At 56.0% G+C, this 54,564-nt stretch carries 64 protein-coding genes (2 of these 64 running past the window's edge); 19 read left to right on the top strand and 45 right to left on the bottom strand.

The features are described from left to right. The 9 genes from Q1B13_RS14900 to pobA form a co-directional block, all read right to left on the bottom strand. Positions 1-246, bottom strand: the 5' portion of a protein-coding gene (locus Q1B13_RS14900) for a TRAP transporter small permease (RefSeq protein WP_299081545.1). Its footprint begins 252 nt before the window's first position; the window shows 246 of its 498 coding nt (coding positions 1-246); the start codon lies at positions 244-246; its stop codon lies beyond the left edge, outside the window. 54 nt (positions 247-300) lie between these two features. Beyond that, positions 301-1,335, bottom strand: coding sequence for a TRAP transporter substrate-binding protein (locus tag Q1B13_RS14895; protein WP_299081548.1), 1,035 nt, complete (start codon positions 1,333-1,335; stop codon positions 301-303). A gap of 74 nt (positions 1,336-1,409) precedes the next feature. Continuing rightward, the gene (locus Q1B13_RS14890; protein ID WP_298936277.1) at positions 1,410-2,471 is read right to left on the bottom strand and encodes a 3-carboxy-cis,cis-muconate cycloisomerase; all 1,062 of its coding nucleotides are present in this window, start codon (positions 2,469-2,471) and stop codon (positions 1,410-1,412) included. Further along, positions 2,468-3,253, bottom strand: coding sequence for a 3-oxoadipate enol-lactonase (gene pcaD / locus Q1B13_RS14885; protein WP_299081550.1), 786 nt, complete (start codon positions 3,251-3,253; stop codon positions 2,468-2,470). The genes Q1B13_RS14890 and pcaD overlap by 4 nt, the downstream gene beginning before the upstream one ends. Further along, positions 3,253-4,086: a 3-keto-5-aminohexanoate cleavage protein gene (locus Q1B13_RS14880; RefSeq protein ID WP_299081553.1), complete on the bottom strand. Its 834-nt coding sequence runs from the start codon at positions 4,084-4,086 to the stop codon at positions 3,253-3,255. The genes pcaD and Q1B13_RS14880 overlap by 1 nt, the downstream gene beginning before the upstream one ends. Positions 4,087-4,093: 7 nt before the next feature. Beyond that, positions 4,094-4,693: a protocatechuate 3,4-dioxygenase subunit alpha gene (pcaG, locus tag Q1B13_RS14875; protein ID WP_299081555.1), complete on the bottom strand. Its 600-nt coding sequence runs from the start codon at positions 4,691-4,693 to the stop codon at positions 4,094-4,096. A gap of 2 nt (positions 4,694-4,695) precedes the next feature. Further along, on the bottom strand, positions 4,696-5,421 hold the full coding sequence (gene pcaH, locus Q1B13_RS14870) for a protocatechuate 3,4-dioxygenase subunit beta (protein ID WP_299081558.1): 726 nt from the start codon (positions 5,419-5,421) through the stop codon (positions 4,696-4,698). Further along, positions 5,418-5,801 (bottom strand): 4-carboxymuconolactone decarboxylase, encoded by a 384-nt coding sequence (pcaC, locus tag Q1B13_RS14865; RefSeq protein ID WP_298936273.1) that lies wholly within the window; start codon positions 5,799-5,801, stop codon positions 5,418-5,420. The genes pcaH and pcaC overlap by 4 nt, the downstream gene beginning before the upstream one ends. A 23-nt stretch (positions 5,802-5,824) precedes the next feature. Continuing rightward, entirely contained in the window at positions 5,825-6,994 is a 1,170-nt protein-coding gene (gene pobA, locus Q1B13_RS14860) for a 4-hydroxybenzoate 3-monooxygenase (RefSeq protein WP_299081561.1), read from the bottom strand. Between the two features lie 99 nt (positions 6,995-7,093). Between pobA and pcaQ the strand changes: the two genes are divergently transcribed. From pcaQ to Q1B13_RS14845, 3 genes are all read left to right on the top strand, one after another. Further along, positions 7,094-8,008 carry a pca operon transcription factor PcaQ gene (gene pcaQ, locus Q1B13_RS14855; protein WP_299081564.1) on the top strand — a complete coding sequence of 305 codons (915 nt, stop codon included), beginning with the start codon at positions 7,094-7,096 and terminating at the stop codon, positions 8,006-8,008. A 130-nt stretch (positions 8,009-8,138) separates the two neighbouring features. Further along, entirely contained in the window at positions 8,139-9,332 is a 1,194-nt protein-coding gene (locus Q1B13_RS14850) for a helix-turn-helix transcriptional regulator (RefSeq protein WP_299081567.1), read from the top strand. 298 nt (positions 9,333-9,630) lie between these two features. Further along, positions 9,631-10,491 (top strand): MipA/OmpV family protein, encoded by an 861-nt coding sequence (locus tag Q1B13_RS14845; protein ID WP_299081570.1) that lies wholly within the window; start codon positions 9,631-9,633, stop codon positions 10,489-10,491. Between the two features lie 502 nt (positions 10,492-10,993). On the opposite strand, the gene soxZ is transcribed toward Q1B13_RS14845, so the two are convergent. Together soxZ and Q1B13_RS14835 are read right to left on the bottom strand one after the other, a co-directional pair. After that, positions 10,994-11,323, bottom strand: a complete 330-nt coding sequence (soxZ, locus tag Q1B13_RS14840) for a thiosulfate oxidation carrier complex protein SoxZ (protein WP_299081573.1) — start codon at positions 11,321-11,323, stop codon at positions 10,994-10,996. Positions 11,324-11,339: 16 nt separating this feature from the next. After that, positions 11,340-11,777 (bottom strand): thiosulfate oxidation carrier protein SoxY, encoded by a 438-nt coding sequence (locus Q1B13_RS14835; protein WP_299081576.1) that lies wholly within the window; start codon positions 11,775-11,777, stop codon positions 11,340-11,342. A 179-nt stretch (positions 11,778-11,956) separates the two neighbouring features. Between Q1B13_RS14835 and Q1B13_RS14830 the strand changes: the two genes are divergently transcribed. From Q1B13_RS14830 to pqqE, 9 genes are all read left to right on the top strand, one after another. Beyond that, positions 11,957-12,703 (top strand): ABC transporter ATP-binding protein, encoded by a 747-nt coding sequence (locus tag Q1B13_RS14830; protein WP_299081579.1) that lies wholly within the window; start codon positions 11,957-11,959, stop codon positions 12,701-12,703. Next, the gene (locus Q1B13_RS14825; protein WP_299081582.1) at positions 12,700-13,491 is read left to right on the top strand and encodes an ABC transporter permease; all 792 of its coding nucleotides are present in this window, start codon (positions 12,700-12,702) and stop codon (positions 13,489-13,491) included. Before Q1B13_RS14830 ends, Q1B13_RS14825 begins: the two co-directional genes overlap by 4 nt. Continuing rightward, positions 13,488-15,089, top strand: a complete 1,602-nt coding sequence (locus Q1B13_RS14820) for a HAMP domain-containing sensor histidine kinase (RefSeq protein WP_299081585.1) — start codon at positions 13,488-13,490, stop codon at positions 15,087-15,089. The genes Q1B13_RS14825 and Q1B13_RS14820 overlap by 4 nt, the downstream gene beginning before the upstream one ends. 9 nt (positions 15,090-15,098) lie before the next feature. Then, positions 15,099-15,782, top strand: a complete 684-nt coding sequence (locus tag Q1B13_RS14815; protein ID WP_298936263.1) for a response regulator transcription factor — start codon at positions 15,099-15,101, stop codon at positions 15,780-15,782. Positions 15,783-15,884: 102 nt separating this feature from the next. Beyond that, a complete protein-coding gene (gene pqqA, locus Q1B13_RS14810; RefSeq protein WP_120634970.1) occupies positions 15,885-15,986 on the top strand; it encodes a pyrroloquinoline quinone precursor peptide PqqA in 102 nt (33 codons plus the stop codon). Between the two features lie 25 nt (positions 15,987-16,011). After that, positions 16,012-16,908: a pyrroloquinoline quinone biosynthesis protein PqqB gene (gene pqqB, locus Q1B13_RS14805; protein WP_298936262.1), complete on the top strand. Its 897-nt coding sequence runs from the start codon at positions 16,012-16,014 to the stop codon at positions 16,906-16,908. Then, entirely contained in the window at positions 16,905-17,654 is a 750-nt protein-coding gene (gene pqqC, locus Q1B13_RS14800) for a pyrroloquinoline-quinone synthase PqqC (protein WP_299081588.1), read from the top strand. Before pqqB ends, pqqC begins: the two co-directional genes overlap by 4 nt. Further along, on the top strand, positions 17,654-17,926 hold the full coding sequence (gene pqqD / locus Q1B13_RS14795; protein WP_299081591.1) for a pyrroloquinoline quinone biosynthesis peptide chaperone PqqD: 273 nt from the start codon (positions 17,654-17,656) through the stop codon (positions 17,924-17,926). Before pqqC ends, pqqD begins: the two co-directional genes overlap by 1 nt. Beyond that, positions 17,926-19,038, top strand: a complete 1,113-nt coding sequence (gene pqqE / locus Q1B13_RS14790) for a pyrroloquinoline quinone biosynthesis protein PqqE (RefSeq protein ID WP_299081594.1) — start codon at positions 17,926-17,928, stop codon at positions 19,036-19,038. The genes pqqD and pqqE overlap by 1 nt, the downstream gene beginning before the upstream one ends. A 3-nt stretch (positions 19,039-19,041) precedes the next feature. Here pqqE and Q1B13_RS14785 read toward each other — a convergent pair whose 3' ends face one another. From Q1B13_RS14785 to Q1B13_RS14755, 7 genes are read right to left on the bottom strand one after another with little or no spacing between them, the layout of a single operon-like run. Next, complete coding sequence (locus tag Q1B13_RS14785; protein WP_299081597.1) at positions 19,042-19,644, bottom strand: ABC transporter ATP-binding protein; 603 nt, start codon at positions 19,642-19,644, stop codon at positions 19,042-19,044. Further along, positions 19,641-20,390, bottom strand: coding sequence for an ABC transporter permease (locus tag Q1B13_RS14780; protein WP_299081600.1), 750 nt, complete (start codon positions 20,388-20,390; stop codon positions 19,641-19,643). The genes Q1B13_RS14785 and Q1B13_RS14780 overlap by 4 nt, the downstream gene beginning before the upstream one ends. A gap of 6 nt (positions 20,391-20,396) precedes the next feature. Continuing rightward, positions 20,397-21,362 (bottom strand): ABC transporter substrate-binding protein, encoded by a 966-nt coding sequence (locus Q1B13_RS14775; RefSeq protein ID WP_299081603.1) that lies wholly within the window; start codon positions 21,360-21,362, stop codon positions 20,397-20,399. A gap of 25 nt (positions 21,363-21,387) precedes the next feature. Then, entirely contained in the window at positions 21,388-21,636 is a 249-nt protein-coding gene (locus Q1B13_RS14770; RefSeq protein ID WP_299081606.1) for a PepSY domain-containing protein, read from the bottom strand. Positions 21,637-21,650: 14 nt separating this feature from the next. Then, complete coding sequence (locus Q1B13_RS14765; protein ID WP_299081609.1) at positions 21,651-22,088, bottom strand: hypothetical protein; 438 nt, start codon at positions 22,086-22,088, stop codon at positions 21,651-21,653. A 19-nt stretch (positions 22,089-22,107) separates the two neighbouring features. Continuing rightward, positions 22,108-23,079: a YVTN family beta-propeller repeat protein gene (locus Q1B13_RS14760; RefSeq protein ID WP_299081612.1), complete on the bottom strand. Its 972-nt coding sequence runs from the start codon at positions 23,077-23,079 to the stop codon at positions 22,108-22,110. A gap of 11 nt (positions 23,080-23,090) precedes the next feature. Beyond that, positions 23,091-24,263 (bottom strand): ABC transporter substrate-binding protein, encoded by a 1,173-nt coding sequence (locus Q1B13_RS14755; RefSeq protein WP_299081803.1) that lies wholly within the window; start codon positions 24,261-24,263, stop codon positions 23,091-23,093. A 321-nt stretch (positions 24,264-24,584) separates the two neighbouring features. On the opposite strand from Q1B13_RS14755, the gene Q1B13_RS14750 reads away from it, so the two are divergent. Genes Q1B13_RS14750 through Q1B13_RS14740 form a run of 3 tightly spaced genes read left to right on the top strand, consistent with a single transcriptional unit; the run spans position 24,585 to position 26,870 of the window. After that, positions 24,585-25,124 (top strand): SRPBCC family protein, encoded by a 540-nt coding sequence (locus Q1B13_RS14750; protein ID WP_299081615.1) that lies wholly within the window; start codon positions 24,585-24,587, stop codon positions 25,122-25,124. Then, entirely contained in the window at positions 25,090-26,055 is a 966-nt protein-coding gene (locus tag Q1B13_RS14745; protein WP_299081620.1) for a YncE family protein, read from the top strand. Before Q1B13_RS14750 ends, Q1B13_RS14745 begins: the two co-directional genes overlap by 35 nt. Next, positions 26,052-26,870: a quinoprotein dehydrogenase-associated SoxYZ-like carrier gene (locus Q1B13_RS14740; protein WP_299081623.1), complete on the top strand. Its 819-nt coding sequence runs from the start codon at positions 26,052-26,054 to the stop codon at positions 26,868-26,870. Before Q1B13_RS14745 ends, Q1B13_RS14740 begins: the two co-directional genes overlap by 4 nt. Before the next feature lies 1 nt (position 26,871). Here the strand turns inward: Q1B13_RS14740 and Q1B13_RS14735 are convergent, their stop codons facing one another. The 7 genes from Q1B13_RS14735 to Q1B13_RS14705 form a co-directional block, all read right to left on the bottom strand. After that, positions 26,872-27,426 carry a PQQ-dependent catabolism-associated CXXCW motif protein gene (locus tag Q1B13_RS14735; RefSeq protein WP_299081626.1) on the bottom strand — a complete coding sequence of 185 codons (555 nt, stop codon included), beginning with the start codon at positions 27,424-27,426 and terminating at the stop codon, positions 26,872-26,874. Then, positions 27,423-28,235: a substrate-binding domain-containing protein gene (locus tag Q1B13_RS14730; protein WP_299081805.1), complete on the bottom strand. Its 813-nt coding sequence runs from the start codon at positions 28,233-28,235 to the stop codon at positions 27,423-27,425. Before Q1B13_RS14730 ends, Q1B13_RS14735 begins: the two co-directional genes overlap by 4 nt. Before the next feature lie 13 nt (positions 28,236-28,248). Next, positions 28,249-28,752, bottom strand: coding sequence for a c-type cytochrome, methanol metabolism-related (locus Q1B13_RS14725; RefSeq protein ID WP_299081629.1), 504 nt, complete (start codon positions 28,750-28,752; stop codon positions 28,249-28,251). A gap of 68 nt (positions 28,753-28,820) precedes the next feature. Beyond that, complete coding sequence (xoxF5, locus tag Q1B13_RS14720) at positions 28,821-30,623, bottom strand: lanthanide-dependent methanol dehydrogenase XoxF5 (protein ID WP_299081632.1); 1,803 nt, start codon at positions 30,621-30,623, stop codon at positions 28,821-28,823. Between the two features lie 131 nt (positions 30,624-30,754). Beyond that, positions 30,755-31,111: a cytochrome c family protein gene (locus Q1B13_RS14715; protein ID WP_298936245.1), complete on the bottom strand. Its 357-nt coding sequence runs from the start codon at positions 31,109-31,111 to the stop codon at positions 30,755-30,757. Between the two features lie 58 nt (positions 31,112-31,169). Beyond that, positions 31,170-32,000 (bottom strand): S-formylglutathione hydrolase, encoded by an 831-nt coding sequence (gene fghA / locus Q1B13_RS14710; RefSeq protein WP_298936244.1) that lies wholly within the window; start codon positions 31,998-32,000, stop codon positions 31,170-31,172. Position 32,001: 1 nt separating this feature from the next. Further along, positions 32,002-33,114 (bottom strand): S-(hydroxymethyl)glutathione dehydrogenase/class III alcohol dehydrogenase, encoded by a 1,113-nt coding sequence (locus Q1B13_RS14705; RefSeq protein WP_299081635.1) that lies wholly within the window; start codon positions 33,112-33,114, stop codon positions 32,002-32,004. Between the two features lie 163 nt (positions 33,115-33,277). Here Q1B13_RS14705 and Q1B13_RS14700 point away from each other — a divergent pair, with 163 nt between their 5' ends. After that, positions 33,278-33,892 (top strand): hypothetical protein, encoded by a 615-nt coding sequence (locus Q1B13_RS14700; RefSeq protein ID WP_299081638.1) that lies wholly within the window; start codon positions 33,278-33,280, stop codon positions 33,890-33,892. Between the two features lie 31 nt (positions 33,893-33,923). Further along, positions 33,924-34,712, top strand: coding sequence for a pentapeptide repeat-containing protein (locus Q1B13_RS14695; RefSeq protein WP_299081641.1), 789 nt, complete (start codon positions 33,924-33,926; stop codon positions 34,710-34,712). 10 nt (positions 34,713-34,722) lie between these two features. Here the strand turns inward: Q1B13_RS14695 and Q1B13_RS14690 are convergent, their stop codons facing one another. Then, the gene (locus Q1B13_RS14690) at positions 34,723-35,757 is read right to left on the bottom strand and encodes a quinoprotein relay system zinc metallohydrolase 2 (protein WP_299081644.1); all 1,035 of its coding nucleotides are present in this window, start codon (positions 35,755-35,757) and stop codon (positions 34,723-34,725) included. Between the two features lie 122 nt (positions 35,758-35,879). Between Q1B13_RS14690 and Q1B13_RS14685 the strand changes: the two genes are divergently transcribed. Then, complete coding sequence (locus tag Q1B13_RS14685) at positions 35,880-36,692, top strand: quinoprotein dehydrogenase-associated SoxYZ-like carrier (RefSeq protein WP_299081647.1); 813 nt, start codon at positions 35,880-35,882, stop codon at positions 36,690-36,692. A gap of 20 nt (positions 36,693-36,712) precedes the next feature. On the opposite strand, the gene Q1B13_RS14680 is transcribed toward Q1B13_RS14685, so the two are convergent. From Q1B13_RS14680 to Q1B13_RS14615, 14 genes are all read right to left on the bottom strand, one after another. After that, positions 36,713-37,039, bottom strand: a complete 327-nt coding sequence (locus tag Q1B13_RS14680; RefSeq protein WP_299081807.1) for a hypothetical protein — start codon at positions 37,037-37,039, stop codon at positions 36,713-36,715. Between the two features lie 116 nt (positions 37,040-37,155). Beyond that, entirely contained in the window at positions 37,156-37,830 is a 675-nt protein-coding gene (locus Q1B13_RS14675; RefSeq protein ID WP_299081650.1) for a hypothetical protein, read from the bottom strand. A gap of 33 nt (positions 37,831-37,863) precedes the next feature. Beyond that, entirely contained in the window at positions 37,864-40,131 is a 2,268-nt protein-coding gene (locus tag Q1B13_RS14670) for a PAS-domain containing protein (protein WP_299081653.1), read from the bottom strand. 2 nt (positions 40,132-40,133) lie between these two features. Next, on the bottom strand, positions 40,134-41,291 hold the full coding sequence (locus tag Q1B13_RS14665; protein ID WP_298936235.1) for an FIST N-terminal domain-containing protein: 1,158 nt from the start codon (positions 41,289-41,291) through the stop codon (positions 40,134-40,136). Between the two features lie 9 nt (positions 41,292-41,300). Next, positions 41,301-42,020, bottom strand: coding sequence for a response regulator transcription factor (locus tag Q1B13_RS14660; RefSeq protein WP_298936234.1), 720 nt, complete (start codon positions 42,018-42,020; stop codon positions 41,301-41,303). A gap of 100 nt (positions 42,021-42,120) precedes the next feature. Further along, the gene (locus Q1B13_RS14655; RefSeq protein ID WP_299081656.1) at positions 42,121-43,320 is read right to left on the bottom strand and encodes a hypothetical protein; all 1,200 of its coding nucleotides are present in this window, start codon (positions 43,318-43,320) and stop codon (positions 42,121-42,123) included. Beyond that, positions 43,317-43,991 (bottom strand): hypothetical protein, encoded by a 675-nt coding sequence (locus Q1B13_RS14650; protein ID WP_299081658.1) that lies wholly within the window; start codon positions 43,989-43,991, stop codon positions 43,317-43,319. The genes Q1B13_RS14655 and Q1B13_RS14650 overlap by 4 nt, the downstream gene beginning before the upstream one ends. Continuing rightward, the gene (locus Q1B13_RS14645; RefSeq protein WP_299081661.1) at positions 43,988-44,887 is read right to left on the bottom strand and encodes a VWA domain-containing protein; all 900 of its coding nucleotides are present in this window, start codon (positions 44,885-44,887) and stop codon (positions 43,988-43,990) included. Before Q1B13_RS14645 ends, Q1B13_RS14650 begins: the two co-directional genes overlap by 4 nt. Then, positions 44,884-45,846, bottom strand: a complete 963-nt coding sequence (locus Q1B13_RS14640; RefSeq protein WP_298936230.1) for a VWA domain-containing protein — start codon at positions 45,844-45,846, stop codon at positions 44,884-44,886. Before Q1B13_RS14640 ends, Q1B13_RS14645 begins: the two co-directional genes overlap by 4 nt. Then, positions 45,839-46,210, bottom strand: coding sequence for a hypothetical protein (locus tag Q1B13_RS14635; RefSeq protein ID WP_299081663.1), 372 nt, complete (start codon positions 46,208-46,210; stop codon positions 45,839-45,841). The genes Q1B13_RS14640 and Q1B13_RS14635 overlap by 8 nt, the downstream gene beginning before the upstream one ends. Further along, entirely contained in the window at positions 46,207-47,184 is a 978-nt protein-coding gene (locus Q1B13_RS14630) for a DUF58 domain-containing protein (protein WP_299081666.1), read from the bottom strand. The genes Q1B13_RS14635 and Q1B13_RS14630 overlap by 4 nt, the downstream gene beginning before the upstream one ends. Continuing rightward, the gene (locus Q1B13_RS14625) at positions 47,109-48,065 is read right to left on the bottom strand and encodes a MoxR family ATPase (protein ID WP_299081669.1); all 957 of its coding nucleotides are present in this window, start codon (positions 48,063-48,065) and stop codon (positions 47,109-47,111) included. Before Q1B13_RS14625 ends, Q1B13_RS14630 begins: the two co-directional genes overlap by 76 nt. An 85-nt stretch (positions 48,066-48,150) precedes the next feature. Next, entirely contained in the window at positions 48,151-49,077 is a 927-nt protein-coding gene (locus Q1B13_RS14620) for a hypothetical protein (protein WP_299081672.1), read from the bottom strand. A gap of 104 nt (positions 49,078-49,181) precedes the next feature. Next, on the bottom strand, positions 49,182-49,688 hold the full coding sequence (locus Q1B13_RS14615) for a hypothetical protein (protein WP_298936223.1): 507 nt from the start codon (positions 49,686-49,688) through the stop codon (positions 49,182-49,184). 335 nt (positions 49,689-50,023) lie between these two features. Here Q1B13_RS14615 and Q1B13_RS14610 point away from each other — a divergent pair, with 335 nt between their 5' ends. Continuing rightward, positions 50,024-50,713, top strand: a complete 690-nt coding sequence (locus tag Q1B13_RS14610; protein ID WP_299081675.1) for a GntR family transcriptional regulator — start codon at positions 50,024-50,026, stop codon at positions 50,711-50,713. Here the strand turns inward: Q1B13_RS14610 and Q1B13_RS14605 are convergent. The 5 genes in view from Q1B13_RS14605 to Q1B13_RS14585 are tightly spaced (at most 4 nt apart) and all read right to left on the bottom strand, a layout consistent with a single transcriptional unit that may run on beyond the window. After that, positions 50,708-51,664: an ABC transporter ATP-binding protein gene (locus Q1B13_RS14605; RefSeq protein ID WP_299081678.1), complete on the bottom strand. Its 957-nt coding sequence runs from the start codon at positions 51,662-51,664 to the stop codon at positions 50,708-50,710. The genes Q1B13_RS14610 and Q1B13_RS14605 overlap by 6 nt on opposite strands. Then, positions 51,661-52,638 (bottom strand): ABC transporter ATP-binding protein, encoded by a 978-nt coding sequence (locus tag Q1B13_RS14600; RefSeq protein ID WP_299081681.1) that lies wholly within the window; start codon positions 52,636-52,638, stop codon positions 51,661-51,663. The genes Q1B13_RS14605 and Q1B13_RS14600 overlap by 4 nt, the downstream gene beginning before the upstream one ends. A gap of 4 nt (positions 52,639-52,642) precedes the next feature. After that, positions 52,643-53,545 (bottom strand): ABC transporter permease subunit, encoded by a 903-nt coding sequence (locus tag Q1B13_RS14595; RefSeq protein WP_298936220.1) that lies wholly within the window; start codon positions 53,543-53,545, stop codon positions 52,643-52,645. Beyond that, entirely contained in the window at positions 53,545-54,552 is a 1,008-nt protein-coding gene (locus Q1B13_RS14590) for an ABC transporter permease subunit (RefSeq protein ID WP_298936219.1), read from the bottom strand. Before Q1B13_RS14590 ends, Q1B13_RS14595 begins: the two co-directional genes overlap by 1 nt. After that, positions 54,552-54,564, bottom strand: the final stretch of a protein-coding gene (locus Q1B13_RS14585) for a Xaa-Pro peptidase family protein (protein ID WP_299081683.1). It continues 1,043 nt past the right edge of the window; the window shows 13 of its 1,056 coding nt (coding positions 1,044-1,056); the start codon falls outside the window, past its right edge — the gene reads right to left on this strand; the stop codon is at positions 54,552-54,554. Before Q1B13_RS14585 ends, Q1B13_RS14590 begins: the two co-directional genes overlap by 1 nt.

Genomic DNA, 54,564 nt, shown 5'->3' with positions numbered 1-54,564 from the left:
CTCGACCGACACATGGCCACGATTGGCTTGACAATAAGGAAAAAACATCAACGCAGCACAGCTGATTGCAAGTTGAACGAAATCCTCGTAGCCGGGCAAACCGGCCACATCCGCCCCGAATATCCCGGCCACACGGTCGAGGATAAAGGCAAAGGTATTCGTCGTGGTAACCGCAACGATTGCCAGAAGAATGAGACCGCCAAGCAATGCAAAACCATCAGCGAGGCGCCTGAGAACCATGCTCATCGTTGTTTCCCTAAGAAGTTGAGAGGGGCAAAGGTACCCCTCTCCTAAAGCCGATCAGTTGCCAGCGTTGGCTGCCGCAATAGCCGCCCTGGCGCTTTCAACAAGGGCAACCCCATCAATACCTTTGTCATTGACCTCATCAATCCAACGTTGAACAATTTTCTCATTCGCGGCGTTGAACTTGGCCGTTTCTTCTTCAGACAGGACGATACGCTCGACGCCAGCCGCCTCAAGCGCCTTTTCACCGCCCGCTTCAAAGCCTTCCCACATCGCACCAACATTCGCGGCGACATTCGCACCCGAATTGGCATCAATCACGGCCTTCAGGTCGTCGGGCAATGCGTCATACGCATCCTGGTTCATAGCCACCATGAAGACGGCCGTTCCAAAGCGATCACCATTAGGCAATTCGGTGACGGATTTATCCAGTTCCTGCAGCTTCAGTGGCGGAACAATCTCGAGCGGGATCAAAGCGCCATCAACAACCCCTTTTGACATGGCCTCGGGCAAGGCCGGGACCGGCATACCAACAGGCTCGGCCCCCATTCCTTCGATGATCCAGGCACCGGTACGGCTGGGCGTCCTGAGCTTCATGCCTTTCGCATCTTCAAAGCTGCGAATTGGATCTGTCGCAGAGTGGATCACGTTGCCATCATGGCTATGCAGGAAGATGACATGGACATCATCGAAGTCCTCGGCCAGCAGATCCATAGAGGCGTTCATAGCGATGGTTGTGTCGGTGGCAGAACCCGCATGAACCAACGGCAGTTCGAACACTTCGCTGCGCGGGAATACCCCGGGTGTGTAGCCCAATACCGTCCAGACAATATCGGTCGAGCCATCGCGAACCTGGCTGTATAGCTCGGGCGGCTTCCCTCCCATTGACATGGCGGGGAAGATTTCGATCGCAATGCGACCATCACTATCTGCAGTGACCTTGTCCGCCCATGGCTGCAACATGCCTTTATGAGCGGCTGCAACGGGTGGCAGAAAATGATGCATTGTGAGCGTCACGTCCTGAGCCAGACCAGCCGTTGCCGAAAGGGCCATGGCGGCCAGCGAACCCAGCAGGGATTTCCTGATAGACATAGATTTTCCTCCTCCGATGTATCGCACCGAAACTGTTTGGGTTTCAGCGTTTTTGGACAGTGAGAGCGGCCTGATCATGTCCGCGCCTCACCTATTGATTCAATTTGGGTGCACAGGGTGATGGCCGCCGACAGTGATCTTGCCGTTGCCTTTGCCATGCTTGGCAAAATCATCCATTCTAGTGACCAGGCGCTGCCCGACCTTTCCTGTTCATGCACAAGCGCCTGATGCATCCCGGAAACGCGTGTCGCGTTAAAGCGGGCAAGCGTGATCAGCAGCTCGGCCAAAACAGGGTTTTTCTTGTGAGGCATTGCCGATGATCCGCCACCGCCAGACAGCTTGATCTCATCCACGCCCTGCTGCGCCATCAAGCAGATGTCCTGGCCCATTTTGCCCAATGAGCCCGAGATCAGAGACAGAAAGCTGGCATATTCGGTGATGCCCTCGCGGGTGGCGTGCCAGCTTCGGTTCGGCAGATGCAGCTCTAGTGCACTGGCCAGAAACTCGGCCAATTCGCGATACTTTATGCCGATGGCCTGACCATCGCCGACGGCACCGCCAAGCTGGACACATTCGGCACGCGGACGCATCTGCTCCAGCCGGCGCAGATGTTCTGCCAAGGGTGCGCTCCATGTCTCAAGCCGGTGCCCAACCGTGACCGGCAGGGCCGCCTGCATTCGTGTGCGCCCCATGATCATGTTTGACCCAAATCTTTTTGAGACCTGGCCCAACATATCGACCACTTCGGACAAGCGATCCGCCAACAAATCCGAGTTTTCGCGTAACGTGAGCGCCAGCGCAGTGTCCATCACATCCTGTGAGGTCGCTCCGGTGTGGATCGCATTTTTGAATTGCCCGGCTTCCAACTTCAGAAACCGAACCAGCGCGGGCACAGGTAGCCCGTCCTGCACTGTTCCGGATCGCAAAATCTCAAGATCGGGGTTTGCGGATTCTATGCGCTGTGCCGCCATTTGCGCATCTCGCAACGATACGATGCCAATTGCCCCCAACCCGCGGGAATAGGCGGCTTCGAATGTCAGCATATGAGCCAGTGATTGCGGTGCCGACCAGATCGCGTCAGCGTCACAGTCGCCAAACAAACCGGATAACCAGGGATGTTCGAATACGTCGCTCATGACAGCGCATCCTGCAAGGACCGGATTTGCGAAGCAACAAACTCCGGAGCTTCAATGCACGGCAGGTGCCCGACGCCAGGCAGAACGTGGCACTGCGATTGTTCAATGAGGGCTGACAGCGCATGTATACATGCAGGCGGCGTCGACAAATCGTCCGTACCTCCAATACAGATGGCGGGTACCCGAATGTGTTTCGTTGTGTCGGTTAAATCTGTATCGCGAATGGCCGCGCATGTGGCCGCGTAACCTTGGGCAGGTGTCCGCGTCAGCATATTGCGGTACCCGGCAACCGTGATCGGCATTTTGGTACGGAAGTTGTTCGAAAACCAGCGCTCAATCACGGTATCCGCTATAGCCTCAATCCCAGTGTCAGACACCATGTCGATCCGTTGGTTCCAAGCCTGCGCGTTCCCAATTTTAGACCCTGTATTGCAAAGAACCAGACCCGCCACGAGGTCGGGTCGTCGATGAGCCAGCGATTGCGCGATCATACCTCCGACCGATACCCCACCGATGACCGACCTTTGCCATCCCAAATGGTCCATCAGGCCCGAAACATCGTCGGCAAGCGAGGCGATAGATGTCGCACCACAATCCGATAGACCGTGCCCGCGTTTGTCAATCAACAAACAAGTCGTAGCCTCAAGCGCATCGGCGACCTCTTGCCAAATCCGCAGATCCGTCCCCAGTGAATTCAGGAACACGACAGGTGTTTTGCCAGTGCTGCCGGACTTAACCTCGTAGTGAATGAGGGTCTCATTGATGCTGGCAAAGCGTGGCATCAGACGGCTTTCCGCAGTCCGAGGATCGAGCGCGCATCGGCGACGGTGGCCACCGGACGGCTATGCCTGTTGCAAACCTCGACGGCGCGCTTGACCAGAGCTGCATTGGATGGGGCCAGCGTGTCGCGATCCAGACGCACATTGTCCTCAAGACCTGTCCGGACATGCCCCCCTGCTGTAACCGACCATTCGTTCAAAACGATCTGGTTTGCGCCAATCCCTGCCGCGCACCAAGGCACATCCCCCAGCAGTCTTTGAACCGTATGCACGTAGAAATCAAAAACCTCGCGATCAACCGGCATCGCATTCTTCACACCCATAACGAACTGAACGTATGGAGTATCCTTAATCTGCCCGTTGCGATACATGTCAGCTGCCCGGAAGATATGGGACAGATCGAAGGCCTCGATCTCGGGTTTCACATCGTATTTAACCATCTCGCTGGCCAGCCAATCGATCAACTCGGGGGGGGTTTCATAGACGCGGGTCGGAAAATTGTTCGACCCCACCGACAAAGACGCCATATCCGGTGTCAAGGGCAACATGCCGCCGCGCGCCAACCCAGCGCCGGAACGCCCTCCGGTCGACAATTGAACGATCATGCCAGGGCAATGAGTTTCAATGCCTTGTTTCAGATTGGCGAACCGTGTCGGATCCGAAGTTGGTTTCCCGTCGTCGTCGCGCACATGGCAGTGGGCAATCGTCGCTCCGGCCTCAAATGCCTCGTGCGTGCTTTCTACCTGTTCAGAGACACTGATCGGAACAGCTGGATTGTCGACTTTGGTCGGGACAGACCCGGTGATGGCCACGCAAATGATGCAGGGAGTAGTCATTGTTTCCTCAGACATCGAAGAACACCGTTTCTTTGTCGCCCTGTAACCGAATGTCAAAGCGGTACACGTCCACATCCCGACGGGCGACAAGAGTGTCTCGCCGGTCCGCCTGCTCGATCAGGTTCAAGATCGGGTCTGCTTTGTTGGCCTCGGCTTCATCAGAAAAATAAAGGCGCGTGTTCAAGCCGACATTGATCCCGCGCGCAACCATCCAAAAACTGATGTGAGGCGCCATTAAACCTGATCCGCGACCTTTCACACGTCCGGGTTTCACGGTCGAAAACGACCATTCACCCGTTTCGAAGTCAGGAATGACCCGACCCCAACCGCGAAATCCGGGTTCGACATCGCCACAGCCTGGATAAATGCCTGCTGCATTCGCTTGCCAAGCTTCGATCAAAACTTCTTTTACGGGTGCGCCTGCCCCATCCGATACCTGACCCTGAATTTCGATCCGCTCGCCTTGCGCCCTTGGACCTGCAATATCCCGGCCAAGCTCCTGTCGGTAAATGTCAAACCCAGCATCCCCCGGTGCGAGACCAATATGCACATAAGGTCCGGCGGTCTGGGATGGGGTTTCTTTCCGGTAGTCGAGTTTTTGAACCATGATCAGTTCCCCTCAGGCCGGTTTTCGAAGTAAGTCGAGCGATGTCCGCGAAGGACGATGTCGAACTTGTACGCAATACTGTCCAGCGGAACCGTCGCGTTCAGATCAAGCGCAGCAACCAGTTGGTCGATCGCGCGTTGATCAGGGATGGTGTTGACGATCGGGCATTTGGCAATCAGTGGATCCCCTTCGAAATATAGCTGTGTGATCAGCCGTTGTGCAAAGCTAGGCCCGAAAACCGATACGTGGATATGGGCAGGCCGCCAACTGTTGATCCAGTTGCGCCAGGGGTATGCTCCGGGTTTGATCGTTCTGAACCTGTAACAGCCGTGCTCATCCGTTAGCGTACGCCCACAGCCCCCGAAATTTGGATCGATGGCCGCCAGATAGGTGTCTTTCTTATGGCGGTATCGGCCCCCGGCATTGGCCTGCCAAATCTCTACCAGTGTATTGGGCACCGGCTTGCCGTTTTCATCCAGCACCCGGCCATGCAAAATAATACGTTCGCCAATCGGATCGCCTGTTTTTGCATAGTTTCGGATCAGGTCATTATCTGACGGGTCGACATCACTGTGGCCGAAGGTTGGGCCAGACAGCTCGCTGAGTGTGGATTCAAGAGACAGCAGAGCATTCTTTGGCGACCGTGAGACGCTGGTTTTATAGTTCTGCGTATAGGCTGGCGGATGCCAGTCGCGGTCCCGCTGATACAGATCCGGTGGCTGTGTCATTCGGCCTCGCCTTCCATTTCCGCATATGTCTGTTTGGCCAGTTTCACAGCATGATTTGCACAAGGGACACCAGCATAAACCGCCGCATGCATGAATGCCTGCATGACATCCTCCTTTGATGTTCCCGTGTTGGCGCAGGCTTTCAGGTGCATCGGGATTTCATCGAAGTTCCGGGTGGCCGCCAACAAAGCCAACGTGATCATCGACCGTTCCCGTGGCGTGATCGCGTCGCTTGCCCACAAGGTGCCCCATGCGGTTTCTGTGATCATCTCCTGAAATGGCGCATCGAATGCGGATTTCTGCGCTTCGGCACGATCCACATGGGCATCACCCAAAACGCGGCGCCGGACTGACATTCCCGTCGCATGACGATCAATCATCGGTATCTCCTTGGTTCCACCCATCAATACGGCAATCCTACATAGTTTTCAGCCATCGCTTTTTGTGCAGCCTTGTTCGTGCGCAAAAAGTCGATCTCGGCGCGTTGCATCTTTAGGTCAAAGTCGGACTGATCCGGAAACCGATGCAGCAAAGACGAAAACCACCAACTAAACCGTTCGGCTTTCCAGATTCGGGCGAGAGCGTTTTGTGAATAGCTATCGATCCCTTCACTTGATCCCGTTTCGTAAAATTCGCGCAATGCGTTGTGAAGGTAATGCACATCAGAGGCGGCCGTATTCAGCCCCTTGGCCCCGGTCGGTGGGACAATATGCGCAGCATCACCACACAAAAAGAGCCTCCCCCAACGCATCGGTTCGGTCACAAATGACCGAAGCGGCGCGATCGATTTTTCGATAGATGGCCCGGTTACGATGCGATCTGCAAACTCCTGTGGAATTCTGCGCTTCAATTCATTCCAAAATGCACTGTCGGTCCAGTCGTCAGGATTATCCGACAGCGAACACTGGATATAGTAACGGCTAAGGTTCTCGTTGCGCATCGAACACAGAGCAAACCCACGTCGCGACAACGAATAGATCAGTTCCTCATGAACCGGAGGCGTCTCGGACAGCAGCCCGAGCCAGCCAAACGGGTACACTTTTTCGTATTCTCGCCTCACGCTCAGAGGAATGGTTTGACGGCTGACCCCATGAAACCCATCGCATCCGGCCACAAAATCGGTATCGATGCGCTGTTGTTGTCCGTCCACGGTGAAGGTCACACAGGGTGTATCGGAATCCGCGTCATGGATTGCGACGTCATCCGTGTTGAAGATGATCTTACCACCTGTAGCCTCGCGCGCCTCGTACAGATCACGGGTGACTTCTGTCTGGCCATAAACCAAGACCGGCGTACCGGTGTGTTCGCGAAAATCGATGCGAAAACTCTCGTCTTCGAACGCGATCAGCGTTCCGTCATGGTTGAACCCTTCCGAGCGCAGACGGTTCGCGACCCCTGCCTGCTCCATCAGGTTCACAAAACCCTGTTCCAGAACACCGGCGCGAATGCGGCTAAGAACATAGTCTTTGGTTTTTCTCTCTAGAACGACGCTGTCAATTCCATGGACGTGAAGCAGCTGCGACAAAAGCAAACCTGACGGCCCACCGCCGATCACGACGACTTGTGTTCGCATCTGATCCTCCTTCCGTGTTGCGCCGCATGATTGCATTGTCAATTCCGTTATGTAAAATGATGTTTTTCGCTAGTTAGTTTCCGAAAATGGAAAGTAATGATGGATCGCAGACTAAAAGTTCGACATGTCGAAGCCTTTGTCGAAATCGCGCGACAGAAAAGCCTGAAGCGTGCGGCTGAGGCCTTGAATCTGACTCAGCCCGCGATTTCCAAAACCCTGAAAGAGTTGGAAGAGATTGCCGGAGCCACTCTGCTGGAACGCAACCGGGGCGGCGTGACCATGACCGTTGCCGGAGACGTCTTTCTGAGACACGCCACCAGCGGCATGAACGCCCTGGATATGGCCATGAACAGCGTGACTGCTGTTCGCAAAGGCGAGGTCGGATCGGTTTCCATAGGTGCATTGCCAAGTGTCGCCGCGCGCATTTTACCGCGCGCCGTTGCGATATTTTCGGACCTTGCACCCGACACCATTACCCGGGTCGAGGATGGCCCGCATGGGTATCTGATCGATCGGCTACAATCGGGTCAGTTGGACCTTGTGTTAGGTCGGCTGGGCAAACCCGACACGATGCAAGATGTTTCTTTCACACAGCTCTACATCGAAAACGTTGCTATCGTATGTGCCCCCGGCCATCCGCTGGCTGACGCGTCAAACCTGTCCGAGGTGGCAAGTTATCCGGTCATTTATCCACCACAGGAATCCGCCATACGCCCGCTGGTTGATCGCATGATGATTGCCAATGGCATGACCAGCTTCCCAAGACAGATCGAGTCGGTCTCGGCCACGTTCGGGCGTGGTCTGGCATTGGCAAGTGACGCACTTTGGGTGATCTCGACAGGTGTTGTCGCCGGAGATATCGCGAGCGGGCAGTTAAAAGCGTTGCCAATAGATACAGGTCTGACGGCAGGCCCGATTGGCATCATGGCCCGGTCGGAAAGCGAGCTTTCACCAATGGCCAACTTGTTTCGGCAAGCGTCTGTTCGGGCGGTAGAGCACTTGCAGCTCACCTGAACTCACAAGCCAAAAACGCCCGGACCTGTCTTTCCCAGACGGAAAGGACACTGAAACAAGCCTTCGCTCGTTCGCGCTGGAGTTTTCCTGTTAAGCCCTCTAGTTCAGAACCCAACTCGGAGACGCCGCATTGCCCGAAAACTCGTTTGAAATCTCGTTGACGCTGTTTCAGCTCGGGGTCACGATGTTTTGCGCAAATCTCTTGCTGCTCAACCGAAACCACCGAGCTCTGTTTTTGCCGCTCGCCTTGTTTTTTGTTGCTGAATCCATCGTCGGCGCGACCGATCTGCTGATTGAATTTACCGGCAGCGACCAGTTAACGAAGCGCGAATTGCTATGGATCGGCCTCGCTGCCTCAGCATCGGTTTGCGAGCCGTTTCTGTTTTGGAGCTACGTGAAGGTTTTGACATCTGAAAACGGCGTTGAAAAATTAAGACCGCGTGGGTGGCACTACTTGCCGTTCATTCTTGCTGTTCTAACGGTTTTATCAGTTTTTTCTCTTCCCAACGCGCTGTTTGAAACGCCCGACATTGATATCGAGTCGCTGAACCTGCTTCAGCTTCTTCCAATTCTGTTTCTGGAGTTCTTGGATTTTTTCTTTCAAATCATGGTGTTGATCTACCTTTGGCTGATTATCAATCAACTCAGAGCATATACCAACCGCCTCAAGGATCTTTTCGCCACAACTGAAGACCGGGAACTGCTGTGGGTCTGGTGGATTGCTTTCGTCGTCGGAATTTACCTTGTTCTGGGTGTGGTTGGGACACTCGCGTCATTTTTTGACCTCGAAAACTCGATCCATCCGATCTTTGAAAGCGACTACGCAAATAGTCTGGCAAGTTTTGCCATTGTCTGGGTCATCGCACTGTGGGGCCTGCGTCAGCAACCTGGGCTGATCCGAGAACAGCCGACTTTTGAAGCCATTGCTGAAAAAGAAGAAGCCTCGGGCCCAAAGTATGAACGCTCGGCGTTGACGGAAGATCGCGCAAAAAGGATCGCCTCCAAGATCGAGCGTGCGATGTCCAACGATCTTGTTTACCGGGACCCAAATCTGTCGCTTTGGGATCTGGCAAAACATATTGGCGTCACTTCCGCCTATGTATCGCAAACACTGAACACGACGATTGGGTCAAACTTCTTTGACTATATCAACAGTTGGCGCGTTCGCGATGCCGTCGAGCAACTGCAGAATTCCGACGAGACGATATTGGTGATCACTTATGATGTCGGCTTCAACTCTCGATCATCTTTCTACAAGGCCTTCAAACGGGAAATGGCGACAACTCCGTCGGAGCTGCGTACGAAGCTGCGTGCTCAAAGTTGAAAGACGCTTTGTCAAACTTGTTTTGCTGGTGGGTCAGAGAACCCTTGGAACCCGGCTGCCTCAGCACAAGGACTTTAGAACCGCCCAAGGCGTCTCTTCCAATCGGCGACAACAGCAAACACCTGTCCGCGACGGCCAGCTAGGAACATTCCAGCAAAATACGCCACTAGATTGCGCAGGGTTTGATCAGGCGTTTCAGGCAGAACATTTCTGCCGCCGAGGATCCAAACAGACAGATTTGGCAGCAAGAAACTGGCCCAAGGCGGCTACGAAAATAACGAAAGAACCGAGGACTTTTATGGAATCGAAATCTCTCAATAACTCGGCTTTGGCCGTTGTTGGAACATGTCTGGCGGTTTTTGCCGGTCAGGCAGCAGCCCAGAGCGCAGGCAATGGCGCCAGCGGCACAGGAGGCTGGAACGACTGGGATTTCTACCTAGGTGCTGGGGTCGCATATGCGCCAGAATACGAAGGGTCAGACAAACAAGAAACGTCCGCGTTCCCTGCGTTCGAAGCTGTATGGCGCGACACGTTGGTTGTTTCCGGGGAAGGAATAGGGGCATTTGTCTATGACAGAAACGGCCTTCGGGTTTCAGCAGCCCTTGGATACGGTGGCGGTCGCGATGAAAGTGACAGCGTCCATCTTCGAGGGCTGGGAGATATAGATGACGGCGCCGTTATCTCGCTGGGCGCACAGTTCGATCTGGCCCCACGCGTCACGGCCACAGCAGATGTGAACACCTTTCTCAAAGGTTCCAAGGGCACGGTCGTATCGCTTGGATTGCAAAGCCAGGTGCCGTTCGGGGTCGTACGCGGCGCATTGTCGCCAACGGGCAACCGATATGACGATGTGGCCAGTCAGCAAGGGTTGGCATTGATCGGCGGCGTGTCGATTGATTGGGCCAACGACAACTACAACCAGAGCTTCTTTGGTGTGTCGGCTGCCCAATCCGCCTCGTCAGGCTTGAGGCAATACAGCGCCGGTTCTGGCTTGAAATCCGTTAACGCCGAGATCGGGTTCAGCCAAACACTTGGCGACAACTGGGGTCTGACGGGAATCGTGCAGTATTCCAGATTGCTCGGCGATGCCAAAGATAGCCCGGTCGTGAAATCCGAAGGGAACTATGCGGCGGTGCTTGCGATAGGCTACCGGTTCTAGCTTACACTGGTCGATCTTTGCCATCGCAGCGCTGTTTCTAGTGAACGAACCCGGCCTATTCAATGGCCGGGTACCGTACAATGCACTCGGCTTTTTCGTATATAATACGAAATTGACCAGCAACAGAATTACAAGGAAAATACATCGTGGGCACACTTCGTGTGCAAAATTTGTGCTGGTAGCTACTGCCCATATCATTGCCAATTAGGAGGGCTACCCAATGAATGCCCAATCCAACAAAGCCAACAAACTTGTCGCTGGGCGGCGCCCTACTTTCTGAATCTAAAGCGCTGAAATCGATCTTTCCCGTGCGGCTGAAGATGAGGTTCGTTTAGCCTTAGCGTCAGCAAGAGTGGAACAGTGGGAGGCAGACATGCGGCCGCTCTCAGAAACTCCAACTCATATGTTGAGAGACATGGTTTTCCGCTGGAAGGCTATTTGAGTAGGTGATGAACTGGGGCAGTGTTGGGCTTCGGCCTCCCCTGTCACTTTCGGAACTCGACTAGGCGACCACGACCGCCTTGCTGTCAGTGTAAATCGCGCCGTCATCGTCGAACCATGCAAAGGTGAACACCCCAGAGCCTGGGATGGTTGCCTCAAACTCGAAAAACGGGTTCGTCGAAATTCCGGGTCCGATCTCAAGATCGACAACAGTTTCGCCGTCAAATGTACAAAGAAATCGGTGGATGATCGAGCGCGGTATCGGCACGCCAACGGGATCGATCCGCTGCCCGGATTCCATGCGATGTGTGATCAGGGTTTTGATCGTGATCGTATCACCTGCCCTGACCTCTCTGGGCAGTTTGATCCGGGTTTTGACACCTGTCGCCATCTTCCCCTCCTTTGGATCAGGCGCATCCGCCTACGATAACCGACACAGGTTTAAGACCTTTTCGAATGCTTCCATCCGGCATTCGCGCCAATACCAGAACGTCCTGAGTTCGGGCCAACCGCATACGAGTAGACACTCTTGCAGCACCCGCCATTGGGCCAAATTTGGCCCTGAGCACCGGCATCACCGGGTTGCCCGGCGCCACAAGTAGAATTTCCGTGGCCTCTGGCGCGGCGACCTGCACCGAAACGCGATATCCATCTTCAGCGATTTCAGGCAACGTCACAGTTACGCTTCCATCACGGATCGAGCTTCCATCAGAGAAAGCCGCAATCACATCCTCCAACGTCGCAGAGTTTGGTGGTGCCAAAATATCCTGCGCCCGCAGCGGTGTTGCCAGACACAACAACGCCCCCAGGCTGACTTGCATGGCGCCACGTCGGCCGATGCTCATGGCGGATCTCTCCATCCTAGACATGAGGACCATAGCCCCGCTTTATCGTGTTCTCCGCATAACAAATCTGCGAGGTTACGTAGACTTAAGTCGCAGTCGGGCGATTTTCTGCATGGTTGAGAAACGCGCGCCGAACGGGCAAGCTGACCGTCAGTACGGGAATCCGGGCGGAGGAATAGATGCCTGATGCGCAGTTGCGGGACGAGACCAAGCGGGGCCTGACCGTCCGCAATCTGAGCTTTCACTACGGTCCTAAAACGGCACTGGATTCCGTCTCATTCGACGTTGAACCCGGGACTTTCTGCGCATTGCTTGGGCCCAACGGGGCCGGGAAATCCACTTTGGTTTCGCTGCTGACGCGCCTCTTGGTTGCCCCTGATGGCGAGATCGCTGTTGCTGGCCACAATCTCAGGAAATCGCCACGCAAAGCGCTTGGGGATCTTGGCGTCGTGTTTCAGCAACCAACTTTGGACCTCAGCCTGACTGTCAAGCAGAACATGGCCTATTTTGCAGCGCTGCACGGGCTGCCCAGGAAGGAAACACCTCATCGCATTGATGCGGCGCTGGACCGGCTGGGGATGAGAGAACGCGCTGGCGAAAAGGTCCGGGCGTTAAATGGCGGGCACCGCCGCCGGATGGAGCTGGCCCGCGCCTTGCTGCACGACCCAAAGGTTTTGCTATTGGACGAACCGACCGTCGGCTTGGATGCTGCCGCACGGCACTCGATCACCGATCATGTTCACGATCTGGCCGACCAAGGGCTTTGCATATTATGGGCGACACATCTGACCGATGAAGTGCGCGACGACGACCAAATGCTGGTGCTGCATCATGGTAAGATTCTCGCCTCAGGGCAGACCGGAGAGTTGCGCGGCAACGAGACGCTCTCCAATTGGTTCCTGTCGCAGACCGAGGTGCCGGCATGACTGGTTTTTGGGGTGCCGCACGAGCCATCATCGGACGCGAGTTTCTGCGCTTTATTCATCAACGCGAACGCTTTCTGGCGGCACTCGTGCGCCCGATGGTCTGGTTGCTGATCTTTGCTGCGGGGTTCCGGGCAGCGCTTGGCTTGTCCATCATCCCGCCCTACCAAACCTACATCACCTATGAGACCTATATCGTGCCAGGTCTGTGCGCGATGGTCCTTCTTTTCAACGGGATGCAGAGCTCTCTCAGCCTCGTATACGACCGCGAAATGGGGTCTATGCGCCTGCTGCTAACCAGTTCGTTCCCGCGTTGGTGGCTTTTGTTTTGCAGGTTGCTCGGCTCAACCGCGATTTCCATCCTGCAGGTCTATACATTCCTGGCGCTGGCGGCATTGTTCGGGATTGTGTTACCGATGTCCGGCTATTTTGCGGTTCTTCCGGGGCTGGTTCTGAGTGGGCTGATGTTGGGTGCCTTGGGATTGGTCCTATCCAGTTTTATCAAACAGCTGGAAAATTTTGCGGGGGTGATGAACTTTGTCATCTTCCCGATGTTCTTTCTGTCTTCGGCCCTCTACCCGCTGTGGAAAATGGCCGAAAGCTCACCGCTCTTGCGTGACATATGCGCCGTGAACCCGTTTACCCATGTGGTCGAACTGATCCGGTTTCTGCTGTACCTGCAGATCAACTGGATCGCGCTGTTCTGGGTGCTGGTGTGGACGGCCGCGTTGTGTGGCGCCGCGGTCTGGGGATACGATCCGGCGCGCGGCCTGATGAAACGAAAAACATGAACATATCCGCCGACAAACCAAAGCGCCATTCGCTACTGAAAACCCGTCTGGGTCTGGGGGCTGTTGTCTTGGGGTCGGGCACGTTGTTGACGGCAGCGATCCTTTATCTGGGGATGCAAATGGTTGCCTCGCGGTTGGAGACTGCGCTGGCATCGGAAATGCGCATGGCGCGATATGCGACACTGTCCACTCAGATAGCCACGTTTCTGGTGATAGCGACTGAGTCCGTACAGACGGGACAGACTGCGGCCATTCGGATCGACCGCCTCGCCCCGATACAGGGGCAAATCGGCGACACTTTCGGCAAGCTGCACGCCGACGTCGCTGATGCGGTCACGGCGGCGCAGGGCTTCGGGATAGACGAGCAATCGCGCTATGGCACGCAGTCACTTGGCCTTGCCCGGATGGAGGCGTTGCTGGGAAACACGCTGGACGGGCTTGCAAATCCCGAAGCGGATCAGGCGCGGTTAAGGGCCCATATCGACAGTTTCGCCTCGGGGTTTGATCCCTTGCTTAGCCAAGCCGTGAATACCGAAATCTTGTTTCGCAACACCATTCTGTCAGGGATCGAGGAAACGCGTCTTACCCTGACGTGGATTGCGTTAGGATTCGCGGCCTTCGCGATCCTCAGTACCATCTGGTTCTATTTCTGGCTAATCCGCCCACAATTCGAACGGCTGGATCGTTTGCGAGGGGCCGCTTTGCAGATTGGACAGGCGGAATTCTCGCTCGAACTGCCGACCACCCAAAGGGATGAGATAGGTCAGCTCTATAGCGAAACAAATCGCATGGCAGCGGCCCTGAAACAGCGCCAGTCGGAGGTCGAGGCAGAATGGGCGAGACTCAATGAAACAATTGCCCGGCGAACAAAGGAACTAAGCGCGGCCAACAAAACCCTGTCTAAAATCGATGAAAACAGGCGTCGCTTTTTTGCGGATATCAGTCACGAGCTTCGCACGCCGCTCACCGTGATCATGATGGAATCTCAAATCGGACAGCAAGACAAACAAAGCGCACCTGAGGCGTTACAGGCCATCGAAACCAGCGCGATCAAACTGAACCAGCGCATCGACGACTTGCTTCGTGTGGCGCGGTCGGAAAACGGCGAACTGGCGTTGGAACCGCAACCGGTTAAGCTGGCTGATCTATTGAACACCGTGGCACGGGACATCCAACCGGACATCGACAGTGCGAATATGACGCTGACCATCGGGCCAATCCCCGATTGTGAACTGAATTGCGATCCGAACTGGATCCGGCAGGTGCTGCTAAGCCTGATCCGGAACGCAATCCGCCACGCCCGTGACGGTAAGACGGTCGCCATGACGACCAAACTGACCGCCGACACAATCGAAATCTCAATTGTTGATAATGGGCCTGGCGTCCCGGTTGACGCGCAGGGCGATATCTTTGGACGGTTTGTCCAGGGCGGATCGGCCAACAGCCAGGGCTTTGGTGTCGGTCTGGCATTGGCGCGCTGGGTGATCGAAGCGCATCGCGGCGCAATCTCATTGACCAGCCCCGTTCCAAAGGATCAGGCAATCGGGCTATCAAACGGTACAAATGTCTGCATTCGTTTACCCGTTGCACAGGCTTAGAGTGAACGTATGACCTCCCGATTGTTGATCATAGATGACGACCCAAAGATTGCTTCGGCCCTTGTGCGCGGGCTGTCGTTGCATGGCTATGTGGCCGAGGCCGAGAACCGCGCGGATCTGGGGTTGGAGCGGTTGCAAAGCGGTGCGTTTTCAGGCGCGATTGTAGACGTCATGCTGGGGGCTGACAGTGGTATCGAACTGGTCAGGTCCGCCCGGTCAGTCGGTGTTACCATCCCTATTCTGATGCTTTCGGCCCTGTCAGATGTAGATCATCGCGCCGCAGGGCTTGAGGCCGGGGCCGATGACTATGTCGTCAAACCCTTCAGCTTTGACGAGCTTGTCGCGCGGCTGCAGGTTCAGGAACAACGGGCCCAGGCACAACATCCCGAACCCGCTCGACTTTCACACGAAGACCGAACCATCAGCATCCGCGATACAGCCGTTGCCCTGACCGAGCGGGAATTTGATTTGCTGGTCTTGCTCAACAGCAGCGTCGGAACACCAATCTCGCGCGGCGATCTGTTTGACACGCTGTGGTCGCAGGAAGGCTCTAGTAACGAGAATGTGGTCGATGTCTATATAGGTTATCTGCGGAAGAAACTTAGCGAAGACGATTTTGGTTTTGAAATCAAAACATTGCGCAACCAAGGCTTCTGCTTGCAGGGCCGTGCGCCGCAATCCGATGACAACTGACTACCGACCAAAGTCTAAGACGCTCTTATAAATTAAGATTCGCTCTGGTGCCGGATACCTGCCAAATTGAAGCCAAGGACACTTTTGGAGGAGGACCCCGATATGGCATGGAACAAACCGGTGATCCGCGAGATTGAATGCGGCATGGAAATCAACATGTATGGCCCCGATCATGATGATGAGCGCGGCGGCGGCCTGATCTGATCACGGCCCGCGCGCCAACTTTCAAATGACGTTGCGCGCAATCATACTAGGGGCTGCTGCTGGAGGCGGCCTGCCGCAATGGAATTGCGGGTGTGAAAATTGCAATCTAGCACGTTGCGGAGACATTCCTGCTCAGACGCAGTCTTCGCTTGCTATCTCCCCGGACGGCCTGAACTGGGCCGTCCTAAACGCGTCTCCGGACATACGCGCGCAGCTGTCGAACACTCACGCCCTGTTCCCCACAGGGCTTCGACAGATGCCAATTCAGTCCGTTCTGGTGACCAACGGCGATATCGATCATGTGGCCGGATTGCTGACATTGCGGGAAATGCAGCCCTTTACCCTGTTTGCAACCGGCAGCATACATGACGTGCTTGCCCAGAACCCGATTTTCGATGCATTGAATGCGTCCGTGGTGACCCGATCTTCGATTTCATTGGACCAGCCGTTCGAGTTGGTTCCTGGCCTTCAGGCGACGTTGTTCCCCGTGCCGGGGAAAGTCCCATTGTACCTGGAAGGCGAAAACGTTCAAACCGATCTGATCGGTGAGCAAACAGTGGGCGTTGCGCTGAGCGCCGATGGGAAAACGGTCTACTACATTCCCGGTTGCGCGGCTTTGACGCCCGATTTGCGGACGCAGCTAGAGGGCGCAGATTTGGTGTTTTTTGACGGCACGCTTTGGCAAGATGATGAGATGGTGCGCGCCGGTCTAGGTCAGAAGACCGGAAAACGAATGGGACATATGTCAATGGACGGGCCCGACGGTTCTATCGCGAGTTTTGCTGATATGAGTATCGGGCAAAAAGTCTTTGTTCACATGAACAATACCAACCCTGTCTTACGTCCCGACAGCGCCGAAAAGTCCCAGGCGCAGGCCGCGGGATGGACAATCGGACAAGACGGAATGGAGATCACGTTATGACCCAAAGCCGCGACGCCTTCGAAGCCCGCCTGCGCCAGATCGGTGCCGAACGCTATCATGATCTCCACCCGTTTCACCACCGCCTGCACGGCGGCGAATGCACTGCAGACGAAGTTCGCGCCTGGGTCATCAACCGTTACTATTACCAGCACTCGATCCCCATGAAAGACGCAGCCTTCATGTCGCGCGTCGAAGACCCCGCGCTGCGTCGGCAATGGCGATCGCGCATCGAAGACCATGACGGAACAGACAACAACGAAGGCGGTATCCGCCGTTGGTTGCGGCTGGCCGAGGCCGTTGGGCTTGACCCCGATTATGTAGCCTCGTGCGAAGGTGTGCTGCCCGCTACAAAGTTTGCCGTTGATGCATATGTGCGGTTCGTGCGCGAAAAGACTCTGCTTGAGGCGGTGGCCGCATCTCTGACCGAACTCTTTGCACCCAAGATTCACGCAAATCGGATCGAAGGGCTGCTTCAACACTATGACTTCGCCGATGACAGTTCCTTGTCTTATTTCAAAAACCGGTTGAAAGAGGCGCCAAAGGATGTGGCTTTTGGCCTTGCCTGGGTTCTGGACAATGCTGACACCGCAGAAAAGCAGGATGCGGCCGCTAAAGCTCTGATTTTCAAAACCGATGTTCTGTGGTCGCAGCTGGACGCCTTGTGGGCCGCTTATGTCGACCCTGCACGGATTCCACCCGGTGCCTGGCAGCCCGGCATCGGCGTTCTGATGCGGCAGGCATCGTGATGTTGGCCCAAGAGATCCCCACACTGCCCCGGGGTGTGCGCCTGCACTATGACAAAGTGCGTGGCAAATGGGTGTTGCTTGCACCTGAACGCGCGGTGACTTTGGACCAGATCGGACACGCCATTTTAAACGAGGTGGACGGCCAGCGCAGTTTTGGACAGATCACCACCGCACTGTCCGAAAAATACAACGCCCCTCAGGATCAGATCGCCGAAGACAGTGGCGGTTTCCTGGACGCCCTGCGCGCCCGGCGATTTTTGGATGTGACTTAATGAATAGAGGTGTTCCTCCCCCTATCGCCATGTTGGCGGAGCTGACGCATCGCTGTCCTCTGTCCTGCCCATACTGTTCAAATCCGGTCGAAATGGCCAAACAGGACAGTGAAATGGACACCGACATCTGGACCCGCGTGTTCGAAGAAGCTGCTGCGCTGGGTATCTTACAACTTCATCTATCCGGCGGTGAACCGGCATCGCGGCGCGATCTGGTCACGCTTGTGAAAGCTGCCCGGCAAGCTGGGCTTTACACCAACCTGATCACATCTGCCATTGGGCTGTCCGAGCGTCGTTTGCACGAGCTGGATGAGGCCGGTCTTGATCATATCCAACTGTCTCTTCAGGGGACCGATGCTGTGATGGCCGACAAAGTCGGCGGCTATCGGGGTGGGTTTGATCGCAAGATGAAAGCGGTTGAGTGGATCAAGGCTATCGGCTTTCCTTTAACGCTTAACTTCGTCCTGCACCGTCACAATGCCCACCAACTGCCGCGCGCACTTGAGTTGGCGCAAGAAATGGGCGCCAGACGGATCGAGGTGGCGACAGTGCAGTTCCATGGTTGGGCCCTGCAAAACCGTGATGCCTTGATGCCGACGCGGGACCAGGCCCAGCAAGTCACCCAACATGTCATCGAGGCGCGGCAGGCTCTGAAGGGTGAGCTGGTCATCGACTATGTTCCTGCGGACTATCACGATGACTATCCAAAACGCTGTATGGGCGGTTGGGGGACAACGGGTTTGAATGTGACACCCGACGGGCAGGTTTTACCGTGCCACGCCGCCCAGTCCATTCCGCACCTTCAGTTTGACCGTGTGCAAGACAAACCTCTGGCCGAGATCTGGTACAACAATTCCGCCTTCAACGCCTATCGCGGAACGGAATGGATGTCTGAGCCATGCCAAAGCTGCGACCGCAAGACAATCGATTTTGGCGGATGTCGCTGTCAGGCGATGGCCATTGTTGGCGACGCAAACGCCACAGACCCGGTTTGCATCAAATCTCCGCATCACAAGGACTTGCAATCGCAGGCGAACCAGCATGCCGCAAGTATAGACGCGTCGTTTGTCTATCGCACGGCCCCCGGCAAAACACGCGAACCAGCCGAATAGAGACTAAACCTGGTCCAATACGGCCCCACGCGGCCCCGCTTGCAGGCTCAGGATGCGATCCGCGAGGCGTTCCGCCTCGGGCGCAGAATGTGTGACGAAAAGCGTAGAAGGCCGGTGCTGCGAGATCAAATCTTCGGTCAACGCCAGCATGGTTTCGGCTGTGTCGCGATCCAGCGAAACAAACGGCTCATCCATAATCAGAAATTCAGGCCGTCCGGCAAAGGCCCGCGCCAGAGACAATCGCCTTTGTTGTCCCAGCGACAGCTGGCCTGGAAACAACTCTCCTTTGCCTGACAACCCAACGGAATTGAGGGCTGCTTCAGCCTCGGCACTCTTTAGTCCCGGATGCACTAGCGTCAAATTTTCGAGCGCAGACCGCCAGGGTAGCAATGTCGGCTCTTGAAATACAATCGCCAGTCGCTCGGGGCGTGTAATCTGCCCGTCAAACGCATCATCGATCCCTGCTACCAAACGCAATAAGGTGGTTTTTCCAACTCCCGAAGGCCCGGTCAGGGCGACCGTTTCGCCCTGGGCAATATCAAACACAATTGGACCCAGAACAGACACGTCCCCGAATTGCTTTTGCCGGATGTGAATGTGGATCATGCAGCCCTCCACCGGCGGGCCTTGCGTTCTGAGGGTTGCAGGATCAGCCATTCGACCATCAGCATCACTGCGATGAACGAAAACGCATAAACCAGTACCATTGCAACATCAAACAGCTGGAAATAAAGGTGAATTTGAAATCCAACACCCGACGAACGCCCAAGGAATTCGACCACCAGAACGATCTTCCAAATCAACGACAAGCCAGACCTTGATGCTGCGGCGATGAATGGTGCCAACTGGGGAATGATGACGTGGCGCATACGGGTAAACCAAGGGATCCGATAGACATGCGCCATGGCATCCAAATCAGGGTTCAGCGCCCTGCCCCCCTCTCGCAGGATCGTAGCAACATTGGGGATTTTGTTCAGTGTGACGGCCGTAATCGCAGCGGCCTCTGTCAAGCCGATCCACAGATAGCACAGCACAATCAGGACCAACGCCGGCAGGTTCAGAAAGATCACAAGCCACGGGTCCAACCATCGATTGATGGCTGGCGAACACCCCATGGCGAGGCCGATAATCGTGCCCAACGTCATCGCCAAAGCAAACGCCCAGATCACGCGCAGCAGCGTCGCGCCAAGGTTGCGCAGCAATTCGCCCGAGGCCAGCTCTTGCTGAAACCGCGGCACCAGATCCCATGGCTGCGGCAGGATTTGCGGATCATCGGTTAGAAAGCCCGCAACGATCCACAAAGTCACGAGGCCGCCGATGGACAGAACAGGCGTTAGGCGCGTGTCTTGCATCCAGACCTATTCCACGTCCGCGAACAGACCCTGCGGAACCGTTGTGGCCTGACCAACAAGCTCGGCGCCACCTAATTCTGCCATCAACGCCAGCATCGTGTTGGCGGCATCTTCGTCAACCGGACCCCGATCAGGGATGCCCGCAATCCAGTCGGATTTAAGCTGTTCAAACTGCGCATCAGTCTTTGCGTTCATCCTTGGCCTGATCGCCTCCCACGCGTCTGGTGAGGTTGCCAAAAGCTGCTTGGCGTCTCGGCTTGCCGCGAACAAGCCCTGCGCCAGATCGGGATTGTCGTTCAGAAAGCTCTCTTTCAGATAATACCCCAGCAAGGGTGTGTCTGTGTCCAATCCCAACGCCTCCCCTGCCTGCTCGACCGAGATCAGCTCTTTCATGCCAGACGCTTTCATTTTGGCCAGAAAATGCCAGAAATTGATTGCCCCGGCATAATCGCCGCCCAATGCTGATTTGAAGATCAGCGGCGGTGCCCCGAACACCTGTTCGGTGTCTGCCTTTAGGTCCATATCGTATTCCTGCGCCGCATAGGCCCTCAGGATCAGCCAGGATTTGTCCAGCGGCCCGCCCGCTATGCCGATCTTCCCACCAGCCAGATCTTTCAGGCTGCTGGCCGCGCTGTCAGCTGGCACCACAACACCGCCGACCGCCTTGGAATATGGAATGAACACATAGTCTTTGCCAGCCGCCCTTTGGCGCGCCACCCAGATCCAATCCGCCACTGCCAGATCAGCCTCGCCGCCTTCGACCGCGATACGTGTCGCGCCATTGTCGGCAAAGGGCTGAACCTCAAGCGTAAACCCGTGTTTCTTGTCCAACCCGTTCAGCCGGATGGTCTCCAATTCCCAATTCACAGTGCCAATCTTCAGCACAGCGGCGCGAATTGTTGGCAGTGTGTCGGCTGACACAACGCCCGCCGCAAAGACGAGCGCTGTGCAAAAGGCGTATAGTGCTTTCATTGCCTTATCCTGATTTCAAACCACGCTATTCGGCCTTGCGGCTGACCTCATTGAGGTCTTTGTCCAACTTGATATCGAACTGATTGCCGCCTTTGCAGATCACGTCATCAAGGTCATAACCGTCGTCTTCCACCTCAATATCATCGGGGTCCATCTGGCACTCGACAGACGCCAGATATGCCTCGATCTTGCCGACAGTTTCCGCGTCTACCTCATCCGCCAGCGCCGGCGAGGCAACACAAGCCACAAGGGCCAATACACCAATCTTTTTCATACTTTGTCCTTTCATCATTGAATACTGATGGTCACTTTCTGAGTTTCGCCAGTGGACCCGGGGATACGAATTTCGTGACTGCCGGGTTTGATCGCTATGAACGACAACTCGGCAACGCCGGCCTTATCAAACTCGATACTGTCCACGGCCATCGGGCGAATTTCGATCTTGTTGATGACAATCTCATTCATCCAGATTGCCCGAAAGAACGAAGGGCCTTCGATGGCCAGCTCAGCCGATCCGTCTGCGGTGATCTCCAGCTTGTAATAGGCACCGGATTGCAGCACGACATCCTCACCCAACGGTTGCCCCGAGGCGAGCGTCAGCTGGATGGTTTCCCCGCGATTGCACTTTGCCAGGAGCCCTGCAAACCCCAGATCATCGCAAAGCGGCGCCGCCGATACCGGCCCGCCCAGTGTTGAAACCAGTGCTGCGGTCAATAGCTTCTTCATTCCCGTTCCTCCCAGAACATCAGTCAATCGTCACAACACCCCAAGGCTGTTGGCCAACCTGTACGGATTTAATCGCTTTTTCTGTCGCGACATCGATTATGGTTATGTCGTTGGAATTGCCGTTCGTTGTCAGCAGGTACTTCTCGTCGGGCGTGAAATCCAACTGCCAGACGCGCTGCCCCACAAGGATGTAGTCCAGAACCTCAAGGCTTTGCGCGTCGACAACGGCTACGCGATTTGCCGGACCCAACGCAACAAACAGACGCTTGCCATCTGACGTGACTTTGGCACCGACAGGCTGCAACCATTCGGGCTGAACACCGGCCACTTCAAAGCTGATCTTGCCGACAACCGTGGGTGTCCCGTCTTCAGCGATGTCCATGACGGACACCGTTCCGCCAATCTCTGACGTTACAAACAAACGCGACCCATCTGCCGAGTATTGCGCGTAGCGCGGGCGCTGATCGACCAGAATATTGTGTTTGATTGTATAATCCTCGGTCGAGATGAAATGCGCCATATTGGTGGTCTCAGACGTGTTCACCACGAATTTCGCATCCGGGCTCATCCCCATGCCTTCGGGTTCGACACCAACCGGCACCTCGGCCAGAACGGTACGCGTTTCCGTGTCCGTGACCGTCACAAGGTTGTCGTCCTCATTGGCGATGTACAGTCGTTTTCCCGACGGCTCGAGAATGAACAGCTCAGGGTCAGGCCCTGATGGCAGGCTCGGTAGCTCTTCGTACGTCTCGGTATCGAACACCCGAATGATATTGTCATCCGAGGCACAGACATACAGCTTGCTTCCATCCGGGCTGACCGTGATGCCGCGGGGTCTGTTCCCGCCCGGAAACTCGGTAATGACCTCCCACGTATCGGTATCGACGACGGTGATAGTGTTGCCTCGTTCATTCGAGACAAAGGCCTTCCCGGCGAAAACCGGACCCGCAATCAATGCGGCAAGAGCGGTGGATAACAATATGTGTTTCATAGCATCTCCGGTTAATCAAAAGCCGTGCATTTGGATTCCGCCCGATCCAGACCCATCGTATCGAGCGGGGAGCTCTGGTGCAGAAACCCGTCCTGAGGGCTGACGCTGACAGTGATTGACCCATCATACAGCAGGATCGGCTGGCGCAATTGTCCGTTCCAATCGCGAAACGTCACCTTTTGCCCCTTGAAGGCCGCCAGTTCGAACTCATCCGACACTGCATAGTCGCGCACACCGTCCGGGTCTGACGTATTCGCACGCGTCACCGCCTCGCCAATCACGCGCAATGCCAACCAGACATTGTAGTCTTCAGGTCTGACATATCGTCCAGTCAACTCTTCGAACCGGGTTTGATATTGCGTTGCGCCCCAAGCCTCATGCGCGCCATGGAATGTCACAGGGCGCAAGCCACCGGACCCCATAACCGGGCGCGGTGTCCAAAGGTGATAGGACAGGTATCGGCCGAAATAGTCGCTTTCGTCGGCCGCTATCACCACATCATGGTCACGCGCACCTTGCGTATCAATGGGTAGCTGACGCTGCACCAATACGTGGCCAGAATCTGTCCGTCGCGATCCACCGGTGTCTTCAAAAGTACGATCTTCGGAGATTTTTGCACCAAACTTGGTTGCCGAACGGCGATAGGCATCCGCCAGCTTCACATCATCCGGGTTCGATCCCGCCAGCAAGAACCAATCGCCCCATTTCTTCCAGACCGCAAACTGCGCGACAGCATCCGTGTTCATCGCGCGCGACGGCGCAATGTGCAGCAGGTTGCGCCGACAATTTGCGTCGCGCAGGTCAACTTCAGGCGCAGATGCGTTGAATACCAGCGCTCCAGCTTCGGCCGCCTTATCTGTCAGGCGCAAGACATCCGGGGCGTCGGCCAAAACAACAAACAGGCGAACCCCTTCGGCCAATAGCTGATCCATCGCGTCATCTGCCTGCTCAGGCGGAACAGCAAGATGAGCCGTTTCATATGTGTGGCCCAGAAAGCTACCGGTTGTGCCGTTATCCTCATCACCCAGAACGGCCCCTGCAAAACCCAAGTCATCTGGTTTCAGGTCATATCGCGAAATCGGAAGTAGCGTTGGATAGTCGATCCTCAGAACCGCAGCCTTAACGTCAATCGCCACGGCCGAAACTGCCGAGACGCACCAGATCAATGCCGCGAAAAGCGGTATCAAGCGATTGTTCAAGATCTCCTCCCATGGCCCGCGTGGTTGAGAGCGGGTCCCTAACAAAGGCGGACCGCCTTACAAAACGGAACCAATACTTTTGGCCGTGTTGTAAATCCAAGCCTATCAGCTTCATCATGAAGCTCGATTCTTATTTTTTAAGAATGTGCGTAGACAATTGATCTTGCTTCTGTTTCTCGCAGCCTTTGCCTGATCGCGAAGACTGGCCTTAAAGGTTTGCACCGACGGACCCCCGCGGCAACGTCAGAGGATCACGTATCAGTGACAGAAGCGGGTCAACGTTAGCGCTTTCTGGGAGGAAGCAGAATGAATCGACGAACCTTTGTTGCAACTATCGCGGCGGCTTCGGCGCCTGGCGTTGTCTGGGCACATGGCCCGACCCGCCAAAAAGTTACCCTGACGGCCGAAGTCGCAGCCCCCCCAGAAGACGTCTGGGCGGCCATCGGAAATTTTGACGACATGTCCTGGCACCCTGCGGTGTTTTCTACGGAAGGCGAACGTGGGAACGAGATTGACGCGACACGGTTACTGACGCTTGGGCAAGACGGCGGACCCACGATTGCAGAGGTTCTGTATAAACACAGCGCCGAGAAGATGAGCTATTCCTACCGGATAACGGCGGTCGAGGTCGAAGTTCTGCCGGTAACCAACTACTCGTCACATCTGACCGTAAAGCCCCGTGACGGAGGCGGATCGATCATCGAATGGCGCGGCGCGTTTTATCGTGGATACCCCAATAACGATCCACCCGCCGAACTGAATGACGAAGCAGCTGTGGCTGCCGTGACGGGCGTCTATCAGGCCGGTCTGGATGCTTTGGTCGAACGCTTTGGCGCCGCAAGCTGAGCTCGGTTTGGCATTGTTTCTAGCTGCGACCGCTAGCGCTGCGCCTGCAGACACTGCCTTTGTGACTTGCCAGAACGGTGAGGAACTAAGCCGCATCGACGTGACCGAGATGCACGAAACCGACCGCTGGCCCCTGCCCGGCAAACCAGCCGGTGTAGCGGTCGGTGCACATGGCGACCTGTTCACGGTGTCGGCCGGCAGCAAGACGATCCAACGCCTTTCCACAAAAACCGGCGATATATTGTCACAGATCGTGCTGGACGGCGGCCCGATCGGCATCGCGCGGGACCCGCGGCAGGGACGACTGTTCGTGTCAGATTGGTACAACGCCCGGCTGTGGGTCTTGGACGACAAGACTTTGGAAACACAAACGGAAATGACTACAGGGGCGGCTCCGGCTGGCATAGCCCTTTCGGGCGATGGGCGCTTGGTGGCCTCGGCTGACAAAGATGCCGATCAGGTATCGGTTTTCGATGCTAGAACCCTACAGCCGCTGCACCGTATTCCCGTAGGAACCCGTCCCTTTGGGTTGGGCTTTGCTCCGGATGGACGGCTGTTTGTGGGCAATGTGGGCAGCAATGACGTCAGTGTCCTGGATGCCGAAAGCGGTAAAAGACTTGCTACCGTTCCAGTTGGGGAACGACCCTATGGCATTGCCTTCGCCAACAACCACGCTTTTGTGACCAACCAGTATTCCAACACGCTCACCGTGATCTCGCTGGACACGCTCGAACCCGAGGCAACGATTGATGTCGGAGAGTATCCCGAAGGCATCGATGTCACAGCTAAAGGTGACCTGTTGGTCATCGCCAACTGGTTCGACAACACCGTCAGTTTCGTGGACCCGGATACTATGTCCGTGGTAAGAACATTGGAAACCTGCGATGGGCCCCGCGCTTTCGGCAGATTTTTGGAAGGAGGAAGACAATGAGAACTTCTTGCCTGATCGCGTCCCTGCTTTGCCTATTGGCTCTGCCGGCCTGGGCGTCGAACGAAGCATGGGAGAATGTGCGGGCGTTGCTATACGGCGACCGGGCCATGCTGAACGGCGATGATCTGATCGCCATTGATGCCCCCTATCGCACGCCGGATGATGCCCGTGCTGAATTGGCCGCGCAGATTGTAGCCCCCAAGGGGGTAAATGTCGCCAAAGTAACTCTGGTCTTGGATGAAAACCCGATGCCGGTCTCTGCCGTGTTCGAGTTGGAAAAGCCGCTGCCCAGTTTCTACTTTGACGTGACAATGCGGGTAAACGGCCCAACACCCATGCATGTCATTGCGGAAACCACAGACGGGCGACTTTGGGTTTCGGAAACCTTTGTCAAAACATCCGGTTTGGGTGCGTGTTCGGCACCTCCGGGAACCGATCCGGAACTGGCCATAGCGAACTTGGGTGCGATGGAGGCTGAGCTGGTCGGCCGTGTCCCCGCGCTCGATACACGCACCCGGCTTTCGAACCTTGGTGCGAACCGAGCCAACAAGATGGATCTGAACATCGACCACCCCTCGCACTCCGGAATGCAAATGGACCAGATTTCCCTGCTGTTCATTCCAATGCGCTACGTGGAAACGGTGGATATCGACCTTGATGGTGCCGGCTATATCGAGATGACCGGATCGATTTCCCTATCCGAGAACCCACGTGTCGGCATTTCGGTGCCAAGCAAAGCGCAGTCGGTGGATGTTACCATGACAGATACAGACGGCACGGTCAGTCACCTGCATAAAGATCTGGCGGGGTTCTAGATTATCCGCCTTCGGCCACTGGCTGACCGGGTTCGGGTTTCACCCGTTCGAGAGGGTAGCCCCACAAAACCCAACCATCGGTGCCTTCGGGCAGCCAATAGACGCTGCCATAGCCCCATTCGATGGCGCGCCGGGCAGCGTTCCAGCTCATCCAGCAATCCTCCAGGCAGAAGAAGACAACTGCTCGGCTGGTGTCACCGTCGGTCGCCTCTTCCAAACCCTTGCGGAAATAGTCAGCGGTGACATCGGCAATGGCCCCATAGCCTACGTTCGGCAACCAGATTGCACCCGGAATACTGTTACGAGGCTTGTCCCGCCAGATCGTGCCCTTGGGCAGCTTGGCCGGTTTCGGGGCTTGCGGCAGGACGTCGACAAAAACAGCGCTTTGCTCCTGCCACAAAGCATGCGCCTCTTCCGGGCCGATGGCTGCACCGCCGGTTATCTGGTCGGGCACCGGCGCCCGATAGTGATCCATTCGATAATCTGACGGTTCCGGGACAGTTTGCGCGGTCGCAGCGGTGGCCATTAGAACAAACGCCGCAAGGGCGCGGATCATTGTGACAGCTCCAAAACCTCGGTTCCAAGATCGTTGACCAGCGGAACACCCGCCTCGGCCAGCACCCCGTTGATTTCGTCCTGATTGCGACGGATCAGGGAATTCAGCTGCCGCTGCCACACTTTCTCACCCTGACGCACACCCATGGTAATACGATAGAACAGGCGCGGCGGCAGCTCTTCCTTAACCAAGGGGACCACTTTGAAGTCCGGATAGTCGCTTTTGACTAGCGGTCCGCCCAAAGGACCCCATAGAACAGCAGCTTCGATTTCACCGGATTGCAAGTCATTCAACATGTCAATTGCAGGGCTTTCGACACGGCGATCTACGAACAGATTATAAGGTTTGGCCTGTCCGATCAAACCATTGCGCGCCATGTGGGCAGCCGGGGGTGTACCCGCAATGATCCCGATCCGCCGCCCCTTTAGCGCGGGATCGTTCAGAGTGTCGACCTCTGCAAGTTCACCGTTTTTAGGGACGATCAACGAATAGGCGGACGTGTAATAATGATTGGTATTTTGTACCAACTCGTGCCCTTGCGCATATCCGATCACAACATCACAGCGCTTGGCAGCCAAGGTGTTCCGAATGAAGCCGGTGGCCTGAGGAAACCATGTGTATTGTACCGGAAGCTCCAGTTTTGCTGCGATCAGCTTGGCCAGTTTGTTTTCATATCCTGATCCGTCTTTGGAGGAGACGGGGAAATTTGCCGGGTCTGCGCAGACGCGAAACGCGTTTTTTGAAACCAGATCGGATGTTTGCGCGATACCGGGCTGCGCCTGGTTGATCCAGACCGCGAGCCCCAGCATTGTCAGAAAGGCGTTAGCCCATGCACGCATCTTCGTCCTCGCGGATCACATCCGATTTTGCTTCTTTCTTCGCGGGCCGACCGCGTGGGATCGTACCGGAACCATGGGCTTTCAGATAAACATAAATGTCGTCCAGAAAGCACATCACATTCGGGTTGTCGCCAAATCCGGGCATCACCGAATTTTCTGCCGCATTGATCACCTGCCGGCCATTGGTGACGACATCAACGAAGTCGTAATAATCCATATCCAGCGCGGATTGCTTCAGCGCAGGCGCGTAGGTCGAGCCTTCTCCGTCTGGACCATGACACACATGGCATTCCGCATGATAGCGGCGAAATCCTGAAAACGTCGGCCAGTCCACCGTTCCATCTTCTGCGACATTGAACGTAGGGACATCGTCATCCGTGAAAGATCGACCGTCCTCGGTGTACTCGACGGCTAGATTGTCGGCCGCTGCGGCCAGAGGAAGACAGATAATCGCAAAAGGGGCCAAAAGACGTACTGCTAGGATCATGAAATTCTCGTTTGCTGTAGCTGAAAGTCTGGCGCGACCATCACGGGCCGCGCCAGACACTATTTGGCTTAGTTCGGCAGTGCGAACACAGTTAGCTGACCACCAAGCGCGGTATAGTCGCTAAGAGCAGCATAGCCACCCACGGCGCCCAGACCGTCATTCGGATTGGTCAGACCAGCCGCAAGACCAATGCCGGCCCAGCCACCAACACCTGACAGGATGCCAATGTACTGCTTACCGCCATGTTCATAGGTCATCACGTTGCCGATGATACCCGATGGTGTCTTGAACTTGTAGAGTTCTTCACCAGTCTCGGCATGAACAGCCTTCAGATACCCTTCGAGCGTGCCGTAGAACACAACATCACCTGCAGTCGCCAGAGCACCCGACCAAACCGAGAACTGCTCGGGGATCGACCACTTGATGGAACCGTCGGTGTTATCCCAGGCTATGAAGTTCCCCATACCGCCATGGCTATCCGGTGCCGGATACATTGCCAGCGTCGCACCCACATAGGGCTGACCGGCGGTGTAAGACACGCGGAACGGCTCATAGTCCATGCAGACGTGGTTTGTCGGCACGTACATAAGCTCGGTCTTAGGCGAATAGGCAGCAGGCTGTTGGTCTTTGGTACCCAAAGCCGCCGGGCAGATACCGGTCGAGTTTACGTCCTCGCCGTTCTGTTCCGTCGAGTACTGAGCGACCACCGCCGGACGACCATAAGTTTCGCTGTTGGGGTCCATATCGACACCCGTGGTCCAGTTGACCACCGGATCGAATTTCTCGGCCACCAGCAGTTCACCCGTGACACGGTCCATGGTGTACCCAAGACCATTCCGGTCAAAATGGGTCAGCAACTTGCGCTGCTCGCCATCAATTTCCTGTTCCGTCAGGATCATTTCATTGATGCCGTCATAGTCCCATTCATCATGCGGCGTCATCTGGTAGAACCACTTGGCCATACCGGTGTCGATATCGCGCGCCATGACAGTCATCGACCAGCGATTGTCGCCGGGCCGCTGCGCCGGGTTCCATGTCGATGGGTTCCCGGTGCCATAGTACATCAGGTTTTCGTCCAGATCGGCTGAATACCAGCCCCAAGTGGTGCCGCCACCGATCTTCCACTGGTCGCCTTCCCATGTGTTGGTTCCGGAATCCGTACCCACTGGTGTACCTAGATGGGTGGTGTTTTCCGGATCAACCAGGATGTCTGAATCCGGACCCATGGAATAGGCACGCCAGACCTGCTCGCCCGAGCTCATGTCGTAGGCTGTAACCGACCCACGCACACCGAACTCACCACCAGAGATACCGACGATGACCTTGTCTTTAATAGGCAGCACGGTTGCAGTGTTGGTTTCCCCAATTGCCGGGTCACCATTTTGCACTTCCCAAACGACGTCGCCGGTATTGGCATCCAGAGCAACAAGCTTGGTGTCAGCCTGATGCAGGAAAATCTTACCATCTGCATACGCCACACCGCGGTTCACGGTGTCACAGCACATCACCGGGATAACGTCCGGGTCCTGCTTTGGTTCATACTTCCAAACGATCTTGCCGTCATTGGCCAGATCCAACGCATAGACGATGTTCGGGAACGGTGTATGGACATACATCATGTCACCGATCACCAGCGGAGAACCTTCGTGCCCGCGCAGAACACCGGTCGAGAATGTCCACGCAACCTGCAGATCCCCGACGTTATCGGATGTAATCTGATCCAGTGCGGAATAGCGTTGGTTCTTGTAGTCACCGGTCTGGATCGCCCATTGTTTTGAGTTCTCCATCTGGGAAACCAGGTCGTCATTTGCAAAAGCCGCAGAGGCCAGACAGATGGCGATCCCGGAGGTCAAAAGCGATAGCTTTTTCATTCATTTTCCTCCCTTTGGTGCGGCGTCTTCGCCGCTATGACACACCTCACCCTTGCCGGATTGCGGTGTCTTTACTTGCTCGTCCGTCAAGCCCCTCCTTGGGCTACACGACGGGCGAGCAACTCAGTGTCTCACGAGCCTTCGTCTTCAAAGGTCGCAAGATATGCGATTATGTTGACCCGGTCGTCTTCCTTGCGCAGACCAGCAAAGGTCATCTTGATGCCTTTGGCATAGTCGCGCGGCTTGGTCAGAAACACGTCCAGTTCTTCCGGCGTCCAGACAAGCCCTTCCTCGGACAGCGTCATCAATACCGGAGAGTACCCAAAGCCTTCGACGGTGGCCGCCTGACGGCCCACAATCCCGTTCAGCATAGGCCCAACCTTGTTTTCGGCACCCTCACCAACGGCGTGGCAAGCTTTGCACTTGCGAAACACCTTTTTGCCCGCCTCGACATCTCCTTCGGCGCTTGCAATTACCGGTGCAAGCATCAGACATGCTGCTGATATTACTGTTCTTAACACTCTCGATCTTTCCTTGCTGTTTTCATTAGCTGAGACGCTCGGCGTGCCATGCGACATGGTCCCGCGCAAAACTGTTCACGAAGAAGTACGAATGGTCATAGCCCTGTTGAATTCTGATCTGTCCGGGCTGGCGGCGCTTGGCCATCATGTTAGCCAACGCTTCGGGTTTAAGCAGATCCAGGAATTGGTCGTCCGCACCCTGGTCGATTAACAAGTCACCCTTCCACCCGTGCTCTTCCAGCAACAAGGTCGAGTCGTGCTCGGACCAGGTGCTTTCATCATCTCCAAGATAACTGCTGAGTTGCTTTCGGCCCCAATCAGATTGCGTCGGATGCGCGATTGGAGCAAAGGCCGACAGCGATCCGAACAAATCCGCGTTGCGCATGGCGATCGTCAGCGCACCGTGCCCGCCCATGGAATGACCAGTAATGCCTTGCTGATCCTGTACAGGAAAGGTCTTCAGAACAATTTCACGCAGTTCCTCGACAATGTAATCATACATCCGGAAATGCGACTTCCAGGGTTCGCGCGTCGCATTGACATAAAACCCGGCCCCTTGCCCAAGGTCATAGGCGTCATCATCCGCCACGGTGCTTCCGCGCGGGGACGTGTCCGGGAAGATCACCGCAACGCCGTAATCTGCAGCTGCCTCTTGGAAACCACCTTTGGTCATGGCGTTTTCGTGGGTGCAGGTAAGACCAGACAAATACCACAACAGCGGAACAGGCCCTTGCTTGGCCTGCGGGGGCAGATAAATTGCAAAAGTCATCTCACAATCGCAGGTCTCCGACTGGTGGGAATAGACGGTCTGTTCCCCCCCGAAGCTGCGATTTTGTGTGATGACCTTCAGATCCATATCAGTACTCCACGACCGCGCGGATCGATTTGCCCTCATGCATCAGGTCAAACCCGTGGTTAATCTCATCAAGACTCAGCTTGTGGGTGATCATCGGGTCGATCTCGATCTTGCCGTCCATGTACCAATCGACGATCTTCGGAACATCGGTACGACCCTTCGCCCCGCCAAAAGCTGTTCCGCGCCAAGAGCGCCCCGTCACCAGCTGAAATGGCCGGGTTGAGATTTCGGCGCCAGCTGGTGCAACACCAATGATGATGCTTTCACCCCACCCTTTATGGGCGCATTCCAAGGCCGTCCGCATCACGCCAACATTGCCCGTCGCATCAAACGTGTAGTCCGCGCCGCCGCCCGTCAGCTCGACAAGATGCGCAACCAGATCACCGTCAACGGTCGAAGGGTTCACGAAATCGGTCATGCCGAAATGCTTCGCCATCTCAGCTTTGCCGTCGTTCAGGTCAACTCCGACGACCTGATCACTGCCAGCCATGCGGCAGCCCTGTATAACGTTCAGGCCAATTCCGCCTAAACCAAAGACCACACAGCGCGACCCGATTTCGACTTTTGCGGTGTTGATCACCGCGCCGATGCCGGTCGTGACGCCACACCCAATATAGCAAATTTTGTCAAACGGCGCATCCTTGCGCACCTTTGCCAACGCAATCTCGGGCACCACGGTGTGGTTGGCGAAGGTCGAGCATCCCATGTAGTGATGGATCGGCGTTCCGTCCAACATGCTGAACCGGGTGGTCCCGTCCGGCAGCAGTCCCGCACCTTGTGTAGCGCGCACTTTCTGACACAGGTTTGTCTTTGGATTCAGACAGTATTCGCATTCCCGACACTCAGGCGTGTAAAGCGGAATGACATGATCGCCAACCTCAAGGGTGGTGACACCCTCGCCAACCTCAAGCACAACACCTGCGCCTTCATGGCCCAAAATCGCGGGGAAAATACCTTCGGGGTCATCACCCGAACGGGTAAATTCGTCAGTATGACAAAGGCCAGTCGCCTTGACCTCGATCAGGACCTCACCAGCCTTGGGGCCTTGCAACTCAACCTCCATAATTTCAAGAGGTTGCCCTGCCGCCACAGCAACTGCCGCGCGTGTTCTCATGTTAATCTGTCCTCCCATTCCCGAACACAAATAGAATCCGGGTGTTTAAGCCGAGTATGGCGGCTGGCACGCCGTTCAAACAATTAAGACAATGGTGTGTATTGGGTTGAATGGACTAAACGCGCAGGTTTCGTACATAGTGTCAGTGTGGAGGAGACCCGCGATGTCGATCGGCAAGCATATCGTGATGGCGTTGGCTTGGTTCAGCGTGGCAAATCCCGGCTTTGCTGCGGATTTTTCCGACCCAACCTGGCCCTGCGTGCAACGCAAGGTCGAGGATTTGTCGATGGGGCTGATGTGGCCGCACCCGGTCAACGGCACTGATACATCTGAGCTTCGGCCCGAGATTGACGAAATCGCTGGTCTACTGGCCCTGCGCCGCATTGAACTGGACGAGTTACAGCCGCAGGTGGCTGCGTTTGCGGCGCGCCATAAGGGTAACCCTGATGTTCTTGGGCTGGTGTTTCAACAGGTTTTCGACACCCTTTCGGACCGACGTAAACGGATCATCGGCGGAATAGGAGAGTTCTCGCTGAAACAGATTGATCTGGCCGGCCAGATTGACCTGGCTCGCGCAGAAATGGATCAGGCGCTAACCGCTGAACCGTCCGACTACGACACAGTCGACGCGCTTGAGGAACAACTGGATTGGGATCAGCTGATCTACACGGACCGCCAACGATCAATAACCTATTTGTGCGAAACCCCCCAGATCATCGAAGGCCGTCTGTTTTCCATTTCCCAGATGTTGCAACAGCTTGCGGCGGATCAGGGGTAGAACATAGTCGGCCAGAAGAAGGAGAACATAGATGAAATCCTTGATCTTTCTTCAGGCGGCCTTATTCGCGCTCTTGCCCTTACCAACCCTTGGCCAAAGCGTGCTGAGCGGCGTTGACATGACACTGCCCAAAATGACGCAAGCGCAATTGACCCGCGCCGACGTAATCTCACAGCTGGACGCAGCAACACTGGACAGCCCCGCTGATTTCACCCGCATCTGGCTGAACAATCTGGATCTTTCCGAGTTGGATTTCGGCAATGCAATTCTGCGCGCAACGTCGATGAACGGTACAAACCTGTCTGGGTCGAACTTTGATGGCGCAGTCCTTAGCCAGGCGTGGATGATCGGCGCAAACCTGACGGATGCCTCGCTTGTCGGGGCGGAACTGTTTCAGACACAGCTTGGCCGGGCTGATCTGAGCAACACGGATTTCACCAATGCCAGAACTGCCGCCGACTTTACCAAAGCCAACCTGACAGGTGCGATTTTTCGTGGGGCTGATTTCTCGGCTGATATGCGAAATCAATCAATGGGCCTGATGCGCGGCGTCCTGACATCGGCGCGTGGCAGTAATGTTGATTTCACCGGCGCCCGTATGTCACGGGCCGATCTGGAATTTGCCAAACTGCCCGGAGCGAATTTTACCGACGCCGATATGTCGATGACCACGCTGGGCGGCGCTGACCTATCCGGCGCAATTCTGACAGGGGCCGATTTCACAGATGCGGACCTGACAGCCACCCGGCTAGTTGATGCGCGAGGCTTAGACCAAACCAATCTGGATGCCGCTAAGAATCTGGATCGCGCTTTGCAGTGAGAGCGGAGTACTATTCCCACTCAAGTTCGGTAAACGCAACGGTCGCGTTGCGTGGGTTATAAGCGTCAAAAAGATCCCAGTGTTCCGCCTCGCTTTCGGCGATCGTTTCCACCGCGTCGCCCAGCCGTTGACCCTGATCAAGGGCAGCGCGGGTATCTGTTTCGAGCACGTTGAGGTAACGCAACATATCCGTTGCCCCGTCTGGCCAGTCCAAAACCGGGCCGCCATGTCCGGGAACAATCTGCTTCACCCGCATCTCGGTCATTTCGGTCAGAACCTCTTTCCAACCGATTAACCGCCCATCCAGTGCCGGGGTGTGTTCATGAAAAACCAGATCGCCAGTGAACAAAATGCCGGAACCTTGATCCAATACGGTCAGATCGGTTCCGGTATGCGCTGTGGGCCAAGTGCGGAGCGTCAAAATTCGATTCCCCAGATCAATCTCGTCTTCTGCGTCCACCGATTGGTCGACCGTGATTGATCCCACTCCGATCAATTCACTGGCGCCTATCAAACTGCTCAGGCTTTCAACATAGTTGAGACGCCGATCCAGTAATGCGCGTTCCAGCCCAGGATGGGCCACAACCAATGCCCCTGCTTGCGCCAAAGGTGCTGTGCCCAGCACATGATCGGGGTGCATATGCGTCAAGATCACATGGCTGACTGGTTTTTCCGTTCTTTCCCGGATGGCGCGCCAGATCCCCTCGCCCATCCAGGGGGCGGTGCCCGTGTCAATCACCGCGACGCTGTCGTCGCCAATCACAAACCCTATATTTGAAACATCCCCAAGATTGGCTGTGTCCGGCTCTTCGATGCGCCCACGATGCACATAAACGCCCGGAGCAACCTCAGAAAAATCCAAAGCTTTGCCAACGGGTTGGCACCTCGCAGTGCCCTTAGTCTGATCCAGGTTTAACAAAGGCGGATCAGCCGCAAGGCCTTGTTCGCATATTGCCTGCGTTTCAGCCTCATAGCCCGGCAAAAGTTGCTCTCGACAGGGCCCGGCGGTGACCTCAAGACACACCGCAATCACGGCTTCAAACATGGCGCATCCTCCACTTTGGACCTTGGCACACTCAATCGTGAACACCACACAGCCTTTGGTCGGCGTATATTTTATTGGGGTTTTGTGGCATATTCCCCGAACCGGTTGCCGGAGGAAACAACATGGCCAGACTTTTTGCACCCGCTGTGGTGCTTTCATTGACACTGTCCCTGCCCGTTTGGGCGGAGCAGTCGGTCAAGAACCCTCTCACAGAAAGCGAGACCTGGCAGGACCTGCAATATGACGTCGTAGGAGACGCGCAAATTGGCGAAGCCGACGCGCTTTTGACGCTGGACGCCCCCTACCGGGCCCATGATGCAGCCACCGTGCCAATTGTTCTGAAACAACTTGATCCCGATGCGCAGATCACTGCGGCAACGGTTGTGATCGACGAGAACCCGGCCCCCGTTGCTGGCGTGTTTTCATTTTCGCCAGCCATGGGCGAGTTGGATTTTGAAATGCGGGTCCGCGTAAACCAGTATTCCAACATTCGCGTCATCGCAGAAACGCCGGATGGTCTGCATATGACCGGCCGATTTGTCAAAGCGTCGGGCGGATGTTCAGCCCCGGCCAGCAAAGACCCCGAAGTTGCGTTGGCGTCGATGGGAAAGATGAAGTTGCGCAGTTTCGGCGAAGCAGCGCAAATCTCGACGCCCCGTCGTGAGGCTCAGATCATGATCCGCCACCCGAACTACTCGGGTTTGCAACGTGATCAGGTGACGCAGCTGTTTATTCCAGCGCATTTCATCGACCACATCGAAGTCTGGCAGGGTGAAGAGCTGCTGTTCACAATGGATGGTGGGATTTCGATTTCTGAAAACCCGGCGTTTCGCTTTGCCTACAACGACAACGGAACAACGATGTTCACGGTAAAGGCCACAGATACCGAAGGAAACAGTTTCGAAACCGATCTGCCTAAATCAGCGTCTAGCTGACGCTACAGCCTGAGTCTTGTTCAGAAACAAACTACCTCGGCCTCGGCCTGCGCGCGGCGCAGGTCTGCTACCATGTTTTCGGCTAGTACCGCACTTTTAAAGAACGCCATGCGTTCACCGCCAACCCGCCGCATGGAAAGAACCGTTTCTGCTTGTTCATATCTTTCATAGGGCAGGATCGAGGCGATCAGATCAATTGAACAGGAACACCGGTCCAGCATTTCGCGGGTCTGACCATTGGTGACCATGCAGGCAAAAACGTAATCCGCGCGGGCGGCCGTTGGGTAATCGTTTAACCGTTCGGCCACACTTTGGGCTTGCGCCGCGATCGGCCATCCAGCGTACATAATCGCAAGGGCACATACACCTTTTTGAAACAGGTTGGAGACCAGCAGAGAGCTGGCATTACGCGATCTTTTACGGCGCGTCTCAAGTGTTTTTCGGCTGAAAGACGTTGCCTGAGTCATTCCTGACCCTCCTGCAAACCCTCAAATGTCATCTCCGAACGGTAGACAGCATCGTCGGCGCCCTCGGGCCCTGTTTCCGCCACGAGCCGCAGATACCAGCCGGGAACCTCCTCTGACACCGTCACGCTCAGCACCAGATCACCAAATCCCTGCATCCGATCCCGGTTTGGATCCTCTGCAAAGGGGCGCATGCGGATGGTTCGGACAGGCACGGTTTCCCCGTCAACAACTGCTTCACCAGCCTCCACTTCGGCGGGTTGGACCAACGCATCCTTCACACGGTTGCGAATGTAGAATGGGCTGCCTCCGGCCGCCTCGGCCATGTCGCGAATGGTGCTTTCATAAAACACCATGATCATCGGGTTGCCGATACTGGCCGGAAACACACCCATGGCGCGGTGTTTTTCATCCTGCCGAAACTCCAACCGGGCCATCTCGCTGCCATCATCGGCAAAACTCAGCGCTATATCGCCGGTGTCCCGTTGGGCAGCTTCAGGTTTTAAGTTGTTTGTGACCGTGCGCTGATAAACCAGCTCTTTGTCCCGGTCTATCTTGTCCAGAACGCCTTCCTGAAACAACAAGTCATAAGCCTCCTCGCCATCTACCGAGGCCGCAAAGACCGGATAACAACTCAGGGCGGATGTGATCAGCCCAAATAGTAATGTCCTCATGAGTCTTCACTTCCCTGCTTTGAGAGTACGTCCTTAACCACCTGAGTCACCGCCGACTTTTGTCGGTGTCGAAGCCATGCCTGTCAGGTCACGATGCACTTTCCACACGATCAGCGACCGCAATCGCGACAGTTTAACCGGTTTGGTCATGACCGACACATCATGCCTTAGTCCCGCATGGCGCAGGCTTTCGCTCCGATCCGCAGTGATCAGAATGGCCGGAACGTGGGTCTGGGTCATCTCTCGGATCTGACGAATAGCGTTGACGCCTGTATCACCATCATCAAGCTGATAATCGGCAAGAATAATATCCGGCGGCATACCCATGTCGGTCACAAATCGCATCGCTTCTTCAGTGGATCGGGCCGGCAGAACGCTTGCACCGTTTTGTTCCAGCCAGAGCGTCGTACCAAACAGCACGTCTTTGTCATTTTCGATGACAAGAACGATGTGATCCAGTGACATGTCATCTGTATGCGGCAGCAGATCCAGCGGCTCGATCGCGCCCCGATCCGCCTCTACCCTGTCCATTTCAATACTGAACACCGACCCAACGCCCGGTTTTGACCGCAGCGACAGTTTGTGACCCAGCAGGCGGCACGCCCGATCCACAACGGAAAGCCCAAGCCCCATACCGGACCCAAACGTTACGTTGTCGGCCCGGGTGAATTCTTCAAACACCCGGGCCTGATCTTTTCGGGCGATACCAATGCCAGTATCCCAAACCTGAACAACAATCTTGTCACCACGACGGCGACACCCCACAAGCACCCTACCGCCGGGCTCGGTATACTGAATCGCGTTCACCACCAGATTCTGAATGGAGCGCAGCAGATAAACGGAATCTGAATGCACAAATTCCGAGCACGACACCACATCCAGCCGCACGTTGTTTTTCTCGGCTACCAGCGCCTGGTCGCCATGAATGCCTGCGATTACCGATGCAAGGCTGACACTGGTTGGAGAAACCGTATCCGGATCGGCCGTTTCCAGACGCGAGATATCAAGCAGCGAATGCAATAGCTGTTCGGCCGATCCAAAGGCGCCATCCAGACGATCCATCATTTCATGCAGATCGGTGTCGCGTGTGATCTCCATAAGTGTCGAGATCATCAGCTTTGCGGCATTGATCGGCTGCAAAAGATCATGGCTGGCCGCCGCCAGAAACCTAGTTTTTGATGAAACCGCTGCCTCCGCTCGTTCTTTGGCGACCCTCAAAGCTTCTTCGACACGTGCCTTTTCTTCATACTCGCGGATCAGTTTTTCATTCGCCCGCGTCAACTCGGCTGTCCGTTCCATCACACGGTTTTCCAGTGTCTCGGTTGCCCGCGCTTCTAGTGTGACGTCCTTCAATTCAACAAGAAAACCACCATCCGGCAGTTGGTTGGCCTGAATGTCCAGAACGCGATCAGCCCCGTCGCGAACCCGTTTGCGCAACCAGCCTCTGCTTTTAAGCTCGTGCTGCCAGTTCCCAACCTTCAGTTCGTCATCTGCCTTGATCAGGCCACGGGCCCGCATGAGATCCAGAAGGTTTTGCACCGGCATGCGAGGGCGGAGTAACGGGTGCGGCAAGTTCAAAATCTCGCGAAACCGCGCATTGTGCATCATGATCTCGGTGTCAGCAGAAAACGTGCAAAGGCCCGAACTCATGTTCTGAAAAACCGCCTGCAGATAGTCTTCCTGCCGGTCGATCAGGGTTTCTTTTTCGTCGCGATTGCGACGCACAACCGAAGTAATATCGGTCAACAGAATAACAACGTTTTCGGTCGATGTGTATTGGGCGCTCAGCTTATACCAACGGTCGCCCAAAAGCTCGATCACCTCGCTGGACACAAGGCCTGTGTGGCAATTGCTGAGCAACGTGTCCAGCATGTCCGACACACCCCGGTCTGACGATACAAACTGTCCGCTGTTTTGAACCAAGGTGAAAAACTGCGCCAGATCCAGACCAGGTGACACAAGCTCGGGAACGTCGGGAAAGATTGTTTGGAACAGATCGTTGCACAGATTTAACTGACCGTCAGTGAACAGCGCAAACCCTTCTTCCATTGAAGACAGCGCTTTGACCAGGCTTTTGCGCGTCTGCTCCCGCTCATACCGCGCGCTTTCCAGCTCGGTCGTCGCCCGTTCCAGATCCCGGCTTTGCTCCATAACCCGTTGCCGCAATTCAATGGCGGACTGAAAGGCACGGAACGCTGACGGGCCGACATCTTTCTGGCGGTTGGCCCGTCGCACCAGCGCATCAATGATCTTGGCCTGCTTGGCAATTTGAAGTTCTGCAGGATCTTCCGGGTTCAGCATGGTCAACTCAGATCCCGCTTTTCCGGTTCGAAAAAGGCGACCCCGACAAATGTCTGGTTCATATGAACACCGGTTTGCTGTTCGCCATATGTGTTGAACCCGATCACGCGTCTGGACTGCAAGACGTCAGACACCTGCCTGCTCAGCTGCTTCTGTTCGATCTCCAGTTTGCGCAGCACGCAATCGAAGCCCAGAATAAAGTCAGGTGAGTTCCCGGCAGGATCATGAATGTTCAGCCCCGCCTCAAGCGTCTCAATAATCTCTTTGCCGCGCCCCAGTGTCATGATCAGACCGTCATCAATTGCGGCCATGAAGGAAAGGGCGCACCCATCTGTCACTTCGCGGATCGCCCGCACGTAGTAGTTCAGGTTCTGACGCAGCAACATCGGGTTTTCCGCAAAGACCTGCGGCGACAACTGGTCCGCCGGACATCCAACAAGCCGCGCGTATTCCAATGCAGCGGGCGCACCGTTGATCTCATAGACCAGCCGCTCTTCCGGGTCGGCATCCGTAATGATGATCTCCGATCCGATTGGTAAGAAATGATCAAACCCAATGCCTTGAAAATGCAGATTTGTTTCGATCAGCAGGAGCACCGCAGCATTGGTACGCGCTTTGCCGCCATGCAACACAAACGTCTCTTCATATTGCAAGCCGTCACCGGCAGAGCCACCAAAAATCGGCAATCCATCGAGAACGGTTTCCAGCGTGGATACAAGCAAATCCTCTTGTTTGGACAACCCGTCCGAAAACATCAGGGCCAGTCGGTTCCATCCAGCGGTATGGCGGAATTTTTCCGCTTGCCGCTGTGCCTGCGCTGCAATCTCGGTAGAGTTCAGGGGCTTAATGTTCTCAAAAAGAATTGATGAGCACCGAAAATTTGCCTTCGGAAAAGAAAGCAATAACAGTGCATCAGATTCATATCCGTTTTCCGTAATCTGGCCTGCGGTGGTGCACCCGAAAACCGGTACTCCGGCCAATTTTCGGGTCAAACACTGAGTTACTTCCGCCGGATCAAGCCCGTTGGGAATGAACGCCAGCACGAAACAGGACAAATTGCTGTTAAAATCTGCGCATGCTTCATTGACAGCAGCGCTCGGATCCGAGGCCTGAGAGCGGCCGATTCCGATACTTTGTGGTCCATGCTTCAGATCTCGCATTGGCAGCCCTTAGTGTTGCAGAAAGGTTTTCACCTCCGGTTCATGTCGTGTCTGCCGTGCCAGAACCGAGTCGACTAAAACAGCAGCCTGAGTTCTGTTGCGAACACCAAGGCGGCGCAGCAACGCCGTGATATGCGCCTTTACGGTAGCTTCGGCCAGAGTCAGCTCATAAGCGATCTGTTTGTTCGATTTGCCAACGCAGATAAGCTTCAGGATACGCACCTGTTGCGGCGTCAGTGTCGAGAGTTCCGGGCTTGATTGATACACGTTGCTTTCAGGTGCCGGCACCTCATCCACGCGGCTGTATTCGGGAGGGACATATTTGCGCCCGGCTGCGATCTCGCCAACGACGAATTTTAACGTCTGCGCCGAAGCGTCCTTAGGCAAGAACCCCATCGCACCATGGTCAATCAGCGAACGCACCAGCTCGCTCGAAGCAAGGGAAGAGATCACCAAAACCGGTGCAGCAGGCCACCGTTCCCGCAATTGTTGAAACCCGGAAATGCCCGTCACGTCAGGCAGCTTCAGATCGAACATAATCAGGTCGGGTTTGAAACCGCTGCTTAGCACTTCGAAAGTTTGTTTTAGCGTTCTGGCTTTTTCGATGCGGCAATTCTCAAAACTCAACTGCAGCGCGGCCGCAAGGGCGTCGCCATAAAGTGGATGATCATCCACGATCAAAACGCTGGACACGTTGTCCACCGTTTTGGGGTCTCCCACCGTATACATTTCTTCTCCTCCGCAGGGAAAGGTACAGCAATTCTGTGCCGTTTCAACTGTTTCAGGAAGAAACCGGATGCCAACATGTCGTTGTAACTTCAAAACTTGTTTACTGTTTCAACCCAGCGCGCAGGAACAGCCGCGCAAAGCGCATCAGATTAGGTTCATCGGATTTAGGGTCGAAATAGCGACGGTCGAAATCCCTGATCAAATCCAGGCGCTGTTGTGTCAGGCCATCGCGCCGGGCCATCGCGGTCGCTGCCTGACGTAACCCAGCTGCCTGACCTTTTCTCGCAAATCGCCGCAAACGACGCGCGAGGGGATCGAACATGCCAAAGCGTTGCAACGCGCCTAAGCCAGTCAACCTGCGGCCAGACAAACCCAACCCAACAACCGCGACAAATACCACAACCGCCAGCACCGCGGCCGGCCAGCTGGGTAACCTGGCTGCGGACGGCAGAGGTGCCAGCTGAGACACCGCACTTTTCGCCTTTCCGCTGACCGACCCATAGGCAATCCGTTGCGCGGAAATGGTGACCGCCCTTTCTTCGCGCGCAACCGTGTCAAAGTAACTGAATTGCAAAGGCTCTACGATACCGGACACGTCATTGGTTGGCCGTATCGTCCACCGCCAGAAAGCGTAGGTAACAGGACCTTCCGGGGTCAACTCTACCAACCGTTTCTCGGGATGCGCAAAGATCATGGCAGAAGGCGACTGCAAGTCAGGCATGGGTGGGATCATCTCGGGCGTCGCGCCCAATGCCTCGAGCCGGATGACACGCAACACGCCTTCGCCGGGTGACAGCTGATCCGGCGCATTGGACCATTGGTCCGAGATCTTCAGGTTGCGCACCGGAAACCACCAATTCGTTGTTGCCGGGGCTTCGGTCACATCGATGGTTAAAGGTTCCGATTGGATTTCATGTTCGAACCAATCATCACTTTCATCTGTCAAAGTCAGCTGATGCGTGAACCGCCCTATCGTCAGCGCTCCGGGCCGCACTGGATAGATTGCCATGCGTCTGGTGAGCACTTTGAACTTCCGACCATTGATACGTTCCTCGGACCAGTTGTCCGGACCTAGCTGCGCCCAGCTAAACCCATCAAAATCCGGCTGGATCAGCTGTTCTCTTGTGATGTGTCGGCGGTAGACGCCGCGGATGGTCAACAAGATCATCTCATGCGTGAAACGCGCTTCTGTACCGTCTTCGACCGACACTTCAATCGAAAGATCGGATGGAAGCACCGTTTTTGACTGCGCCAGCACCTGCAAGGGCATCGTCAGACAGAGCAGGACCAGCCATTTCATAGCGGATCCTCCGGTTCAGGGGGTGTTAAACCCAGTTTCTCACGGCGCTTATGTTCCTGCGCAATCCTAGCGGCCATGAATTCGCCGGGCACGTCGGACAATTGATTAAGCCAACGCTCATCCGCGACCATGAACTTGTCATCAAAAATCCGGCGCACACCCAGGCGCCCGCGACTGTCCAGTTCGGCCAGTCCCAGCATCGTGTTGGAGTTGGTCACATCGCTGCCCGTCCCCGCCGCGCGCGCATCCCCGCGCGCAATGAAACTGTCGGCTTTGGGGCCTTCCTTGCGCTCAGGAAACAACCCAAGTGCCGCCGGATCGATCTGCAGACCTGCAAAATATGCGGCCACCACGTCGAAATTTGCCTGCGCGTCAGGGTCACCTGATTGTATGGCCTGATCGTAAGCTTCAAGCCCGGCGGCAATACGACCGCCAAACACCTCGGCATTGCCTAAGTTGTACAGATCGCCTGCTTCTTTGAAAGCCAGCGCAGCAGCATCAAAACCCTGGGCACGATACAACGCCACGCCTCGCCAGTCTGGGTCCTGAAACACCCGCGCAGAAAACGTGTTGAACCCAAGCGCCAGCGCAACCCGTCCGAAAGGCGCCGCGCCACCCAAAGCGTAGGCCAGCGAGATCAACGCAACGGCAAAGATGGCGCACCATTTCATGGCTGGTCCCTCCAGAACAAAAACAACAGCGGGAACAGTGCCAGTACAAGTAGATATCGCCCCAAATCGTACCAGAACAGAACCGGATAGTCGGCTTTCTCAAGCCGTGTCGAGGCATCATCGGACAGCCACCACCCCAGATCATCCGTCTGATCTAAGGTGAAAACGGCTCCGCCACCGGCTTTGGAATGGGTATCTGCCTGCGCATCGTTTTCGCTAAGAACGACCAAAGACACCCGTGCGCCGCGCTCAGCCAGCGCGGCTGTTTGTTGCAGCGATGCGGGCCCCAAACCTGCACCATCGGTGAACAGCACCACATCACCGGCCAGTATGCCTGCCTCTTCGATCCGTTGCCGGGCCAGGGCCAGGGCCCGCTCGGGGCGTGAGCCTTTGTCGGGCACCGTTTCCGCGCTGATCAGTGAAAAGGTCTGACCAAGCTGGCGGTGATCCGTTGTCATGTCGGTTGCTACATAGGCGTCACCACCGAAGACAATGATCCCACCGGGTCGGGACCCGAGTGCACCCACTCCAAACCGGCCCATGGTCAACATCTGCGGCCAGCGCTCATCATTTGTCACACTTGCGGATGCGTCTACTAAAAACAAAACGCCATCCAGATTGCGATAGGTCTGAGCGTCGCGCCGCTCAAAAGCTGGCCCTGCAAGCGCGACCAGACAAATCCCTGCCGCCGCCAAAAAGGCAATCGTAGCCAATGATATCGAGGACCCTTCGACCCGACCGATAACCACCATGGCCTTCATAAGCACCGGGTCTGTCACTTTATCCCAATTCCCAAAACCCGGGACGCGGGACAGGACCCACCACGCCAAGACGGCCAGCCCAGGCAACAAGCCTAGCCACAATGGTCGCAGCAGAGTGACATCCCAATCGCTCATGCCACCTGCCTCCATGTCGCCAGCAAAGCCAGTGCGGCGGCCAACGCCGCAGGCCAAACCCAATAGTCACGGTAAATTTCGGCAGACAGGCCAGCACTGTCGGTGGCTTCCAACCGATCCAGCGCTTGCGTTACCGCGACCAGATCGTCGGTTGTCTTCACCCTAAAACTCTCGCCGCCGGACACCTGGGCAATTGCCCGCAAGGTTGTGGCGTCCACAACGCCGCGTTCCCCGACCTCGGCGTTTTCCAAATCCTTTGGCCCCAGCGCGATGGTGTGAACGCGCACGCCCATATTGGCAGCCAATTCTGCCACGCCACGGGGGTTGGTCGCACCTGCATTGTTGACCCCGTCCGATAGCAGGATCACGACCCGAGACGCCGCTTGACTATCGTCCAATCGTTTCAGTGCCAGACCCAGCCCATCCGAGATATTCGTTGCCCGCCCCGAGATGCCGATGCTGGCCTCTTCGATCCGGCGCGCGACGGCTTCGGTGTCAAAGGTGAATGGCGTGGCATAGTAAGCCTCGGAGCCGAACACGATCAGCGCTACCCGGTCGCCGCCTCTGCGCCGGGCAAAATCAGCACCTACCGTTGTTACAGCCTCAAGCCGGGTAATCGGCTGCCCATCCAGGAAAAAGTCGTCTCGCACCATCGACCCGGACAAATCAAGCACGATGGCCAGATCCCGACCCGACACCTTCAGGGCGCTGACCGGCGTCAATTCACGCGGGCCGGACAAGGCGAACACAATCAGAGCCCAAATGCCCCAAAGCATCAACCTGTCCAGAACAACGGCGCGGCGCGGGTCTCGCCTTGGGCTGGCGTCCATCAGCATCCCGCCGATGCGATCAGGCACCGGGAAACCGCGTTCCAATACAGGGCGTCGTGTCAGAATACGCGCGATCAACCAAGGCAATGGCAGCAAGACCAGCATCAGCGGATCGGCAAGTTCATACACGGCGCGCGACCTCCTCCTCTAGCTGGTGCAGATTTGGTCCACCATCAGGGCGGTACAAGTCGCCTTTAAGCGCCGCATAGCGCGCAGCATCCTGATGCCGCAGCTGGTGCAAAAGGGCGACCCTGCGACGCGCCTGGGTCCATTCAGACATGTCCGGGCTTGCCTCATTGCTGTGAGCAGATCGGTCCCGGCTACGCTGGACGCTCAGCAAACGCAATAAGGCCACGACACAAAAGGCGGCCAATGCTGCCATACCCGCTGACAAGGCCAGTTCAGCCAGAACCCCGCCGGCGGCGTCGGGAGGCAAGCGAATGTCCCTGAGGCTTGCCAGCATTGTGGCTTCGGACAGTGCTGTTTCGCTCATGCCGCATATCTTTCCGAGAACGCCGCCGAGATGCGACGCCCCGTTGTATCAATGGGATCGCTTGCATTCAGAACCAAGGCCGCATGTGCATCGATTTTTTGGTAGATGTCGCTGTCTTCCGACTCGGACCCATCCAGATAAACGCGTTTTTGCTGACCATCGGAGAATCGTATCGGATACCAACCCCGCGGCATTTCGCGGGTCTTGCGCTCGGTGATCAGAACAAGCCGCGGGCTGCGGCGATGCGCCAGCTGATCCAAACGGTCCGCAAGAGCGTCGCCAGGCTGATCAAACCCCGAAGCGATGATGATTTCGGAACCGGGTGGTGTTAGACGTTCGGCACTGGTCAGCGCCTGTGCTAGTGTGCGGCCTTCGTCCTGCCCGGCTTGTATGGCTGTCAGGCTGCTGGCATGGGCCTGAACCAAACCGCCTATTACGTCCAGCATGCCACGGATTCTACCACGAGGTGGAATGATGACAGGCGTGCCCGCAGTGATTGCCAACAACCCGACACGCCCGCCGCTTTCGATCAGATGCCAGCCGATCAGAACCAACGCTTCGGCGGCCGCGACGGACAGAAAGGCGCGTTGCATCCCCCAAAACATCGGCGCGCGAAAGTCCGCGACCAGCAGGGATACCCTGTCCCGCTCCTCTTGAAACTGGCGGATATGCAGGCGCCCGGTGCGCGCGGTGGTGCCACGATCGAGATGACGTATGTCGTCACCCGCCACGTATTCCCGCACATCTGCAACCTCGACACCCTGCCCGCGTTTGCGGGTCAGGAACCCTCCGGGCAAGGCCGCGACTGGCGGCTTTGCATAGGCCGACAACGCCACGCGCCGCAGCCCAATCAAGGCCTCAGACGACAGGCTCACTCCCGCGTGTGACAGTGCCTCGGTCACAACGGTTCGACCGTTTTCAGGATGTCCGCCACCAATTCGCGCGGTCTGCGACCATCCGCAACCGCCCGCCATGTCAGAACCATCCTGTGCGCCAACGCATCCGGTGCGACAGCCGCTACATCTTCGGGCAACGCAAAGTCACGGCCTCTTAGATACGCTCGTGCCCGTGCTGCTGAGGCCAGTGCCAGCGATCCACGCGGCGAAACAGCATGCTCGACATGAACGGCAAAGGAACCTTCACGTGTCGCGGAGACAAGCCGCACGATATAGTCCCGCAATTCGGGTGCGAGATGCACGGCGCGGGCTTCTGCCTGTGCCAGGCGAAGCTGGTCCAGCGTCATTCGCTGAATGTCCGGTGGGCCATCCTGAGTCTCGGCAATCACCAGATCCAGAATCTGACGCTCGGTCTCCAGATTCGGCAAGCTTAGGACCACGTGCAACAGGAACCTGTCCAACTGCGCCTCTGGTAGGGGGAATGTTCCGTCATGCTCGATCGGATTCTGCGTGGCGATGACCAGAAAAGGATCTGGCAGCGGATGTGTTTGGTTACCAACTGTGACCTGATGTTCAGCCATGGCCTCCAACAAGGCCGATTGCACCTTGGGCGGAGCCCGGTTGATCTCATCAACCAAAACCAGAGTGTGAAAGACCGGCCCCGAAACAAATTCAAACCGACCATCCTGCGGTTGATACACCGGCGTGCCGGTCACGTCGGACGGCATCAGATCGGGCGTACATTGGATACGGGCAAAGCTGCCCTCTACGGCATTTGACAACCACTTCACTGCACGGGTCTTGGCCAGCCCCGGCGGGCCTTCGACCAGCAAATGGCCGCCTTCCAGCAGAGCGATCAGAAGGCATTCGACCAAATGTTCATGTCCGACGAGCCCTTGTGAAAGGTATCCGGACAACCCCGCGACGGCGCGCGGCGGGTTTTCTGGTCTGGTGTCCATTTGTCCTCCCTGCGGCCCGAAATGGGTCGCGTTCCCATGATCAGGCTAACCGGAGCGTCCATCCAGCAAAATATACCCGATGGTATTATCTTTGAACCTGAATGGACTTTGTGCAGCCCTCGTCGAGAAGAACAGAAAACTGAGGATCCGCCAGCGTTGCATCGGTCTGGGCCCACAAATGATCGTACTGGCGGTCGATGTACTCTATGAAGCCCGGTTCAATGGTCTGGTCTACGGGCGCCTGCGCGACAGCGTGCAACATGAACACGTCAAAGGCGCACAGACCTTCTGGGTTTGAATTCAACAAGGCCCGCATGAAATCATGCGAACTCCATGCAAATCTTTGCAGGTTCACCGGTGTTTCCTGCAATTTTGACAGATACACGGCGGCCTTGTCGTAAAGGAGTATGTCCATTCCAAACGTGTAGGACTGGAACAATTCTTCGATAAGGATCGACTTGTGAAACGCGGTCTCCAATAGGTTGGGACGACCATGAGCAGGTTGTTTGACCACAATATGCGTTCCCTGCCCCCGGCGACCGAAAAAGGTCTGGGCCATGGCGGGTGACGTCACCACATAGCTGCGTCCGCTGGGCAGGCCGAGCTGATGAATTTCGCTGAGCCAGTCCAGATCCAACGACAACTCTCGGTTCGGTGGATATCCGGAATACAGACGCAGAACCACAGTTCTACCTGTTCCACAGTTTCGTGCTGTCTGACCCGCATATCGCATAGGCGCGGGGTATCCAAAGCTGTGTTTCAGCAACGCGCGAAATGCGTTCAGAATAGCCAATGTCTGCGGATGCGGCGGTTCACCCACTAGGCACAATGAGGCACCAGCAAGATCCCGGCCATTGATATGAACCGGAATTGCCATATCGCGGCCCACCATGGTGGACCGAAGCTCGTACCCCCATCCGCGCTGCGCAAGCTCAATATAGTCGCGCTTTTCCGCGTGACCTGCCCCGGCCAGAGCGAGTGTGACGAACAACAAGACAATAATACGCCGCATGCAAATCCTCTTGGAGAGGCAAGCTAGCGCGCATGCTCGAGGACGTCCATTCACAAAGGCTGTACGGTTGATTTCGGCGCTGGCCCGAACAGGCATCCAATCCGCTACGGTCCGACCCGTTGATGCGTGATGTCGGCATCAATAACACAGGGCGTTGAGGTGCCCAACTGCTTGGCCAGTGCGCTTGAAAAAGACACTGTTACGATGGCTTTCTGCAGGATTTTCACTTCATTCAATACGAATGTTTCAACTTCCGTCGTGCTGGTCACGCTTCCGAACGGAGAGCGTTCTGTTTCGACCAAGGTTCCGGTCCAAAAGTTCAACCCCCGCCTGGCCCAGTTTACATCGGTTTCCCAGACGGTGTTGAATTGTCGAAGGTCGAACGGTGCCGTCAGCGCAACAGGCTGGGAATATAGGACTTCCTCCTGTGGCTCTGCTTCTATTTCAGCGCGAATTTCAGCGGTACAGCCGGAAACCCCGCGGACCTGAGAATGCCCTTGCCACGTGCCGGTCTGCGGTACGATGTCGGCAGCGGAAGCGCTTTGCGCCGACGCAATACCAAACGCCAGAAGCATCGCCAGAAACAACAACAACGCCTTTCTTGAAGTCATATCAAAGCTGGTGCGCAGCTTTCTGCGCCTAAAAATCAATTGTCTGTTGTTTTGACTCTGTAGCATTTGTTCAAAACCTTTTTGCTCAATTCAGTCTTTATGTCGTCACCTGCATGACCACTTCAGCACTACGCGTATTTCCGGAATTGACTGTCTCTTCCCGCCGGCAAGAACAAAAAAGTCATGTCCGCGACGACCAGACGGGACACTGCCGCCGTAGACCGCAACGGAACCTACCCTGCAAACCGCCGGTCAACGTGTTGGCAAATGTCTTGGAAAACGAAGCTAAAATTTGTATTCTGGATACAAATTAAAGCAGGTCCCTGAACGTCAAAATGTCAAGTAAACGCGCAATACCCAGACAAAGCCTGCCCGATGTGATTGCCAACGATCTTCGCGAACGGATTCTGGCCGGTGAATTGATCGAAGGCGAAACAATCAGGCAAGAAGCGCTGGCCGTTGACTACGATGTATCCCGCATGCCCATTCGCGAAGCGTTGAAACGGCTGGATGCGGAGGGTCTGGTACAACTGACCAACAATCGCGGCGCATCGGTGACCAAAAGATCTTTGTCCGAGATCGGGGAGATTTTTGATCTGCGCGTTTTGTTGGAAGTGGATTTGTTCAAATACGCAATCCCAAACATGAGCACGCACGATTTCGACAGATGTGCGCATCTTTTGGACGAAATGGAACGCTCCTATGACGCTGACGATGTCGGGCGCTGGGGCGCCTTGAACTATGAATACCACTCGGCGCTTTATGCTGCCGCTGACCGAAGTTTGACCAACGAAATTCTGCAGCGGATCAACCTTCAATCCGACCGCTATGTCCGGATGCACCTCAGTGTGATGGAGCAACGAGAGCCCGCCAAAGCGGATCATCGTCAGCTTTTGTCACTGGCACAAGCCGGACGCGTCGAAGAAGCATGTGATCTGCTCACCCGGCACATCCAACGCACCAAAGATCAACTGCTGGAAATGGTTGTCGCAAAACGTGGCATCCGGGAACCTGTTTCCCTATGACAAGGGATACAGGCACGCAACCTGATGCGCCGTGCCACTTAGCTCGGGCGGTACCGATCGGCACTCATCCGTGGCCAGCCAGCACCTTTGGGCAAAGGCACAGCCTTTTGGAACGTTCATCGGCGACGGCAATTCACCCTCCAGCTTGATCCGGTCTTTCTTAGCTTCGGGGTCCGCCCGTGGAGTGGTGGACAAAAGCGCTTTGGAATACGGATGTCGAGGGGTCGTAAACAGATCTTCTTTTGCGGCCTTTTCTACTGCGCGGCCCAGATACATGACGATCACATCATCGGCGAAATGCTTCACCACAGACAGGTCGTGAGAAATGAACAGGTAGGCCAGGTTCAGCCGTTCCTGCAATTCCACCAACAAGTTCAGAATCTGAGACTGGATTGACACATCCAGCGCCGAGACAGGTTCGTCCAGAACCAAAACTTTTGGATTCAGCATCAACGCCCGCGCGATGGCGATCCGCTGGCGCTGACCACCCGAGAACATATGTGGATAGCGGTCATAATGTTCTGGGCGCAGGCCAACCAAATCCAACATCTCACGCGCGCGCGCCTCGCGCTCATCTGCTGTCATCTCTGGGCGGTTGATGATCAAAGGTTCTTGCAGAATCTGCCCGATCCGTTGGCGCGGGTTCAGTGAACCATAAGGGTCCTGAAACACGATCTGCACGGTTTCGCGCATGTCACGCCACTTTGATGGGGTGATGTCGACGCCATCTATGGTCAGACTGCCCGAAGTCGGCTCTTCGATCATTGTCACCAACCGCGCAAGCGTGGATTTACCACAGCCGGATTCTCCAACGATCGCCAGTGTTTTGCCTGGCTGCAGATCGAAATCGACGCCTGACAATGCCTTCACGGTGGCCGGTTTCGACAATAACCCACCTTTGACCGTATAGAACCGGGCAAGGGCGGTCGCCTGTACGATGGGTGCAGTCATGCCAATTCTCCGGCTGCTATCTTTTCGACATGGTGGCAGCGCGCCTTGCCAAAGTCTTCGCCATGCGGAACAGGCGGCGTTTCTACACAGGTTTCGTCGGCGAACCTGCATCGTGGTCCGAACAGGCAGCCTTTGGGCCGGTCAAACTGACCCGGTACAACACCCGGAATGGTCGGCAACAGCTTTGACGTGGCGCGTTCCGGCAACGCGCTGAGCAACGCGGATGTATAGGGATGGCGTGGCGTGCGGAACAGGTCGCTGACTGTCTGTTCCTCGACTTTTTGACCTGCATATTGGACCTGTACCCGTTCGGCCGTTTCAGCAACCACGCCCATGTCGTGGGTGATCAGAACCAACCCCATACCCTGTTCATCGCGCAGCCGAACCAGGAGGTCCAGAATCTGCGCCTGAATGGTCACATCCAGCGCTGTTGTCGGTTCGTCCGCGATCAGCAGCTTGGGCTTGCAGGCAATTGCCATGGCAATCATCACACGCTGGTTCATGCCGCCCGACATCTGATGCGGAAACGTGTTCAGGCGACTTTCCGGCGCCGGAATTCCCACCTGATCGAACAACTCAATGGCACGTTGATGCCTATCTTTTCGGTTCAGACCCAAATGAATGCGCAGAGCTTCCTTGATTTGGAACCCAACCGTGAAACAGGGATTGAGCGAGGACATCGGTTCCTGAAAGATCATCGCCATATCCTTGCCGATAATCTTGCGTCGTTCCTTCGCTGAAATTTGCGACAGGTCGCGCCCTTCAAAACTCATCTCATCTGCGGTGATGGTGGCGGTCCAGGGCAATAGACCCATCATAGCCAACATCGAAACGGATTTACCCGAGCCGCTTTCACCCACGATGGCCAGTAACTCGCCTTTGTTAACGGACAGGTCGACCCCATCCACTGCACGGAATTCCCCGGATGCGGTAGCAAACTCCACCGAAAGGTTTCGGATCTCCAAAAGGCTCATGCAATCAGCTCCGCTTCAGTTTCGGGTCCAGCGCATCGCGCAGCCCGTCGCCCATCAGATTGATGGCAAGCACCGTGACTAGAATGGCCAGACCGGGGAACGTCACCACCCACCAGGCGCGCAGAATAAACTCGCGTGCTTCGGCCAACATGGTGCCCCATTCAGGTGTGGGCGGTTGCGCGCCCATACCTAGAAAGCCAAGTGCGGCCGCATCCAGAATAGCCGTCGAAAAGGACAAAGCCGCCTGCACGATGATCGGTGCCAGACAATTCGGCAGAACCGTGATGAACATCAACCGCGATCTTCCGGCACCTGCAACCCGCGCAGAGGTGACATAGTCCTTCTGCCGTTCCGCCAAAACCGACGCGCGGGTCAGACGCACGTAATGCGGCTGAAACACGATCGCGATGGCGATCATCGCATTGGTCAGCGACGGGCCAAGAATGGCGACCAACACCAGCGCCAAAAGCAGCGATGGAAAGGCCAGAATGATGTCCATGACACGCATGATCAGCGTATCGACCCATTTGGGCGCAAAGCCGGACAGCAAGCCGATGATCACACCACCCGACACGGCCACGACCACCACGACGATCCCGACAAAGAAGGAATAGCGCGAGCCCATGATCAGACGAGACAGCATGTCCCGACCCAACGGATCGGTGCCCAACGGGAACGCCCAGCTGCCGCCTTCTTGCCACGCCGGGGGTTGCAGGATGTGGTTCCGGAATTGCTCGGTTGGGTCATATGGGGCCAGCAAAGGGGCAAAGGCAGCACAGAAAACAAAGGCCGCAAAGACCCACAGGCCAATCACGGCGCCACGGTTTTCGCTGAAGTAATACCAAAACTCGCGCAGCGCGCTGGGGCGGTTTTCGGTCTTGGTCGGGGTTGCGGAAAGCTCTGCCATCACCGCCTCCGGATTTTCGGGTTGATGATGCCGTAAAGAACATCGACCAGCAGGTTCACCAGCATGACGATCACCGCAATCATCAGCAGACCGCCCTGCACCACCGGATAGTCCCGGCGGAAAATACTGTCGACCATCCACTTGCCGATCCCCGGCCAGCTAAAGATGGTCTCGGTCAGGATTGCCCCGGCCAGCAAAGTGCCGACCGACAGGCCAATGACCGTAATCACAGGGATCAGGGCATTGCGAAGCGCATGCAGCCCATTGATCCGCGTTGGCGACAGGCCCTTGGCACGGGCTGTTCGGATGTAATCCTCACCCAAAACTTCAAGCATGGCGGATCGGGTCTGACGCGCAATGACGGCCAGAGGAATGGTGCCAAGAACAATCGTGGGCAAGATCAGGTGCCGAACGGCAGATTGAAATGCACCAGCCTGACCTGACAACAAACTGTCGATCAGCATAAAGCCGGTGACACTTGGAAAATAGTAAAGCAGATCAATGCGACCTGAGACCGGTGTCCAGCCCAGATTGCCGGAAAACACGATGATCAGCAGCAGCGCCCACCAGAAGATCGGCATAGAATATCCAACCAGCGCCGACGACATCAGCGCGCGGTCAAAGAACTTGCCGCGATTCACCGCCGCGATCACCCCGGCGGGCAATCCCAAAACCACCGCGAAAATCATCGCACAAATAGACAGTTCCAGTGTTGCCGGGAACAAAGCGAAGAATTCGTCCCAAACCGGTTTCTTGGTGACAAAGCTTTCGCCCAGATCACCCTGCATGATGCCGGTCAGATAGTCCCAGTATTGTTGCAAAACGGGTTTGTCGAAGCCCAGCTTCTCGACCATTTCCTGATAGCGTTCTTCGGTCATGCCACGTTCACCGGCCATCACGATGATCGGGTCACCGGGCAGCACACGGATGAACATGAAGGAAATCAAAGTCACCCCAAGGAAGGTTGGAATGAACATGCCCAATCGGGATATGAAATAGCCAAACATCAGCGACCTATG

Origin of the sequence: uncultured Ruegeria sp. (genome assembly GCF_947489545.1) — a bacterium.
In the GTDB taxonomy this organism is placed as follows: Bacteria; Pseudomonadota; Alphaproteobacteria; order Rhodobacterales; family Rhodobacteraceae; genus Ruegeria.
This window is presented reverse-complemented; position numbering and strand designations above follow the sequence as displayed.

Excerpts from the sequence above, each read along its gene's own strand:
- Q1B13_RS14825 (WP_299081582.1), top strand. The coding sequence starts at position 12,700 with ATGACTGGTTTTTGGGGTGCCGCACGAGCCATCATCGGACGCGAGTTT.
- Q1B13_RS14770 (WP_299081606.1), bottom strand. The coding sequence starts at position 21,636 with ATGAAAAAGATTGGTGTATTGGCCCTTGTGGCTTGTGTTGCCTCGCCG.
- Q1B13_RS14620 (WP_299081672.1), bottom strand. The coding sequence starts at position 49,077 with ATGCGGCGTATTATTGTCTTGTTGTTCGTCACACTCGCTCTGGCCGGG.
- Q1B13_RS14895 (WP_299081548.1), bottom strand. The coding sequence starts at position 1,335 with ATGTCTATCAGGAAATCCCTGCTGGGTTCGCTGGCCGCCATGGCCCTT.
- Q1B13_RS14830 (WP_299081579.1), top strand. The coding sequence starts at position 11,957 with ATGCCTGATGCGCAGTTGCGGGACGAGACCAAGCGGGGCCTGACCGTC.
- pqqB (WP_298936262.1), top strand. The coding sequence starts at position 16,012 with ATGACGTTGCGCGCAATCATACTAGGGGCTGCTGCTGGAGGCGGCCTG.
- Q1B13_RS14675 (WP_299081650.1), bottom strand. The coding sequence starts at position 37,830 with ATGAGGACATTACTATTTGGGCTGATCACATCCGCCCTGAGTTGTTAT.
- Q1B13_RS14625 (WP_299081669.1), bottom strand. The coding sequence starts at position 48,065 with ATGGACACCAGACCAGAAAACCCGCCGCGCGCCGTCGCGGGGTTGTCC.
- pqqC (WP_299081588.1), top strand. The coding sequence starts at position 16,905 with ATGACCCAAAGCCGCGACGCCTTCGAAGCCCGCCTGCGCCAGATCGGT.
- Q1B13_RS14670 (WP_299081653.1), bottom strand. The coding sequence starts at position 40,131 with ATGCTGAACCCGGAAGATCCTGCAGAACTTCAAATTGCCAAGCAGGCC.
- Q1B13_RS14820 (WP_299081585.1), top strand. The coding sequence starts at position 13,488 with ATGAACATATCCGCCGACAAACCAAAGCGCCATTCGCTACTGAAAACC.
- Q1B13_RS14785 (WP_299081597.1), bottom strand. The coding sequence starts at position 19,644 with ATGATCCACATTCACATCCGGCAAAAGCAATTCGGGGACGTGTCTGTT.
- Q1B13_RS14880 (WP_299081553.1), bottom strand. The coding sequence starts at position 4,086 with ATGACTACTCCCTGCATCATTTGCGTGGCCATCACCGGGTCTGTCCCG.
- pobA (WP_299081561.1), bottom strand. The coding sequence starts at position 6,994 with ATGCGAACACAAGTCGTCGTGATCGGCGGTGGGCCGTCAGGTTTGCTT.
- Q1B13_RS14590 (WP_298936219.1), bottom strand. The coding sequence starts at position 54,552 with ATGTTTGGCTATTTCATATCCCGATTGGGCATGTTCATTCCAACCTTC.
- Q1B13_RS14725 (WP_299081629.1), bottom strand. The coding sequence starts at position 28,752 with ATGATCCTAGCAGTACGTCTTTTGGCCCCTTTTGCGATTATCTGTCTT.
- xoxF5 (WP_299081632.1), bottom strand. The coding sequence starts at position 30,623 with ATGAAAAAGCTATCGCTTTTGACCTCCGGGATCGCCATCTGTCTGGCC.
- Q1B13_RS14680 (WP_299081807.1), bottom strand. The coding sequence starts at position 37,039 with ATGTACGCTGGATGGCCGATCGCGGCGCAAGCCCAAAGTGTGGCCGAA.
- Q1B13_RS14700 (WP_299081638.1), top strand. The coding sequence starts at position 33,278 with ATGTCGATCGGCAAGCATATCGTGATGGCGTTGGCTTGGTTCAGCGTG.
- Q1B13_RS14600 (WP_299081681.1), bottom strand. The coding sequence starts at position 52,638 with ATGAGCCTTTTGGAGATCCGAAACCTTTCGGTGGAGTTTGCTACCGCA.
- Q1B13_RS14645 (WP_299081661.1), bottom strand. The coding sequence starts at position 44,887 with ATGAGCGATTGGGATGTCACTCTGCTGCGACCATTGTGGCTAGGCTTG.
- Q1B13_RS14750 (WP_299081615.1), top strand. The coding sequence starts at position 24,585 with ATGAATCGACGAACCTTTGTTGCAACTATCGCGGCGGCTTCGGCGCCT.
- pcaH (WP_299081558.1), bottom strand. The coding sequence starts at position 5,421 with ATGACACAGCCACCGGATCTGTATCAGCGGGACCGCGACTGGCATCCG.
- Q1B13_RS14690 (WP_299081644.1), bottom strand. The coding sequence starts at position 35,757 with ATGTTTGAAGCCGTGATTGCGGTGTGTCTTGAGGTCACCGCCGGGCCC.
- Q1B13_RS14730 (WP_299081805.1), bottom strand. The coding sequence starts at position 28,235 with ATGCTGGGGCTCGCGGTCTGGATCAACCAGGCGCAGCCCGGTATCGCG.
- Q1B13_RS14780 (WP_299081600.1), bottom strand. The coding sequence starts at position 20,390 with ATGCAAGACACGCGCCTAACGCCTGTTCTGTCCATCGGCGGCCTCGTG.
- Q1B13_RS14630 (WP_299081666.1), bottom strand. The coding sequence starts at position 47,184 with ATGGCGGGCGGTTGCGGATGGTCGCAGACCGCGCGAATTGGTGGCGGA.
- pqqA (WP_120634970.1), top strand. The coding sequence starts at position 15,885 with ATGGCATGGAACAAACCGGTGATCCGCGAGATTGAATGCGGCATGGAA.
- Q1B13_RS14655 (WP_299081656.1), bottom strand. The coding sequence starts at position 43,320 with ATGAAATGGCTGGTCCTGCTCTGTCTGACGATGCCCTTGCAGGTGCTG.
- Q1B13_RS14685 (WP_299081647.1), top strand. The coding sequence starts at position 35,880 with ATGGCCAGACTTTTTGCACCCGCTGTGGTGCTTTCATTGACACTGTCC.
- pqqE (WP_299081594.1), top strand. The coding sequence starts at position 17,926 with ATGAATAGAGGTGTTCCTCCCCCTATCGCCATGTTGGCGGAGCTGACG.
- pcaD (WP_299081550.1), bottom strand. The coding sequence starts at position 3,253 with ATGCCACGCTTTGCCAGCATCAATGAGACCCTCATTCACTACGAGGTT.
- Q1B13_RS14735 (WP_299081626.1), bottom strand. The coding sequence starts at position 27,426 with ATGATCCGCGCCCTTGCGGCGTTTGTTCTAATGGCCACCGCTGCGACC.
- Q1B13_RS14660 (WP_298936234.1), bottom strand. The coding sequence starts at position 42,020 with ATGTATACGGTGGGAGACCCCAAAACGGTGGACAACGTGTCCAGCGTT.
- soxZ (WP_299081573.1), bottom strand. The coding sequence starts at position 11,323 with ATGGCGACAGGTGTCAAAACCCGGATCAAACTGCCCAGAGAGGTCAGG.
- pcaQ (WP_299081564.1), top strand. The coding sequence starts at position 7,094 with ATGGATCGCAGACTAAAAGTTCGACATGTCGAAGCCTTTGTCGAAATC.
- Q1B13_RS14715 (WP_298936245.1), bottom strand. The coding sequence starts at position 31,111 with ATGCTTGCACCGGTAATTGCAAGCGCCGAAGGAGATGTCGAGGCGGGC.
- Q1B13_RS14890 (WP_298936277.1), bottom strand. The coding sequence starts at position 2,471 with ATGAGCGACGTATTCGAACATCCCTGGTTATCCGGTTTGTTTGGCGAC.
- Q1B13_RS14650 (WP_299081658.1), bottom strand. The coding sequence starts at position 43,991 with ATGAAATGGTGCGCCATCTTTGCCGTTGCGTTGATCTCGCTGGCCTAC.
- Q1B13_RS14760 (WP_299081612.1), bottom strand. The coding sequence starts at position 23,079 with ATGAAACACATATTGTTATCCACCGCTCTTGCCGCATTGATTGCGGGT.
- Q1B13_RS14610 (WP_299081675.1), top strand. The coding sequence starts at position 50,024 with ATGTCAAGTAAACGCGCAATACCCAGACAAAGCCTGCCCGATGTGATT.
- Q1B13_RS14665 (WP_298936235.1), bottom strand. The coding sequence starts at position 41,291 with ATGCGAGATCTGAAGCATGGACCACAAAGTATCGGAATCGGCCGCTCT.
- Q1B13_RS14775 (WP_299081603.1), bottom strand. The coding sequence starts at position 21,362 with ATGAAAGCACTATACGCCTTTTGCACAGCGCTCGTCTTTGCGGCGGGC.
- Q1B13_RS14745 (WP_299081620.1), top strand. The coding sequence starts at position 25,090 with ATGCTTTGGTCGAACGCTTTGGCGCCGCAAGCTGAGCTCGGTTTGGCA.
- Q1B13_RS14615 (WP_298936223.1), bottom strand. The coding sequence starts at position 49,688 with ATGACTTCAAGAAAGGCGTTGTTGTTGTTTCTGGCGATGCTTCTGGCG.
- pcaC (WP_298936273.1), bottom strand. The coding sequence starts at position 5,801 with ATGATTGATCGTCATGCGACGGGAATGTCAGTCCGGCGCCGCGTTTTG.
- Q1B13_RS14695 (WP_299081641.1), top strand. The coding sequence starts at position 33,924 with ATGAAATCCTTGATCTTTCTTCAGGCGGCCTTATTCGCGCTCTTGCCC.
- Q1B13_RS14765 (WP_299081609.1), bottom strand. The coding sequence starts at position 22,088 with ATGAAGAAGCTATTGACCGCAGCACTGGTTTCAACACTGGGCGGGCCG.
- Q1B13_RS14845 (WP_299081570.1), top strand. The coding sequence starts at position 9,631 with ATGGAATCGAAATCTCTCAATAACTCGGCTTTGGCCGTTGTTGGAACA.
- pcaG (WP_299081555.1), bottom strand. The coding sequence starts at position 4,693 with ATGGTTCAAAAACTCGACTACCGGAAAGAAACCCCATCCCAGACCGCC.
- Q1B13_RS14635 (WP_299081663.1), bottom strand. The coding sequence starts at position 46,210 with ATGAGCGAAACAGCACTGTCCGAAGCCACAATGCTGGCAAGCCTCAGG.
- Q1B13_RS14705 (WP_299081635.1), bottom strand. The coding sequence starts at position 33,114 with ATGAGAACACGCGCGGCAGTTGCTGTGGCGGCAGGGCAACCTCTTGAA.
- Q1B13_RS14815 (WP_298936263.1), top strand. The coding sequence starts at position 15,099 with ATGACCTCCCGATTGTTGATCATAGATGACGACCCAAAGATTGCTTCG.
- Q1B13_RS14595 (WP_298936220.1), bottom strand. The coding sequence starts at position 53,545 with ATGGCAGAGCTTTCCGCAACCCCGACCAAGACCGAAAACCGCCCCAGC.
- Q1B13_RS14835 (WP_299081576.1), bottom strand. The coding sequence starts at position 11,777 with ATGAGCATCGGCCGACGTGGCGCCATGCAAGTCAGCCTGGGGGCGTTG.
- Q1B13_RS14605 (WP_299081678.1), bottom strand. The coding sequence starts at position 51,664 with ATGACTGCACCCATCGTACAGGCGACCGCCCTTGCCCGGTTCTATACG.
- Q1B13_RS14740 (WP_299081623.1), top strand. The coding sequence starts at position 26,052 with ATGAGAACTTCTTGCCTGATCGCGTCCCTGCTTTGCCTATTGGCTCTG.
- fghA (WP_298936244.1), bottom strand. The coding sequence starts at position 32,000 with ATGGATCTGAAGGTCATCACACAAAATCGCAGCTTCGGGGGGGAACAG.
- pqqD (WP_299081591.1), top strand. The coding sequence starts at position 17,654 with ATGTTGGCCCAAGAGATCCCCACACTGCCCCGGGGTGTGCGCCTGCAC.